The organism is Streptomyces alanosinicus (genome assembly GCF_014650595.1).
Classification (GTDB): Bacteria; Actinomycetota; Actinomycetes; order Streptomycetales; family Streptomycetaceae; genus Streptomyces; species Streptomyces alanosinicus.
This window is the reverse complement of the sequence record NZ_BMVG01000023.1, coordinates 57,672-114,651: the sequence shown is the minus strand read 5'-3', so window position 1 is coordinate 114,651 and position 56,980 is coordinate 57,672. Positions and strand designations below refer to the sequence as shown.

Here is a 56,980-nt window from a genome sequence, read left to right as displayed (position 1 = left end):
CTGCCCCACCTGTCACCGCAACATGCCAGAGCCGATACGAACCTGACCAAGCCCTACTAGGGCCTGTCCGGCGGATCCTGTCGCGGACGCGGGGGTCGGCACGCCCATCTGCGGCGTTGTCGTCGGTCGCCGACTCCCCCACGCTCGACTCCGCTCGCGCGGGGGGACCCCCACCGCGTCGACTCCCTCCTCCGCCTTGCAGCTGGACGCACCGACCCCCGCTCACCTGCGCCGATGAGGCACCGTCACTTTCCCGCGACCTGATCCGCCGGACAGGCCCTAGCGGGCAGCCATCAGCCCCGCGACGATGGCCACGACCAGCACCAGGCCGAGGCTCAGTGCCACGCGCCTGGGGTCTCCTCCAGTGGCATGGCCTGAGGGCCTGTGACCCCGGGGAAAGGGGATCCAGGTGAAGCCCTGTGAGTCCCCGCTGTGCTGGTGGTGATTGCCGTGGTGGCCCGACCCGCTGCTGTGATGGTGGTGGCCCAACCCGCCGCTGTGGTGGTGCCCGCTGAATCCCCCTCCGTGGTGTCCGCCTCCGCTGAATCCTCCGCCGCCATGCATGGTCTTCACCCCGTTGCTCGTGATCCGTTCTCCACCAGCCCCTGCCCGGGTTCCGGTGGCCTACACCTGAAAGCGAGCCTCCATGCAACGGGGTCGGTTCAGCTTTGGGGGCGTGCCCCGGGGGTGAGTTCGACGCGCAGGTTGTCGCCGTCCTGCAGGATGTACGCCGCGGCCGTGTCACGCGTCCACCCCACAGGGATCAGGTAGTAGCGCCCTGATCGGTCGATGAGGCGCCGCAGCCCCGTATAGCGGTAGCGGAAATGCACCGTCGGGCCGAGGTCCTGGACGGCGACGCCCGGCCCGGCGATGCTGTACCGCTCGGTGGTGAAGACAGTCACCCCGGTGAGTCGTACGACGTGATGGCCGAGATCCTTCGCGTCGTCGGCGCCCATCTGGGCTGCTGCCAGCGTCCCGGCCCACAGGAGCAGCACTGCCCCGGCGAGGGTGCGGGCGTTGGCACGGCGGGGCCCGGCGTCGGCGAACCCGGTCCGCCGGGCGTCGAGGCGAGCAAGGTGGATGCCGACGGCGAGAACCAGCAGGGCCAGCCATCCGTAATGGACGACTCTTGACATGTAGGCGAACAGCAAGACGCCCAGTGCCACGACCGCCACGTGCCCTTGGACCAGCAGCGCGACCAAGCGTGCCCAGGCGGCGGCGAGCTGGTCGGCTTTGGGGATCCGACGGATGAGGGCGTAGTCGCTCGGGTTCCGCAGGACCAGCAATGCCGCGGCGAGCCCGACGATCGACGGTCTGTTGATGACACGGAGGCTCTGGATGGCCAGTTCGGCGTAGCCGATGCCGAGGCTGAAGACGTCCAGGTGGAAGTAGGCGTAGTAATTGGCGAGGTAGACCGCGCCCAGGTAGAACATGAGCGCCGCGATGAGGGAGGCCTGCGCCACGGTAGCGCTGAGCACTGTGGGCAGGGACGCCGCGCGGTGAGCGGGGGCCGGCGGGTCGGCGTCGGTCATCGGGTGCCCGTAGGGCTGGCCGTCGAGCAGGGCGAGCCGGACCTGGACGGCGAGGGCTTCGGCGTCGGGCCTGCTGCCGGGGGCGTGTCACTGGTCGAGCTCGTCGCACCGGACGACGTTCCGCCGCCTCCCTGCGACGTGCCCACCGACCCGCTGGGCGGGCAGGTACCTGTACCGCCGCTTGACATTCCACCACTGGAGCTTCCCCCGGTGCTGCCGCTCCCGCCGCCCGGGTCGACACCCGGCGGCGGCAGAGGGCCCACGGTGGCGGAGGGCGGCGGAGCGACGGGGGGAATCGGATCACCGCCGTACGTCCACGTACCGCCCGCCGACGACGTGCCGCCCCCTGACGATGACGTACCGCCCGCCGCCGCGGCGCCACCGGCCGTGCGCCCGTGGGACGGCGCCAGACTCGGGGAACCGCCGGAGGCGGAGGAGACAACGCCACCACTGGGGGTCTCCGGGGCCGGAGGGGGTTGGTGCCCGCACCCGAGGCACACACCCCCCGCGACCGCACTCACCAGGGCAGCGCACAAGACCCTTGCAAACCCTGTGGACATGTCCCTCCTCCCCAAGGGTTCACGTTCACCAGAAGACCTTCCCGGCACATGACTCGGTCAAGCCACGCCCATGTGCAAGGGTTGTGTGCCGGTGGCGGCGGTCTCGGGAGAGGAGGCATTCATACTTTGCTCTGACCGCATGGGCGGCCGGTTCGGTCCCGGACTCTGAGGTCAGGCCGTGGCCTCGACCAGCCGCTTCATGCCGGGCTGGTCGGTCACGCAGCCCACCAGGCCGAGTGTCCGGGCCAGCGCCAGGTCTCGCTCGTCGTTGACGGTCCAGGCCATCACGTCGATGCCGGCGGCGCCGCACTTCTCGACGATGGCCCGGTTCAGCTGGCGCAGCTCCACGCTGACCAGGGTGGAACCGACCTTCTGGGCGCGGCCGACGAAGGTGTCACGGTGCGCGCTGGGACCGGCCACCAGCACGGTGCGGGCCTGCGGCAGCAGGTTGTGGATCTCGATCAGCGCCACGTCGTGGAACGACAGCACCGAGACCCGGTCCAACAGGTCGCGGTCGGCGAGTACCTTGGCCAGCGACCGGGCGGCGGCCACGTCCTTGATCTCCGCCTGGATCGGCAGCGTCGGCCCGACTGCGTCCAGCACCTCCCCGAACGTGGGGATGCGCTCGCCGAGGCCTGCGTCGAGCTTCTTGAGCCTCCGCAACTTCTGGTCGGCGATCGGACCGGAGCCGTCCGTCGTGCGGTCCAGGGTCTCGTCGTGCATGACGACCAGCTCGCCGTCCTTGCTCAGGTGCAGGTCCAGTTCGATGCCGTCGAGCCCCTCGCGTTCGGCCCGCAGGAAGGAGCGCAGGGTGTTCTCCGGCTCGGCGGCCATGACACCGCGGTGGCCGATGGTGAAGAAAGACACTCGGTTGCACTCCTCGGGTGTGATGGTGAGGCGCAGCCGTACGAGCGCTGTGCCCCCTCGCCGGGCGGCGGGCGACCGCCCATCGGAGCGGCCCAGCCTAGTGGGCAGGTGCTCGTGGAGTGCGGGTGGGTGTGCGGGTTGGCCGGGTGAGCGCGCGTGGACGGGCGGGGAGCGGTGCCCCCCCCCTTCACCGGAACGGCCGTGCCGTTCCGGTGAAGGGGGTCGATCAGTGTGCGGTGCTCCTGTATCGGTCAGCGGACGACGCGGACGGTCACCGGCGTGGAGATGCGGTCCGTCTTCGCGTGCTGGTGGTGCTTGTCGGTCGAGTACATCACTGCACGGAACTGCAGATCACCCGTGTGCGTGGCCTTGACGTTCGCGCGCGCGTCGCCGTTGAAGCTCCGCGTGACGGCGTGCCAGTGGCCCCAGTGGCCGGGTTTGCCGGACCGCTCCTGTATGACGAGCACGGTGTACTGCTCGGCGTCGTCGTCACCCTGGCCGTGTACCTTCACCACCTGACCCGCGTGCGCGGTGTGCGGGGTGGCCTCGATCGAGATGTCGCTCTTTGCGAACGCCGGGGATACCGCCAGTGCCCCCGAGGCCACGCCCAACGCGCCGACCACCACGAGCCGCTTCATACCAAGCTTCATGCTCGGTCTCCTTAGATACCCTTATCCCCTTTGCGTCAGTTAGACTCCATAGCTCACTAATTGACGCACTTTCACCGAGGAAGAGTGGTAGGCGCGCCCAGAAGTTGGCCCCCGATTGTCACTACCTCGTAACTGGTGTCGCATGACTACCGGCCCGCCTCACCGTTGGACTTCGGCCGACCACCCCGGCACCACCTGTGCGAGGGCTCAGTCGAGGACGAGGGGATCGGGCAGGTCGGCCGCGTGGTGCATGCGCAGCAGGGTGTGGAGGACTCCGCAGAGGCCCGACATCAGGCTCGGGGAGAACGCTTCTCGGGCCAGCCCGCCGACCGGGCCGCGTTGTTCCAGACCGGTGAGGATCTCGCCGTCCAGGTCGCAGGGGGTTCCGGAGCCCAGGGAGGTGAGGAACTGCCAGAGGCCGAGGTCGCCGTGGCACAGGGTGTGGCTCCAGCCGAACCCCTCTGCTGCGCAGGCGCGCGCGGCTCGTTCCGCCATGTCCAGGTGGGCGGGGTCGCCGGCTCGCCGGTGGAGGTCGAGCATGCCGACGCCGATTCCCGCACTGCCGTGGCACCAGCTGGTGAAGAAGTCCTCCTCGGCGCCGATGCGGGCGTCGAGCCAGTTGCCCGCCTCCGGCTGGTAGAGCGACTCCTGGTAGGCGAAAGCCCGTCGTGCGAGGTCGTCCCAGCCGCGCCGCTCGGCGGCCGATCCGGCCTCGCCGAGGGCGAGCCGGGCCAGCGCCCAGCCGATGCCGGTGGCTCCGTGGGCGAAACCGCCGATGCCCTCGGGGTTGAGGCGGGTGGTCCAGCGCGCGCCCCTCGCGTCCAGTGTGGCCTGCCCGACGAGCCGGCGCCCGATGTGGGCGGCAGCGTCCAGCCAGCGGTCCTGTCCGGTCGCGCCCGCGAGGTTCAGCAGCGGTACGACCGCGCCGGCCGCGCCGTTCAGCAGGTCCACCTCGTTGTCGTCCTCGATGAGCCGGGCGCCCGGCGTGAGCAGCGCGGCGCGTTCCGCGGCCCGTTCCAGCATCCGGTCGTCCCCCGTCACCCGGTGCAGCGCCAGCCAGGTCCACACCTGCGACGCCGCGCCGCTGAACGCACCGGGAGACGGTGTGGGGGTCCGGTCCTCGGTGCTGACGAGCACCCGCAACGCCCCTTCGAAGAGCTCGGCGACGCCCGGCACCCCGTCCGCCCGCCCGGCCCGCTCCTCGCTCAGGTACTCGGCGAGAGCGAGCACCACGCCGCCCTGACCTGTGTACAGGTCCGCGGGGAGTACGCGGATGGACCAGCCGGCGGGGGTGAACACCGGGCTGATCCACGTGGCCGTGCCGTCGGCACCCCGCACCGCTCCCTCGGACAGCCGCCGTACCATCTCGGCCGCCAGCGCCCGCCGTCGCCGTTCCCGGTCGCGGGCATGCGGATCACGGGCTGCGGACTGCACCCGGGCGGGCAGCGAACGCTCGTTGAGGTAGGCACCCACCAGCGCGTCCTGGATCACCGCCTCCTCCAGCGCCAGATCAGCGGTGCGCCAGTCCTCGATCGTGTTCCGGATCGCGGCCTCGTCGACGGTGAAGCCGAACATCGGTACGTCGCCTGCCAGCAGGTCGGCTGCCTCACTGTCGATGGCCGCCCGGTCCGTCGGTGCTCCCGGCAGCACCTCGGCGTTGCGCCGCAGGATGTCCCTCGCTCGCTCGACGGCCGCCCCCTCGTCGTGCAGGGAGGCCGGATGCCACAGCATCCGGCCGATGTCGACGTACGCCTGTGTGGGCCGCAGGATGCGGCGTGCCCGGGCACCCTGGAAGCGGCGCAGCAGCCTGGACGGATCCGTCCCGGGCCGGCGCAGATGTGCGGTCATCTCGCGGAATCCGTCGAGGACGCGGTCCCAGTACGTGCTGAGCACCGGCGTCGGGCTGGGGTGGTTGCCGGCGACGGGCATCGCGACGAGGTCCACCTGGAAGCGGGCGGCCGCGGTTCCGGCGTCCGTGATCACCGGGTTGGGGATGAGCGGCTGTTGGCCGGGGAGCGAACCGACACCGGAGATGTCCACGCCGCCGAGCGCAAAGCCGGTGCCGCGCACGGGGAGCAGCCCGGTCCGCAGCACCGTGCGGCGGATGGCGGCCGCGGCCACGTCCACCGCGTCGCCGCGGCCGCTGGGCGGGAAGGGTGCGGGGGCGTCGAAGAGCGTCTCGGCGTCCACGATCACCGGCACCGGGCCGGCGGCGATCATGTTCTCGGCGTGCATGTCGGTTCCGCCGGTGAAGCGGAGCACGGCGAGCCAATGGCCTACATTGCGGTAGAACACAGCGAGTTGGGCGTCGTCGGCGCAGTAGCGATGGGGTATGAATTCGGCCCATCCGTAGCCGGCACACGCGAGCGTCCGCGGCACCCGGATGCGCTCGTGCGGCGCCGGGGCATCGGGGAGGGACGCGAACAGCTCCTCCAGCAGCGCGCCGAGCGCCACATCCGCCTCGGACGGCCGGGGTTTGTACATGACGGTGCCGCCGTCGAAGTCGACGCGGGTGACCGTGAGTCCGCCCCGATGGCTGTCGCCCGCGCCGAACGAGAGCGCACACAGCGCACCCGCGCGTCCTTTCAGCAAGGGGCGCAGCAGCTCGCGGTCGGCCGCGAGCCGTTCCGCGCATCCGGCCGTGGCCGTCAACCACCGTCGCGCGACAGCCTCGATCCGGGGGCCGAGGCCCGGGTACCGGTTCGCCAGCCCGTCCAGGTAACCGTCCTGGTCGGCCTCCTCGATGAACGCCGCCCAGGTCTCCGTGTCGGCCTCGGCGGCACCGCTGCCCGCGGCCAGGCGCAGCGCGTGCAGTTCGATCAGGAAGAGCCGGGACAGCTTGGCGTGCAGGGACTGCAGCAGGGCGTTGTGTCCGGCCTCCAGGACCACGTGCCGCTCGGCCGGATCCAGGCCCTCCACGACGGCCAGCCGCCGGGCCAGTTCGTCCCGCCACGGACGGGCGATACGCCGCACGGGTCGGTCGAACGACGGGGACTCGTCCTTGTCCTGCTGCAGGTGCTGTGCCGTCGCGCTCACCCTCGGCCTTCCTCTCGTCGTCGACTCGGCCGTACTGCGCGGTGCCCCGACACGCGGGGAACACGGAGCCGTTCCCCGCGCCTCGGTCCTGGACCCGGCGCTCTGCTGCCCTGAGGGCCGCAGAAGGCTCAGGCCGTCAGGACGATCAGCAGCACCAGCTGCCGTGCGACCCGCTCGGGCTGGAACAGAAGCCGTACAGCGAGTCGCTGGGATCGGTGAGCGCGGCCTCGGCGGCGGAGCCGCCGACGTAGAGCGGGCCGGCGGGGTTCAGCTGGCCGAACGCGCTCTCGGCGCCGGACAGCCAGGCGTCGAGCACCGCGTGGGCCTGCACACTGCTCTGGGGCATGGTCGACCTCCGTACGTGACAAGGGACGGAATGTGCAGGTTCTGAGTATGTTCGGTTGGCGACGTGTGTGAGCCGGTCGATCCGGCCACAGTCACCTGTTCCGTGTGAGGCGCCCGGGGACACGCGGGACCGACGGAACAGCGCCGTGGTTCAGCGGTGACCGAGGTCAGGAGCGCCGTTCGGCGGGCCGACCGAACCGGCCGGGGTGGGGGAGCGAGCGGAAGGGCCCGACAGCGGGCTGCCGAGCCGGCACCGCCCACGCCACGCGGCCCTGACGGCTTCCGCGGACACCCCATGTGAGAGTCGACCGCAGTCAGACGCGGCCGGCGTCGCGTCCGGAAGCCGCTCCTCGCACACCGCGCCAAGTGACCTGACCTGTTTCGCCCTTGCGCCGGACCGGTCAGGCCGCGATCCCCGGTTGCGGCGGCTGCAGACCGAGACGCTGTCGGACAGCACCGCGATGCTGCGCTCCGCCGAGCGCAACGGCTTCGTCCACGAGGGCGTGCTGCGCTTTTCAGTGCGGGTCCGTCATGCCACTTGTGGAACCGCAGTACGCGGCCGACGCTCCGGGCGTGTCCCAGGCCCCGTAGCTCCTCAAGAGCGTTGTGGAGGGCTTGCTCCGGTGCCGGGCGGCGTGCGTGCCGGCCGCGATGCCCCGCTGGCGCTTTCGTCTCGCCTGCCGACGGACCGTCACAAATCCTCCACACTTATCGAACGATTCCTCTACATCTGCGTGTCCGCGTGGTCGCGTTCTCATGGGCGAGGTGCCCCTAGTGTCGCTTATGTCCTACTAACGGATCGTCAGGAGTTAGATGTGAACTGCGTACGCCGCTCCATGGCCCGTACGTCCGCAAGTGTGCTGCTCACCGTTGGTGCCTTCGCGCTCGCCGCTCCCGCCCAGGCACACACGGCCCCCGTCCCCGCTCCTTCGGCGCCTGCGCCGTCCGCGCCCGCGCCCTCCGCGCCCGCTCCTTCGGCGCCCGCGCCCTCCGCGCCCGCTCCTTCGGCGCCTGCGCCGTCCGCGCCCGCTCCTGCTCCCTCGGCGCCGGCTCCGTCCGCGCCCGCGCCCTCCGCCCCAGGCGGCGCTGGTGGCTCCAGCGGCACCGGCAACGGCTGCGACTGCAGCAGTGGCGGTGGCAGCGGCGCTTCGTCCCCGGCTACGCCGCCGGGTGACAGTGGCGGCAGCAGTGGTGGTTCCCAGTGCAGCACCGGGTCCGGTGGTCTGCTCGGTGGTCTGCTCAGCGCTGTACTCGGTCTGCTGGGCTTGGGCGGTGGCACGGGCTGCTAGTTCCCTCGTGGGAGCCGGCTCGGTGTAACGGTGGGGGCGTGATGGGTGTGATTCTGCGTCTGTGTGCTGTTCTTCGGGGTGGCATAGACCCCGCTGACCCGTGCGCACCCTCCTGATGCGTCACGGGCCGGCGGGCTGGAAAGGCGGCGTCCCGGGCCTCTCGTGATGGAAGAGGCCCGGGACGCCGCTGTGTGTGCGGGAGCCGGTGCTGCGTATGTGCCAGAGTTGCTGGCCTCGCCCGAGGTGGGCACCTGCCTCGGTGGCCCTCGACCGCGTGACGAGCTCGAGCGCGCTGGCTCAGCTGCAAGGGCGAGCCCGATGAGTGTTCAGGCATCCCGCAACGGTTGCACGAAGCGGCATTTTATGACCTCTTTCGGAGGTCTATACGGTCTCATTCATGGAATGGAGTTTTCTGACGGCCGAGACACTCGTGGCTGCTTTGCGTGCCGGTGAAGTGACCTCGGTGGAACTGACCGACGAGGCGATCGCCCGTATCGAGCGGGACGACAAGGCGATCAACGCGATCTGCGTGCCGGACTTCGATCGTGCGCGGGCCGCCGCACGCGATGCCGACCAGGCGCGTGCCCGTGGTGAGGACCAGCCGCTGCTGGGCATTCCGGTGACGGTCAAGGAGTCGTACGACATTGCGGGGCTGCCCACGACCTGGGGTATGCCGCCGCACCGGAACTTCGTGCCGGCCGAGGACGCGGTGCAGGTGTCGCGGCTCAGGGCCGCGGGCGCGGTGGTGCTCGGCAAGACCAATGTGCCCCTGGGGCTGCAAGACATACAGACCTTCAACGAGATCTACGGCACCACCAACAACCCGTGGGACCACCGTCGTACGTCGGGCGGATCCTCCGGCGGCTCGGCGGCGGCCCTGGCGTCCGGATTCGGCGCGCTGTCCATCGGCTCCGACCTCGCCGGTTCGTTGCGCACGCCCGCGCATTTCTGCGGCATTTACGCGCACAAGCCGACACTCGGGCTGACGGCGAGCCGCGGCATGGTCCCGCCGCCCGGGCCGGCCCTGCCGGTCGAGCACGACCTCGCCGTCGTCGGTCCGATGGCGCGCACCGCTCGCGACCTCACGCTCCTGCTCGACGTCATGGCCGGACCGGACCCGTTGACGCTCGGTGTGGCGTACCACCTGACGCTGCCGCCCGCGCGCCACGAACGGCTCCGCGACTTCCGGGTCCTGGTCCTCGACGACCATCCGCTCATTCCGACCGGGTCCGCTGTGCGGGCGGGCGTGGGCCGGGTGGCCGACGCGCTTGTCGACGGCGGCGCCCGCGTCGAACGGCACAGTCCGCTGCTGCCCGATCTGACCGAAGCCGCGATGCTCTACAGGCAGTTGCTGTTTTCGGGCTCCGTTGCACGATTTCCCGTCGAAGCGTACGAGCAGCTGCGGACCCGCGCCGCCGCACTGAGCGCAGACGACCAGAGTCTCGATGCGGCGATGCTGCGCGGCATGGTGTGCAGTCACCGCGACTGGATCGAGGCGAACAGCCGTCGCGAGCTCCACCGCCACGGCTGGCGCCGGTTCTTCGCCGAGTACGACGCCGTGGTGTGTCCCATCACGCCCACTCCCGCGTTCCCGCACGACCACAACCCCGATCCGAGGGAACGCCGGATCGACATCGACGGCGTCGAGTATCCGTACTTCGACCAGCTCGTCTGGGCCGGTCTGGCCACCATGCCCGGTCTACCCTCCACCGCTGTGCCAGCGGGCCGGTCGCCCGAGGGTCTGCCGGTGGGAGTGCAGCTCATCGGTCCGATGTTCGAGGACCGCACCCCGCTGCGCCTGGCCGAACTGCTGGAGCAGAAGATCGGCGGCTTCCAGGCACCGAAGTAGTGCAGTGGAGTTGAGACCGCCCCCTCATGAAGCAGCCTGAGCGGCGTGTCCGGCTGGTCCGGCACGCCCGCGCGGGCGTGGTCACCTCCGAGCGCCGTCTCCGAATACGTCAGCGACCTGGTGCGCAGCGCGTGCTGCGTCATCAGGCCACTGACTCCAGCCCGTAAGTGCGTGCGCGCTTGAGTGCGGAGCGCAGTTCACGGCCGTGGCGGAAGGCGAATTCGCGTGCGGGGCCTTCGAGTTCGAGGAACGTAGCGCCGCCGGCGGTCATCTGGGCTGGGTGCTGTCGGTAGTGGTAGACGACGTGGGGCAGAAGTTCGCCCGGCGCGAGGTTGGTGACACCGTTGACCAAGATGAAGTCCTCGCCCTGTGGCAGTCCTCCGTGCCCGCCGGCGGCGACGACCAGTTCGGTGTGGGCCAGGAGCATGGTCTGGCTGAGCGGGATCTGCGCCTCGGGGCTGGCCCAGTACCCCGTCACGTCGCCGGGCTGGTGGACACCGGGCGGAGTCGGGCAGCGCCAGACGGTGGTGGCACCGTCCGGATGCAGGTCCGCGATCCAGCCCGCCACCCAGCCCAGCCCGGTCTCGGTGATCCGCTGGTGACGCACGGCGAGGCTGTCGGCCGGAAGGAGATCGTCGTCGTCGCTGTAGCAGACGAACTGAGTACGGACGGTGCGCAGCCCGAGGTTGCGTGCGGCGGCGGCGCCGACCGGGCGGGGCAGGTCGACCACACGGATGCGGGCATCAGCGGCAATCGGTTCGGGCAGGCGCGCAGGGTCGGCGCCGTCGAGGACGAGGACGGCCTCCCATGGCACGGTCTGCCGGTTCAGGCTGGCATGCAGTTCGGCCAGATACCCCAGGCGCTCGGGTCGCAGCCGGGTGGGTATGACGACTGTTATGTCTGGTCGGGCGTGCGGGGAACGCTCTGCCGTGTACAGGTTGATGACCTCGATCCCTTGGAGCCGCAGGATGTAGCCCCAATTGCAGGTCCTGTTCGGCCGCGATCTGTTCCATGAACATCATACGGACCGGCGAGGAGCCGACCGGGGTTCGGGTCGTCGAGGAGACCGGTGCCCAGGAACGGCGCGGCGTCGCGCTTCGCCGCACTGCCACCCAGCGTGACCTGCACCCTGAATCAGGAGACGAATCATGCCGAGGCGGCCAAGGTCAGCGGCATCGAGTGCGTCGGCCTGGTAAGGGCCTGTCCCGGCGGTGAGTTCCCTCTTCGGCCAGGCCGCGATCGGCCTCGCGGTGAACGCGGGCGCACGCGTCATCGCCACTTCGCGCAACGCTGAACGGTTCGCCCTGCTCAAGGAACTCGGCGCGGACCGGGCCGAACTGGAGGGCTGGCTGGGAGGTCTTGACCCGATCGCCGAGTTCAACCCCCTGCTGCACATGGCAAGCGGCGTCTATCTGACCTTCTTCGGTAGCTTCGTGTTCGGAACCATCGAACCCCGCCTTGCGTCACGCGAGTTGCGCCGGAGAACCTCTGGCCGTCCGGAAGGGGCATCAGGAGCGGAGGCGGCCGGCGGAGGACGTGCGGCCACCGTATGCTCCCGGATCCCGGATCCCGGATCCCGATGGAGCAGGACCAGCAGGTGCCGCACAGGATTCGGCCAGGCCGGGACGGCTTTGTGCCATTCGTCGGCCACCTGCGTTCAACATCACCGGGGCGCGGCTAGACAGAAGGGCCGGGGGTGGCGCCGGGCCGTCCGAGGGAGCGGGGGAGTGATGGCAGCACAACGACGGCGCCGACGCTTGACGAAGCGCACACGCAGGCAGTTACAGGGCTGGGGTGCGGTGGCGGTGCTGGCCGCCGCGGTGTGGACGGCCCGGAACTGGGCGGCGGTGTGGCCTGTCCTCGCGGCCGTGCTCGCCACGGCCGTGGTGGGCGGGGCCGGCTGGGCGCTGCTGCGTGCGCACCGCCGCGCGGTCGGCCAGGACCGCATGTGGCGGGCACAGGAGGAGGCCAGGGCACGGGAGTTGTCGATGGCCGAGGTCGACGCACTGTCGTGGCAGGAGTTCGAGATGTTTGTCGCCGATCTGTGCCGGCGGGACGGCTGTACGAAGGTCGTCGTCAGCGGCAGGACCGGCGACCTGGGTGCGGACGTCATCGGCTACCTCGCCGACGGTCGCAAACTGGTTGTCCAGTGCAAGAAATACGCGCCGCACCGGAGTGTGTCCTCGGAGGACATGCAGAAGTTCGTCGGCACTGCTCGCCCCGAACACGGCGCCGACGTCGCGTTGTTCGCCACCACTGCCCGCATGTTCACCAAAGCCGCGCTGGGCCTGGCACTGCGCCAGGACGTCGTGGCCCTGCACCGCGATCTGCTGGGTTCCTGGGTCAAGGGCGCTCACCTGGAAACCTTGATCCCGCTGAACGGAAGCGGCGGCGGCACCACGCGTCGCCCGCCTGCCTGACCGGCCAGTTGGGCGGTGCGGGCGGCGTGGCCCGAGAGGATCCTGGTCAGAGGTCAGAGGTCAGAGGTCAGAGGTCAGCGGTCAGAGGCCAGCGGTCAGAGGCCAGAGGTCAGCGGTCGGCGGCCCAGGCTTCGGGCTCGGCGTCGACCAGGGCGATCTGGTGACGGCACCCTACGGCCAAGTCGCCCTGGACGCGGCCCGGGATGATCCTCGAAGCTGGTTCGGTGCCTGTGGCGGCCCACCGCGTCCCGGACGATGGGACGAGCAGGGGAGGCGGTGCAGGGGAGGCGATGATGGTGCGTGCTTTGGTCGCCGGAGTCGGGGGTTTCCCTGCCCCGAACATCAGCGAGGACGAGCTGGCCGACGGGGTGGTGGCATTCGCGCCGCTTTCCCCTGTGGGGCCGGCGGTTCAGGAGTTGGCCTCAGCGCTGGACCGCGTGGGGGTCGCAACCGGGGGAGACGCGCTGCTGGAGTGTGACCGCGAGGCCTTTCTGGCCAGATGGCGTGCCCTGCGGCGAAGCGCCGGGCGTGGGGAGCCATTGGTCGTGCACTTTGCCGGCCATGGCGTCCAGGCCACGTCCGGCGGGCTCTTTCTCGCCACCGCCGGAGCCGAGAACCGGGACGGCCTGCTGGTCGACACCTGTGTCAGTGTCGGGCAGTTACTGGAGGAGGCCGAGAACGGCGAGCATCCGGTGCTGCTCCTGCTGGACGTGTGCTCCGCGGGCCAGGCCATCGTGCAACAGCAGCTGGCCGAACTCACGGCCCGCCGTCGGCAGGACACCGCTCGGCGCGTGTGGATCATCGGCGCGTGTGCCGCCGACGCCGTCGCCTACGGTGCCAGGTTCACCACTGCCATGGCCGAGGTCCTGCACCGGCTTGCCGACGGCGACCTGGACGTCGCCCCCACCCTGGAGCACGTGCCGGTGGAGACCCTGGCTGCGGCTGTCGACCGACGGCTCGCCCGCGGCGGCGGTGCGGGCCGTGCCCGGAGCGCCGTGGTACGCAGCACCCAGCCGAGCGCCACCCCGGAGCCGCCGCCGTTCTTTCCCAACCCCGCCCATTCCGCGGTCTCCCACGTGGGCGCTCTCACCGGCCTTGACACCCGACTGCGTGAGTTCGCCCTCGGTTGCGCCCCGGGGCTGGACCCGTTGCACTTCGCCACCCGCGCCGCCGGAAACCCGGCTGCCGACGAGATCCTGTTCACCGGGCGCCGTTCCCAGTTGGCCTCGATCCAGGCCTGGCTCGACGACACCTCCCCGGAGTCCGGACGGCTGCTTGCGGTCACGGGCGGGCCGGGCAGCGGCAAGTCCGCACTGCTCGGCGTGACCGCCTGCTTGTTACATCCCGACCTGGAGCAACGGCTTGGGCGCCGCATCGGCAATGCCGTGATCACCTTCGATCCGCGCCAACCCGGCATCGTGCTGGCCGTGCATGCACGCCAACTGACCACCCAACAGATCGTCCACGCGATGGGCCGGCAACTGCAGGGGCAGCAGGGGCAGCAGACGGCAGGTCCGACCGGGTACGACGGCGGCGCCGGGCTGGTGGAGCCCCGCCCGGGCACGCCGCTGAGCACCTCCGATACCGCGGACCGAGCGGACCGGGAGGAGCTCCTGCGGGAGCTGTACGCCGCCGGCGACGTGCTGATCATCCTGGACGCCCTGGACGAGGCCACGGATCCCGCCGACGTCACGGCCGAACTGCTGCTTCCCCTGGTCCGTGGCAACAGCGGCCCGCGGGTCCTCATCGGCACTCGCCCCTGGTGGGACGCCTTGCCCGGCTTGCGCGAGCACCTGGCCGCGCGCCCCGGATCGTGCCTGGACCTGGACCCGGTCACCGGCACCGACCGCGATGTGCTGGCCGTCGACCTGGACGACTATCTCCGCAGACTCCTGCCCCGCCGACACCCGGCCCGCCGGCACTGCCACGAGATCGCCCGGCGCCTGGCCCGCTACAGCGACCACGGTGCCTTCCTGGTCGCGGCTCTCTACGCCAACCACCTTCTCACCACCTCTGAAGCCATACCGCTGAGGTCGCCTTACACCGTCACCGACGTCTTCGACATGCACGTGGCCATGCTCGCCGCGAACGACCCGTGGGTTCGGCCGGTCCTCGCCGCGGTAGGCCACGCCCAAGGCCAGGGCATGCCGCTCGACCTCATCCATGTCGTCGCCACCGCCCATCGACCCCCGGAGCCGGAGCAGCCGGCGCCGACCCTGGCCGACACCCGCCGAGCCCTGGCCAAGGCCTCCTTCTATCTGCGCACCACGCCCGACACCGACCGGCGACTGCTCTACCGGTACTTCCACAACGCCCTGACCGAACACGCCGGCACCGACCTCCGCCCCGCCACGGTCCACCACGCACTGATCAGCGCGATCCCCGCCACCGCCGACGGCACCCACAACTGGGCCCATGCCCACCCCTACCTGCTGCGTCATGCCGCCGGCCACGCGAGTCAGGCCCACGACGGCGCCCTGGACCGGCTGCTGACGGATCTGGACTACCTGGTCCACGCAGAACCCGACACCTTGGCCCCCTACCTGCACCACGTCACAACCGAGCAGGCCGTCCTGAACGCGGACATCTACCGCTCCACCATCCCGCACCACCCATACCGCCACGACGCCGCGGTCCGCCGCGATCTGCTCGCCCTTGACGCCCTCGGCTGGAAACAGCCCCGGATCGCCCGTGCCCTCACCGATGGCGCGGACCGGGCCACGGCGCCATTCACGCCGTGCTGGGCGACGCGTGTGCTTCATCCCGCCCACCGCCGCACACTCACTACACGCTCCCACCAGGTGAACGCCGTCGCGGTCGTGCCCGGCAGAGACGGCAACCCGCTGGCCGTCACCATCGGCGCGGACGGCAGCGTGATGGTGTGGGATCTGGAGTCCGGCACCGCCCGCCACGCCCTGACCGGACACACCGGTCGAGCCTTCCGTGTCGCGGCCACGATCGGTCTCGATGGCACCCCACTCGGCGTCACCACCGCGGACGAGGCCGTGATCGTGTGGGATCTGGAGACCGGTACTGCCCGCCGCACCCTGACCGGACACACCGGCCGAGCCCACCACCTCGCGGCCACGACCGGCGCCGACGGCACTCCGCTCGCCGCTGCCATGGACTCGTCCGGCTGTGTGTTCGTGTGGGACCTGGAGACCGGCGCCGCCCGCCACACCCTGCCCCTGACCGGACACAAGAACGGAGTGACCGGGGTCGCGGTCACGCCCGGTGCCGACGGCACCCTGCTCGCCGTCACCTCCGACATGAGCGGCCGTGTGATCGTGTGGGACCTGACATCGGGGACCGTTCGTCACACCCTGCCCGGACACGACGACATGGCGGCCGGGGTCGCGGCCGTGCCCGGTGCCGGCACCCCACTGGCCGTCACCTTCAGCTGGAACGGCCTCCTGATCGTGTGGGACCTGGAGACCGGTGCCGCCCGCCACACCCTGCCCCTGACCGGACACACCGATCAGGTGACCCACGTCGCGGCCATGGCCGGTGCCGACGGCACCCTGCTCGCCGTCACCGCCGACATGAACGGCCTCGTGATCGTGTGGGACCCGGTTTCGGGCAGCGCCCGCCACACACTGACCGGTCACACCACGATGGTCAGCACCGTCGCCATCGCGATCGGGCCCGGTGGCACCACGCTGGCCGTCACCGGTGACCACGACGGCCTCTTGGCCGTGTGGGACGTAGACGCCCGAACCGCTCGTCATCCTCTGAACGGACACACCGGCGAGGTCCAGAACATAGCCGTCACGACCGGGCCCGATGACAGTCGCATCGCTGTCACCACTGGGCTGGACGGCCTCGTGATCGTGTGGGACATCGACTCGGGCACACCCCGCCACATACTGACTGGACACCTTGATGCCGTGTACACGGTCACGGCCCTTTCAGGCGTCGACGGAAGCGTGCTGGCCGTTACATCCGACACACAATGGTGTGTGATCGTGTGGGACTTGCGCTCAGGCGCCGCCCGCCACACGCTGCGCGAAGTCGGTGGCACGGTGCCTCAGGTCGCACTCGCCGCCGAGGGCACCACCCCACTGGCCGTCATCGTGAGGAACAACCACCATGTGAGCCTTTGGGATCTCAACTCCGGAACGGCCCGGCACACCCTGACCACGGATGTCGGCTGGGTGAGTGCGACCGCAATCACGACCGGTACCGAGGGCACTTTGCTGGCCGTCCTCGCCGGCAGCGACACTACGGTCCATGGCGGCCTGGGTGGCCCGTTCGACGATCCCAGGGCCGGCGGCAGAGCCACGGTGATCGTGTGGGACCTCGACTCGGGCGGTGTCCGCCACACCCTGACCTCGGACACGAGCCCGATACGTGCCCTGCACACCACGTCCGATGCCAACGGCACTCCGCGGGCCGTCACCGTCGACGACGACGGTACCGTGATCGCGTGGGACCTCGAAGCCGGGACGGTCCGTCACACCCTCACCGGACACACCGGGCGCACTTCCGGGTTCACGGTCACGTCGGCTCCCGACGGTACCCCGCTGGTCGTCACCGTCGACAAAAACGGAACGGTGGTCATCTGGGATCCGGACTGCGGTGCCGTCCACCACACCTTGACGTCACGCGCAGCCCGCAGTGGGCTGGTCACGACCGTTTCCGTCAAGGGCAGGCTCATGGCCGTCGCCGTCGAGACCGGCCGCACCGTGGTCGTATGGGACCTGTACGACGGTGACGAGAGGTTCCGGTATCACTTGCCGTACAAGGTCACCCGCATCCGTTCCACTGGCACCGGCTTCGTCGTCGCCTACGGACCGGAGGTCGCCTACTTCGCTCCGACAGGCGATCTCGCATGAGTGCGAGGGGAGTTGTCGGCATCTGGGCAGGGCAGCGGCATCCGGCAACGTGTGGCGCACCGGTGACAGCGGGTACATCTGTAGACGAGCGGCCCCGGCCACGGTACGCCGCGTGATGCTTGGGGGTGCGATGGCGGCGGTCGTCCTGGTGCACGGAATCTTCAATCACATCCCTGGTGCAGCGCCGAGCGAGGCCGCTGCGCGGCGGGTGGCGGACTGCTTGCCACGCCTTGCCGAGAGCCTGGGGAAGCTGTCGATCGAGGCGCCGCGGACGGTGATGGCCTACTACGCCGACCTGCTCCGGGCCGAACTTCCCGCGCAGGCCCAGTCGGCCGGAGGCGCCGAGGACTTCGACTCCCTCGACCCGGCGGAGCGGGCGGCTGCGGCCGAGTGGCTTTCGGCTGCCGGCGCCGTGACGCCGGCCGATCCACAGAACGTGGCGCTGAAACCACTGCGGCAGATGCTGGGCTGGCTCGTCGACGAGCGCGGATCCCGTTTCACCGCGGCGGTGCGGGAGCAGACGATCAGACGGCTGGAGCGGGTCATTGTGGCGAGTCTGCGTGAGGTGGAGGCGTACACCGCGTGGCCACAGCGGCGTGAGCTGGTGCGTGAGCGGGTCGCGGGGGTGATCGCACGGGAGGCACCCTCGGTGGTGATCGCGCACTCGCTCGGTTCCTGTGTCACCTATGAGACCCTGCACGCCCAGCCGGCGCTGGAGGTTGACCTGCTGGTGACGGTCGGCTCGCCGTTGCGTGTGCCCTCGCTGCTGCGGCGCCTGGATCCGGCGCTGCGCGTCGGCCGCGGTGTGAAGCCCGCCGGGGTGGGCCGGTGGGTGAACATCGCCGATGTCGGTGACCTGGTCGCGGTGCCGCCGAAACTCGGCGAGGTGTTTCCCGTCGATACCGATGAAACCTGTGACACCGGGCTCGGGTTCCACGGACTGGGTGGGTATCTCGGCAACGTCCTCCTCGCGGCGGCCATCGCTCCCTACGTATCCTGACACTGCCTGATCCCGACCGCTCCTGGCTGCTGATCGAATGGGCCGACGGCGCAGAGGCAACCACCGAGTAGTGGCTGGTCCGACCTGTCGGCCCACATTCCGATCCTCGACCTGGTGCGATTCTTGGTCCCGTGTGGCTCGGCGTCAGGACCCGTGTGAGCTACCTGCCGAGAACGATGGTGTTGTTGCACCCCAGGGTCGAGCCGACGTTGGTGGTCTGCGGGCCGGGTGAGCCCTTGCCGTTGGACTGATTGCCCTGCTGGCCGTTCTGGACCCCGGACTCGCCCTGTACGTCGGTGTTCTCCTCGGCCGTCGTGCATGAGGTGCTCTGGCCGATGATTGTCGTGTTGTTCTCGCGTTCGTGGTGCCCCTTCCCTTGCCCGTGGGCGTAGGCGGTGCCGGCGCCGAGGAATCCGACGGTGCCGAGAAGGGCGGCCACGACAGCGGTCGTGCGAGTCTTGCGCATGTCTTCTCCGAGCGTTGAAGCGGACGCGTTTGCGATCCGCCACGTCATAAGTTGACGTGAGGTTATTGGAAAATGTCCGATTCTGTTCGTCGGCACGCCGGATCGTCGGATCAACGACCCCTATGGGCGGACAACTTCATTTCCCGTTCATGGACGGTCATGGCCGATCGTCTGAAGAGTCGGCCGCACACATCCGACGGTGGTGACCACAGTTCGTCCGTGTTGAAATCCTCCTCGGAACAGGGCGGTTCAAGACGAAATGTCACGTACGGCCCCTGTCGCGCGAGGCCGTCAGTACACCGACAGCGCCAGCAGCGTCGTGTGGTTGAGGACGAAGACGCGGTTGCCGTCGGCGGCGAGGGAACGGGGCCGGTCGTCGGCGAGAGCGAAGGTCTGGGGTTCGCCCTGTCCGGAGCGTGGCAGGCCGCTCACGCCGGTCTGCCCGCTCTCCACGATCCAGACGCTGTTGCCCTGGACAGCCGGCGGCTGCCACGGCGGGGCAACGCCGGCGACGATCACCGGGTCGGCGGCCTGGCTGCCGTCGGCGTGCAGCGAGCGCAGTGCCTCGCAGTCCAGTGCGTAGACCACGCCGCCGGCCACTGTGGGCGGGCCCCACCCGGAGTCGCTCTGCCTGGGCGGTCGCATCGGGTTCCGGGTCCACAACTGGCGGCCGCTGGTGATCTCCACCGCCGCCAGGGTGCGGCCACCGAGATAGACGGTTCCGCCGTCGATGGCGGCCCGCAGTGGCCCTGCGGCCTGCCCTTTGCGGAGCCAGGCGCGGGCGCCGTCGTCGGCGCGGACCGCGGCCACGTCGCCCGTCTGCGTGCAGAGCACCAGGTGACCGGCGCCGAGGGCCGCGGCGGGGTGCCCGCCCGAGAGCGACAGCGGTGGCTGCTTCGTCCACCGCACCTTCCCGTCGGTCCCCACACAACGCAGCCGGCCGTCGGTGGTCTGCAGATAGACGGCCTGGGCGTCCGCGGCCAGCAGCGCACCCACCTGCGCGTCCACCGTCCAGCGGGGTGACCCGGTGGCGGCGACCCAGGTGCGCAGGGTTCCCTCGCCGTCGGCGGTGGCCACCAGGCGGTCCCCGATCGAGAGGTAGCCGGCGTCCGTCTTCACGTCGCCGACCCGCCAACGTTCCCGGCCATCGGTGACCTGGCGCGCCGCGATGCCGCCGCCGGAGGCGGCGAACACCACCACGTCACGCACCGGCAGCGGGGGCCGCGACCCGGCGTCGGCCACGTCCTGCAGGGGACCCCACAGCTGCTTCGGTGAGCCGTCGGCGGAACCGAGCGGCGCGGCCCGCAGCTTCGCCGCCGGCGGGATGTCGAAGGGGTTGGGCGGCGCGTCACCACGGCCGAGCCACCAGGCGGCGCCTCCGCCCGCCGATGCCAGCAGCACGCCGCCGCCGGTCGCGCTCAGCAGCCGACGCCGGGTGAGGAGGGGGCCACCGCCGACCGTGCCGTCCTCGGAGGTGGGCGAGGGGCCGCTCGTACGGGCCGTCAGGCGGTGTGCCGCAGCCTCCCGTTGCCGGATCTCCGCCCCCAACTGGCCGGACTTCCACAGTCGTTCGGGCCGAGGCGGTGCCGCCGCGGCCTCGGCGACCTGGGTGGGCAGTGGGCGTGCCGCCGGGTCCTTGGCGAAGCAGGGCGTCACCAGGTACCGCAGGCCCTCGGGAACGGCCCCCAGGTCGGGATCGCCGTGCACGACCTCGTACAGGACAGCCGTGATCTCGGTACCGGTGTACGCCGGCCGGCCGCCCGCGGCGAAGGCGAGGACGGCACCGAGGGAGAAGAGGTCGGCCGCCGGTCCGACGCGCTGTCCCAGCACCTGCTCCGGCGCGCCGTAGCCCGGGGTGACCGGGATCTGTCCGGTGCGGGTGAGGGTCAGGCCGTGTTCGGGGCGGGCGATACCGAAATCGATCAGGCGGGGTCCGCGCGAGGTGAGGACGACGTTGGGAGGCTTCACATCGCGGTGGACGAGTCCTGTGGCGTGCACGTCCTGGAGCGTGCGGGCCAGTGAGCGGGCCAACTCCCGCACCGTTGCGTCGTCGAGCGGCCCGTAGCGCGCGACGGCGTCGTCCAGCGTCGGTCCTGCCAGGAACTCCGTGGCGATCCACGGCCGGCCGCCCTCCAGTTCGGCGGCGAGGACGCGCGCCACGCCCTCGCTGGTGACGGCCTGCGCGGTGCGCGCCTCCCGGAGGAACCGTTCGGTCAGGTGCCCGTCGTGGGCGAGTTCCGGCAGCAGCACCTTGACCGCGGCGGGGCGCCCGGAGACGTCCGCTCCGAAGTACACCTTGCCCATGCCGCCCTCGCCGAGGACGCCGTGGAGGCGGTAAGGGCCCAGGCGCAGCGGGTCTCCCTGGCCGAGGGGTTTCACGGGTGCTCGTCTCCTGGATCGTGACGGGGTGGGGTGTTCAGGCGAGGGGTAGGGCGATGGTCCGCTTCTCCTGGCGGACGTAGAGACGGCCGCCCTTGGAGTCGGCGGTCAGGACGACGGGCGTGGCCTCGTACGTCCAGACAGCCTTGTGGGCCTGAAGGTCGATGGCGCGTACACCCTTGTCGTCGGCGCAGTAGGCGTACCGCTTGCCGATCGCCGGGGCCGCGTCCCGTGTGCTCTTCCGGCCGGACAGCCCCTTCTCCTGCCAGTTCATGGTGCCGGAGAGCGCGTCGACGGCGATCAGTCCCTGGTCGCCGTCGGTGCAGTAGACGACGCCGTCCTGGACGACCGGCATGCTGTACCGTCGCTCCTCGCCCCCGCTGTTGCCGGAGCCGCCCTTCATGCCGACGACCCATTCCAGCTCGCCGTCGGAGATCCTGCGGGCGGTGAGGTCCTCCGCGCCCACGTAGATGTTCCGGTCGTCGGTGACCAGACGGGACGGCGCAGTGCCCGCGAACGTCACGGAGAGCCGCCACAGTTGCCGGCCGGTGTCCTTGTCGTGCACGGAGAGGCCGAGGAACTTCGAGTCGTCCGCCGGGTTCCCGCACAGCACCACCCGGGACCCCACCACGGTGCCGCCCAGCGCGGGTGGGGCTGCCTGAGCCTGCAGCCCGTTCATCGGGGGCCCGTCCACCGGGCTGCGCCAGCGTTCCTTGCCGGTGCCCAGGTCTGCCGCGACCAGGTACCAGCGTTCCCCGGAGGCGGCCTTGGCCACCAGGTAGGCGACGCCGTCGACCACACACAGCAGCTGGTTGTACTGCTCCTTGCCGGTGAAGGCGGAGAGCTCCACCAGGGGCTTGCCCAGTTCGCCGTCGGTCTGCGCCACCTCGCACACCGCCAGCGACGCCGCGTCCTTGTAACCCCGCAGGCCGTAGACCCGGGTTCCGTCGGTGGCCGACCGCCAGGTCTCCTCGATGTTCGCCTGCCAGGTCCCCTGGCCCGACTCGGCGTTGATGCCGCACAGCACGATCCCCGCCCGCATCACCAGGTTCCGGCCCACCGTCATCACCTCGCCGCCGGAGTCCGGGCACCACAGAGCGGTACTCCACAGTGCCGCCGGGGGCTTGGGCCGGTCGACGGCGTCCTTCTTCGTGCCGCCGCCCCCGCCGCCACCGGAGCCCCCGAACAGGGCCCATCCGCCGCCGCCGAGAAGGCCGCCGCCCAGCAGCGCGCCCCCGCTCACGGCCAGCAGCCGACGCCGGGAGACGCCCGATGCGGAGGCCGGCCGGGCCGCCGGTGCCTCGGCAGGCACCGGTGGCGGCAGACGGTGCGGCGGCTCGCGCCACACCTCGTCGCTGCGCCGGGCGATCTCCCGCAGCACCGCGTCGGGCAGCAGGTCGGCGAAGCCGCGGCGGTCACCCGGGACACCGCCGACGGCACCCAGCGCGGTGCGCAACTCGGTGATGGACGGGCGCTGCGCGGGATCCTTGGCCAGACAGCGGACGAGCAGCGGGCGCAGCGACTCGGGGACCTGGCCCAGGTCCGGCTCGCTGTACCGGACGCGGTACAGCAGGTCGGTGGGGGCCCCGCCGCCGAACGGGCCGATGCCGGTGGCGGCGAAGACCAGCACTCCGGCCAGGGCGAACACATCGCCCGCCGCCGCGTGTTCCAGGCCCGCCGCCTGCTCCGGCGACATGAACGCCGGCGTCCCCATGGCGCTGCCGACGTTCGTCAGGTGCTCGTCGCCGAAGGCCCGGGCGATGCCGAAGTCGATGATCCGTGGGCCTTGCGCCGTCACCAAGACGTTGGAGGGCTTCAGGTCACGATGCACCACCTCCGACCGGTGCAACTGCTCCAGCCCGGCGGCGAGGGCCGCGCCGAGGGCGCGCACGGCCGGCTCCGGCAGTGGTCCGCCCCCCTCCACCGCCACGTCGAGCGGCGGGCCGAGGACGTACTCCGTCGCCAGCCACGGGGTCGGTGCCTGAGGGTCGGCATCGACGACCGCCGCGCCGTGCTCGGAGCCGATGACGCGTGCCGCGTCCGCCTCCAGCCGGAAACGCGTCCGTAGTGTCGTGTCCGCGGCGAGGCGGGTATGGAGGGTCTTCACCGCGACCGTGCGGCCGTCTGCCGAACGGGCCAGGAAGACGGTGCCCATGCCGCCTCCGCCGAGGCGGGCGAGGATGCGGAACGGGCCGACGGTGTGCGGGTCGTCGTACAGAAGAGCGGAGATCATGACTTCAGCGGCCTTGGGAGGGAAGTGCGGAGGCGAGGACCTCCGCTGACTGACGGGACAACGCCTCGACGACGCGGCCGGGCAGGGACACCGGCTCCGTGCCGCCGGCCAGCCCGCCGTACGCGGCGCCCGGCAGCAACTCGGCCAGCACCCTCGCGGGTTCGGGTCGGCCCTGCGGGTCGCGTGAGCGGCAGGCCATGACGATGTCCCGCAGGCCGACGGGGATCTCCTGCCACTCGGGCACGGTGTACCCCGTCGCCGCGTAGGCCAGCACGGCACCCAGAGCGTAGACGTCCCCGGCCCGGTCCACAGGGCCGCCCGCCGCCAGTTCGGGGGCGAGGCAGCCGGTCTCCAGTCTGGTGGCCTGCGCGGCGGTGCTCTCTGCCAGCGGGTTCGCTCGGGTCGCGCCGAAGCAGCTCAGGAGCGGTCCGCAGGCGGTCAGCAGCACACCCGCCGGGCAAACGCCGCCGTGCACGATGCCCAGGACGTGGGCCGAGGCCAGGGCCTCGGCCAGTGTGCCGCCGAGCGTGCGGATCAGCGGTTCCGGCAGCGGGCCGCCATACGCGGCCAGTACGGCCGGCAGCGGTAGCGCCGGCCGGTAGGGGGACGAGTACCAGGGGAAGGCCGGCGTCCCCCCGAGCTCGCCGACCGGCCAGAACCCGGGCTGGGTCAGCCGGGCCGCCTGCTGCGCCTCGGCCGCCCACCGCGTCGGGTCTCCGCCCGGCGGCGGCAGACATGCCAGGACGGTGTGGCCGCCGTCCGCGCCGCGGGCCAGATAGCGGAGTTCGGGCACACCCCGGCTGCCGTCGGCGTCGAGACGCGCCAATGTCACAAGATCCCCGATCCGCCTTGGATCGTCCTGCCGAAGCCTCTCCACTCGGTCTTTCCTCCCCCAGCCCGTCAGGACCCGTTCTCACTGCCCGTCAGGCATGTGTACGGCCGTGAGCCTATATTCGGCCCGGACAGTGCGGGAAAGCGGGCTCCTATCAGGGGGAAAAGGGGCGAAGAAGGGAAGGGGGGAAGGGAGAGGACGGACGCCGCCTGGCATCCGTCCCGCGCCCCGATGGTCAGGTCAGGCAGATCCGGGAACGTGTGGTCAGCGCCAGACGTCGTTGACCGTCGCGGCGTAGCGGTCGTTGTTGGTCAGCGGTGTGAGGCCGAGCGCTCGGTCGACGGTGCGGAGCAGGCCGTACTGGTCGGTGCGCTGGTCGGAGTGGTAGCCGGTGGCGACCGATCCCTGCGAGCCGATCAGGACGGTGGGCACGCGGTTGGGGTAGTTCGGACCATAGGCCTTGGTCGCGGCCTCGTCCCAGGTGAGGATCAGCAGCGAGCGCTGCTGGGTCCAGGCGGGGGAGTTGAAGATGGTCGGCAGGGTGTTCTTCAGCCAGGTGTCGCCGGCGGTGATGCCGCAGTCTTCCATGTCGTCGCAGCCGTCGGCGGCGAACCAGACGAAGTCGGGCGTGGTGGCGGTGGTGTTCAGGTCCTGAGTCATCTGCGTCAGCGGCTGCCAGTGCGCGGCGCAGCGGGCCGCGTCGGTCTTCATGTCCTTGAAGTAGTAGAACGGCGTGTCGTCGGGGCTGTAGTTGCCGTGCGAGGTGGTGTCGCAGTCGCCGTTCATGTTCTCGACGTAGGACTTCCACGTCTTGCCCGCCGCCTCGACGCTGTTGCCGAGATGAGGCGCGTCGATGGTGGTCGTGGTGATGGTGTTGTCGGTCAGCCCGTAGAGGCCGCCGGCTGCGAGCGCGACGTAGTTCGGGTCGCTGGGGTGGGTGGTGGCGTACGACTGCGTCAGCACGGAGTTGGCCGAGGCGAGGCTGTTGATGTAGGGCGCCTCGGCGGTGTTGCCGATGATGTTCTCGTAGTTCTCGTTCTCCATGTAGACCACGAAGACGTGGTCGTAGCCCGGCACCCGGGACGGCGGCGGGGTCAGCACCGGCTGGGTGACGGGTGTGGTCAACGTCAGCGAGAGGTCGTCCGCGTAGCCGTCGGCGACGTCGCCCGCGGTATAGGTGAACGCGAGTGAGACGCGGATGGACCGGGTGCCGGCGGGCACGGTTCCGGTTCCGGTCCTGCGCAGGAGCTCGGTGGTGTTGTGGCGGTCGGTGTCGGTGACCGGTCCGAGCGTGCTGCTGCCGAGGGCCGCGCCGTTCGCGTCGAGGAAGGTGCTGGTCAGCGCGACCCGGTCGTTCTGCGAGGCGTAGCCGCCGAGCCAGCCGGAGAGGTTCCAGCCCACCGTCCTCGTGTCGATCGCGGTGCCGGAGGAGGAGACATCGACGGTCTGCTCCAGGCCCGAGTCGCCGGTGGCGCCACCGTCGAAGAACCCCTTGCCCCGGGTGGGTGACCCGGGAGTGGAGGCGGTGGGATATCCGCCGGCGGCGCCGTAGCAGACGGTGTTGGGCTCCCCGGAGGTGGTGGTCCAGCCGGGCACCGTCATCCCGTCGAGGCCGGTCGGCGAGCAGATCGCCGCGTCCTCGCCGCCGGGATCGACGAGCAGATTGTCGGTGGTCGTGCTCGCGCCGGATGCCGCGCGTACCGGCGACGCGGCGGTGGCGACCACGAGCGCGGCCAGCAGCGCGGTGGCGGTCCCGGCCGCAAGAACGCGGCGAGGTGGGGACACGAAGGACAGGGACACGTTCATGACGCTCTCCTGACGGGTCGACAGCTGCCCACAATTGGGCTAGCCCAATGTGCGTGAGCCTCTCGGTGTCCGGCGGACTCCCGGAGTCCGCGGGATTCCCGGTAGGCGAAGAAGCAGCGAACTCCCGGCGGGCGTGACCATGACAGCCACTGCGGGCGGCGGCCGCCGGGTTGGCTCGGCTAGGCTCGTGGGCGTGAGCAGCGTGCCTGTCGAACCGCCGACCGTCTCCCCGCCCACCGCGCCGGCGACTCTGGCCGCCACACGGGACGGGGTGCCCGAACGGGGCGAGCTGCCGAAGTACTTCCAGGTCAAGCAGAAAATCGACGCGGTCCTCGACGAGCTGGGCCAAGGGGCGACCCTGCCCACCGAGCGGGAGTTCGCCGAGCGGTTCGGGGTCTCGCGGATGACGGTGCGCCAGGCGATCCGCGAGCTGCGGCTGGAGGGGCGGGTCCAGCGCAGCGGCCGGGCCACGGTCACGGCCGGGCCGAAGCTGGTCCAGCCGCTGCTCCTGGCCAGCTACACCGAGGGCGTCCGCCGCCAGGGGCGGCGTCCCGGACGCCAGCTCGTGGTCTTCGAGCGCCTCGCCGCCGACACCACCCTCGCGGCCGGCCTGCGGATCGAGGTCGGCGAGCCGGTCTTCCACCTGGAGCGCCTGTTGCTCGCGGACGAGGAGCGGGTGGGCCTGGAGAGCACCTACCTGTCGGTGGAGCGCTTCCCCGACCTGACCGCCGAATTCGACCCGAGCACATCGCTGTACGCATACCTGCGCACGACGGGCGTGGCCCTCGTGGACGCGGACGAGCGGATCGAGACGGTGCTCGCCTCCCCGCGCGAGGTACAGCTGATCGGCACCAGTCCGGCCCTGCCGATGCTCTTGATGAACCGGGTCACCCGCGACCACGACGGCCGCCCGGTGGAATGCGTCCGCTCCCTCTTCCGCGGCGACCGGTTCAGTTTCACCGCACACCTGAGGGCGGAGGGACCCTCAAGCCCAAGGCCATGAAGTGACGGGCCGGTCGGGCCCGTCAAGAGGATGCCGACGCTGATGGTGGCCCTGTAGATGCGGCGGTCGACGCGCGGACTCTTGTATGCCCTTTACGGGGACCGTGCCAGCTGGCCGCTGAGCGCCGTAGTCGGCCACTGTGGTGCTCAGTGGGCCAAGGGCCGCTGTTCAGTCGAGGACCGCGGTGGCTTCGATCTCGACCAGATGGTCCGGGATGTCCAGTGCCGCTACGCCCAGCAACGTGGCCGGCGGGACCGGGGCGGTCCCCAACCTCGCGGCCGCCCGGGAGATCCCCTCCAGGAGCAGGGGCATCTTGCCGGGGGTCCAGTCGACGACGTAGACGGTCAGTTTTGCCACGTCGTCGAAGGAGGCACCGGCTTCGGCCAGAGCGGTGCCGATGTTGACGTAGCACTGCTCGACCTGCGCGGCGAGGTCGCCTTCGCCGACCGTGGCCCCCTCGGCATCCCACGCGACCTGCCCGGCAATGAAGACCAGTTTCGACCCGGATGCGATCGACACGTGCCGATAGGCGTCGATCTTCGGCAATCCGCTGGGGTTCACCAGAGTGATGGCCATGCTGCCTGCCTCCTTGTCCTGAGATCCCGAGAGACGCACGTGGTCTCTTGTGGTTACTCGGAAACCGTAGGAGAGTGGCCACTGACATGGAAGAACGCACTTTTCGGTGACTGGGGAACCTCGTGGTGACCAAGCAGTTCAAGGGCTCGCTCAAGGATGAAGCAGACCTGACGCGTGCGGACTCGTTGGCGCGGGAGATCTTCTCGGACGTCGCCAACAAGTGGGCGCTTCTGATCATCGAAGCGGTGGGCGAACGCACCCTGCGCTTCACCGAGTTGCGCAACGAGATCGAGGGCATCAGCCACAAGATGCTCACCCAGAACCTGCGCATGCTGGAGCGCAACGGCCTGGTCGAGCGGCGCGTGCACCCCACCGTGCCGCCGCGGGTCGAGTACACCCTCACGGAGCCGGGCCGAGCCCTGCGCGCGACCGTCGACGCCATGTGCGACTGGACCCACCGGTACCTCGGTCACATCGAAACCGCCCGCCACCGCTTCGACTCCTGACGGCTGAAGAATTCGCGCACGCCAACTGGCGGGCTCCAGCTACAGCTGTGCGGTACAAAGTCCACGGCTGTACCGTTATGGAAGAGCCAGTGGCCCAGGTGTCCGTGATGATCTCCTTGTGCCGGGATCCTCGCCCCGGCCACCGGCAACCCGCTGTGGAGCGGGCAGGACGCGCTTGTTTCCCGGCCGGTTCCCACCGGCGCCGCGTCGCTACAGATCCCCTGACGCAGGCGAGCGGGGGTGGCGTCATGGAGGCCAGGACGATTCCGGTCCAGCTCGTACTCGATACGGGAGACGGCGACGAGGAGTATGCCGAGGAGCAACTCCAGCATGTGGTAGCTGAACTGAGCGAGCTGGACCTCGACAGCATCGACCGGGTGACGCAGGGACCGCCGCCACCTGGCAGCCGCTCGACGCCACGCCGTGCAACTCGGTGCGCTCCTACTCGGCCTCGGCGGCAGCGGAGCCCTGCTCCCGGCCCTCGCCGCCCTCGTCCAGAACTGGCTGACGCGGCGCTGTTCGGGCAGCGTCCGTCTCAAGATCGGCGAGGACGAGATCGTACTGACCGGCGCGGGCGACGAGGTGCAGCAGCGCGCGCTGGAGGAATTTCTGCGCCGCCATGGGCAGTGATCCGCCGTGGCGAGCCGTGCCCTGATCATCGCCAACAGCTCCTACGACGACGATCACTTCGGTCACGCTGCCGGCGGCCAGATCGGACGCGGCCGCCCTCGCCGAGGTGCTCGGCGCGCCCGACATCGGCGGCTTCGAGGTCGACACGCTCGTCGACGTGCCCCAGCGGTCCGCGATGCGCGCCCTGGAGTCCTTCCACACCAAGGCCGCGCGCGACGACCTGCTCCTCCTCCCCCTCTCCCTGCACGGCTGGAAGGACACAAGGGGTCACCTGCACTTCATCATGCGGGACACCGAACTCGACTCTCTCCGCTCAACGGCCGGGCCCGCGGAAGTGCTCGGCGACTGGATGGGCGCGAGCCGCTCCCGCCGCATCGTCGTCCTCCTGGACTGCTGCTACAGCGGCGCGTTCCCCATGAACGCCCTGCGCCGAAACGTCGGCCCGCCCACGGTCGATGTGGCGGAGCCGTTCGCGGGCAACGGCCGAGTCGTCCTGACCGCTTCCACGGCCCTGCAGTTCGCCTACGAGGGCGAGCGTGACATCCGGCACAGCCGCGAAGTCCCGGCCCAGCCGTCCGTGTTCACCACGGCGGTGGTCAGCGGCCTGCGCGACGGCTCCGCGGAGCTGGACGGCGACGGCTTCGTCTCCGTCGAGGATCTCTACGAATACGTCCACGAGCAGGTCCGCAACCGCATCGCCGGCCCAGACCCCCACCCTCAGCGTGGACAGTGCCCAGGGCAGGATCTACCTCGCCCGCAGCCCCCGCCACGCGGACGTGGACCACCTGTCCGAGATGCGCGCGGCCGCCTTGGACCCCCAGCCGTGGAAACGCATCGGCTCCCTCCACCTCGTCGAACAGCTCCTGGGCAGCGTCCGCGAACCCACCCGCGACACCGCCCGCGCCTCCCTCCTCGGCCTGATCGCCGATACCGACCGCGAAGTGGCCCGCAGGGCACGGCGGCTGTGGTACGAGCGAGGCCTGGGCGACATCCCCACAGCCCGCGCGTCACGCCCGGCCGCACCCCACCCACCCGCCGGCGGCCGGTTCAGCCCGGTGGTGGGCATCGACTTCGGCACCACGAACTCGGCGATCGGCCTCTTCGAGGGAGAGGACGTCCGCCTGATCCCGAACGCCGAGGGGGCCCTGACCACCCCCAGCCTGGTGGACACCGCCGAGACGGGCGACATCCTGGTGGGCACCCCCGCCAAGCGCCAGGCGATCACCAACCCCGACTGCACCATCCGCTCCGCGAAGCTGAAGCTTGGCACGGACTGGAGCATCACCCGCGGAACAGTCCATCTGACGGCGCAGGCCGTGGCCGAACACATCCTGCGGCAACTGCGCGAGGACGCCGAAGCGTACGTGGGCAGCCCGCTGTACGGCGCCGTCCTCACCGTTCCCGCCAACTCGACCTGGCCCAGCGCGCGGCACTTGTGGAGGCCGCCGACGGGGCCGGGATCCGCGCGCTGCGGGTCATCAACGAGCCGACCGCGGCAGCCCTCACCTACGGCGCTGATCGGTACGAGGACGCAACCGTCCTCGTCTACGACCTCGGCGGCGGCACACTTGACGTCTCGCTCATCGAGATCGGAGACGGTGTGGTCGAGGTGAAGGCGCAAGCGGGCGACAACCACCTCGGCGGCGACGACTGGGATCAGCGGATCGTCGAGTATCTCCTCGCGCGGGTGCGCCATCAGTACGGGATGGATCTCTCCTCGAACGTCGAAGTGATGCAGCGGTTCCGGGAAGCAGCCGAGGCAGCGAAGATCGCCCTGTTCGCAGCGAGCACCACAACCATGGTGTTGCCCTGCCTCACCTCGTCCGGGAGTGGCCCCCTGCACCTTGAGGAGACCCTCACCCGCCGGGAATTCGAGTCCATGACGCAGGACCTGCTGGAACACTGCCGCGCACCGGTCGAACAAGCCCTCCGCCACGCCATGATCGAGCCGTCCGAGCTGAACCAGATCATCCTGACCGGCGGCGCCACCCGGATGCCCGCGATCGGCACGTTGGTGAGCGACATCATGGGCGGCAGGCAGCCCTACTGCGGCCTCATCCCGGAAAGGGATCGTCACCGGGGCCGCTCTCCTGTGCGCCATCATGACTGGACGCATCAGGCACGCCCTTCTTCTCGACGCCTGCTCGGCCTCGCTCGGGTTGGAAACCACCGGCGGAATCATGACGAAGATCATCGAGCGCAACACGACCATCCCGACGAAGCGCAGCGAGCTCTTCACCACCGACAGCTCCAACCAAGGAACCATGTTCTTGCACATCGTCGAAGGCGAGTCGGAGCGGGCCTCGCAGAACCGGTCACTCGCCGTGCTGGAGCTCACCGACCTGCCGCCCCGCTGGGACTCGTTCCGCTCGCTCCTTCCCCGCATCCCCGATCCGGCCGACGGCTCAGACAGCACCTGAACGAGCGGCACACCATACGACCTGGGCTGTCGGCCAGTTCGTGGCGGGCGGCGCCGAGGGATCCCGAACTGCGGGGTTACGGACCGGGCTGGGCGAACAGGCCGGGTTCGGCCTCGGTGGACCCGGGCGAGCAGCGCCACCTTCGGCACTCGTGCCCGACCAATAAACAGAGGACCCACCGGTTTCGGTTCATTATTGGGCACCATTGATTTGGCCAGGACGCTACGCAATCTGCAGTTCGATTACGTCCTGAAGCGGCCCCTCCGAACTGGTCGTCGCAGGTCACGGACGGCGCCATTGCACAGCTTCGTTCAAAGGGAAACCTACTGGAGATCATTTCCGGCCGCCGTGGCGCCCGGAGTAACAGCGTCACAGCGTGCCCGTGACCAGGCGAATGGCGAGAAACCGCAGGGCCGGGCTGGATAGATCGATCACCGTAGGGGTAGGAAGGCACACGATGATCCTGGTGCATGGCGAGAAAGAGCCCCCTCTTGTCAAGGGGTTATTCCGCGCCCACCGAGAGGACCCGGAGGGAATTTCATGTCTTTCAAGAACATCTTCGACGGCGGCGGAAGCGAAGCAAAGTCCGCCGAAGAGTCGGCTCAAAACGTCTCTGAAAAAATTCCTGGCGCCCGACCCGAGCGGGAAGGGGTCGATCCGGAGCTCTACGACGGTATTCCTGAGGCTGCGCGCGATCCGAAGATCATGCGTGAGACGTCGCCCGAGGCGCTCAGCATCATGAACAACTTCCTCACCCCTCTGTTCAAGAACACCCAGACAGCAGCCGACAAGCAGCGGGAAGCCAGCGAGAACCCCGAATCGACATCCGGTATGGCTTCTTCGGCCAAGGATGAGGCAGCCAAGAAGGTGAAGGTGGAGATCAGTGGCGAAGACCAGCCGAAGACCAGCGACGAACGGCTGGACCAATTCAGGAAGGACAACTATGAATCGGTCAAGAACGTCAAGAGGACCTGACGGCGGGTCGGCCGAGCAGTGCGGGCCGACAATCAAACAATCACTGACGCATCGTTGAGTTCTACTACGCGAGGAGACCGAAGGGCATGGGCGGCGCCACCAAGAACAATGTGAGTACAGCCTATCTTGGCGAACGCTTTATGCGTCACCCGATGACGGGGCGCAACCTGAAGGAGCTGAACATCGCCGAAAGGGCCGATGCCATCCTGGCGCGGGACCGGGAAAAACTGAAGAGGAAGGCCGAGAGGAAATCGCCGGATGGAACGGACCGGTATGTCTCCCCTGTCGGGTTTTCTTTGAACAAGGAGCGATTCAGTGAATTTCCCGTTGGGGAGGCTGCCGCACACGAGCGCGGGTGGCGCGCCTATATGACGGTGGGGGTACCGCTGGTCGAAGAGCGAGGCGACATTGTGCAGCCTCCTCCGGACGTGATCTCCAAGCAGACGTACGTCAATCGAACCGACCCCGTCCCCACCAAATGGTCGCACACCGTCGAATTCTCCATTTCGAATACAATCAGCTGGTCTCTCCAGGGGCAGGTGCAGCTCACCTTTGGGGCAAAGGTCAGCGCATCACTGCAAGAGCAGTTACAGAAGAGCATGGCGATGAACCAGTCCGAGAAGATCACCCTGAAGAACAGTAAAGACAATCAGGGTGCTGACGCAGAGTCCCAGTCACAAATGACAAGCACCACAACGGCCACGAGTACCGCCACGGGCACCGGGGAATTGTCGGCACAGCTGATGCTTGGGATCACTGCTTCTGTCAGTGGTTCGCTGACCACTTCGTTCAAGACGTCGTCCACTCTGAGCGGGGAGGTTGCCAGCCGGGTAGATGTCCTGGCCACGCAGCGACGCCAGGTGAGGCGGTTCGACTACGAATACCCCGTCTCCTTCGGGGGGTGGGTCGCTCTGTATTACCCGGAGCCGGTAGAGGTCAAGGAAACCCGTCCGGACGGCCCGCAGGCACAGGAACCGAAATACTCCAGGGTGATTGCCTGGAAGCTCGGTGAGACCGGCACGGCCACGGAAGCCTTCGACTTGACCGATGAAGGCAAGCCGTTCCTGCAGAAAGGGGAGGCCGAGGTCGTGTCCACCCTCGCCGGGGTGCACGAGGTCTTCGAGCTTGAAACGCTCAATTTCGACATGAAGAATCACCCTCTTTACAAGGGTGGCAGTGGCGGGCAAACGAGCCCGAGAGAGGCTCCCGTCGAACTCGCCACCGGGTTGGGTACGGCCGATGGCCTGGCGCTGGACCTGACGAACCAAAAGGCGTACGTCACCGACCGGTACAGCGGCGGCAAGCTGTACAAGGTCGATCTCGCCGGCGGTGGCACGGACTGGGTCCTGGAGAAACTGGGACAAGTCAACGATGTGGCGCTGGACCTGCCCGGCAACAAGGCCTACGTCACCGACTACATCGGCAAGCGCCTGTTCACGGTGAACCTGTCCGATCAGTCCGCCTCCCCGGTCACGGTCGCCGAGGGTATGTTCGCGTACGGCGTCGCGCTCGACCTGCCGGGCAAGAAGGCCTATGTCACCGACGTCGAGAACGGAAAGCTGATCGAGTTCGACCTGAACAGCGCCCCGGCGTCGAAGCAGCGCACCTGGGACGTGCCGAGGGCCGCCGGAGTAGCGCTGAACGGGGGCAAGGCGTACATCGGGCAGTACGACCGCGGCGGCCTGTACGAGGTCGACCTGAGCGCGGATGGCGGCGCCCCGCGGAACGTGGCCACCAACCTCGGGAACAGCGTCCGTGTGGCGCTGGACGGCGCGGTCAACGCATACGTCTCCGACTCCAGCGGCGGCAAGCTGCATGAGGTCGCCGTGGCCGACGGCGAGGCCAAGGGCCTTCGGCGCGTGGTGGCCGACGGTCTCGGCACGGTCTGCGGCGTCGGGCTCGACCGCGCCAACGGACGGATCTACGTCAGCAATCGGCAGGGCAAGCTGTTGCGGCTCTCCGGCGTGCTGCCCGACACCGCGGCGAAGTCGTAGCCCAGGGCGTTGATTCGCGGTGGGCGGGCGGGCATGGATGCCTTGATCATGTGGGTTGCCGAGGCTCACCTGATCGACGGGGTGCCCATGCCCGCCCGCGCCATGGCGTCGCAGGGCTCGGCAGGTGTCGGGACGTGTGCCGGAGGTGCTTCTGTCCGCCCTGGCGAGGGTGACGTTGTTCGGAAGTACGGAAGTACGGAAGGCGTATGCCGCAGGACATCGAATTCACGGTGCCCCTTGAGAGCCGCGTCAGCCCGGAGTTGGAACGGGCTCGGGTGCGCCATATGGCATGAGTGAGGGCTTCAGGGCTGGTCTGCAGCGGGGAAGCCATGCGTCGGTATGAGTTCTCCCGGGTGTCCGAGAGTGCTGCCTATGGTTTTCCGGGGGCGGTCGGCGAGGACTTGGACCTCTGTTTCGACCTTCTTGGATGGTTCTTCCTCTTCGATGACCAATTCGACGCCCGGGACGGGCGGACGGGAGATGCGTTGGCCGTCTGCCAGGAACTGGTGGATTCGCTGCGATCGGGCTCGCCCGGCGGAGGGCGGCCGGCGCCGGTCGTGGCGGCCTTCACGGACTGCTGGCAGCGGATGAGCAGGGGAATGTCCGATCAGTGGCGCAGGCGTACTGTCCACGACTGGGTGGACTACTTGGCGGGCTGGCCCACCAAGATCGCCGACAGGATGCACGGCGTGCTGCCGGACCCGGCCTCGCATCTGCGGGCGCGCCGCAGAACGATCGGTGCCCGGCCTCTCCTCGCTGTGGCTGAACGGGTCGGGCACTTCGAGGTTCCGCTGTTGGTCTGGTGCTCCAGCCATGTGGAGAGGATGCGGATCGCCACCTGTGACGTGATCATCGCCATGAATGAGATTCACTCACTGGAGAAGGACCAGGCCGGGGGACACCCCAACCTCGTCTCACGCCTCATGTGCCATCGCGGTCACTCGCAGGCCGAGGCTGTCCGGCAGGTGTGCGGTGAGGTCCGCCTTTCAGTCGAGTCTTTCCTGGAACTGCGGTCCGGACTGCCCCATCTGGCGCAGGTGCTCGGCGGCGGAGCGCCCGAGCTCCACCGGTACGCCGATGCGCAGGCCTCCTGGATTCGCGGCTATCACGATTGGGGACGGACGGCTCCGCGGTACACCACCCGAGGCCATCCCGGTGACCTCGGACTGGAGAACCTCGTCGTCCGGAAGCCGAGCTGAGCTGTGCGATGGCACGGTGCCCTCTGGGGTGCGGCTTCGATGCCGGGGCCGATCGCGTCGTCCTCGTCGCAGAGCCCTTAGAGCAGACCGGCCCGGGCCGCCTGTATGCCTGCCTGGAAGCGGGTCCGCGCGCCGAGGTCGTCCATCACCTCGTGCACCCACCGCTGGACGGTACGGGGTGAGACGCCCAACTGGCGAGCGATGCTGTCGTCGGTGAACCCGGCCGACAACAGAGTCAGCAGTTCACCCCGGCGGTTCCCCGTGCCGAGCGTCGGGCCGCCCGTGTCCGGCACTCGTACCGCCCGATGCCAGTACGCCTCGAACATTCCGGTCAGCGCGTCCAGCAGGGAAGAGGCGCGGACCAGTACCGCGGCCTGCAACTCGGAGCCGGTGGCCACCGGCAGCATGGCCCAGCGATCGTCCACCATGGCCAGCTTGCACGGGAGTCGGGGCAGTAGCCTCGCCTCCTCACCGGCCGCGACCACCTCGCGGATCTCGGCCAGTCGGCCGGGGGCGCTGACCGAACCTGCCTCGTACACCGCGCGGATGCGCACGCTGCGGGCCAGCAGGGAGCGCTCCAGTTCGGTGTCGGTGGGCGAGATGTGCGGGGGCTTGTCGAACAGCATGAGATGCCGTCGTGCGCCGTCTTGCATCTGCCGCCAGCGCTCGGCGATGGCGGCCTGTCCGGTGACCACCTCCATCAGATCAGTCGTCTGCGGTTGCTGGGCCCGTCGGTAGGCCCGCATCAGCTCGCCCACCCGGCCGCGGGTACGGAGCAGTTCCTCCTCCCGGCGTAGCAGCAGCGCCTCGACGGCGACGTCGGGCGCCGCCGCTGACCAGCGGGCCGGATCGCCATCGTGCCGGGTGACAAGACCCTGTTGGGCCAGCGCGGTCAGCAGCTGCTCGGCGCGGTCGGCCGTGATGCCCAACTCCATGGCGAGACCGGCTTCCGTACAGCGTGCAGTGGCGAGGACACGTAGATAGGCGTTCTGTTCTGCTTCTGGAATACCTAGGCCTTCGAGCAGACCACCAGAGGCCGCGCGCAGAGGAGTCGGCGGCTGGGCCGCGCCTGAGGCAGTGTGAAAACCGGCTGGGAACACCCTGACCGTCCTTCGGCTCCGGGCGGGCGGAGCTCGACGAGCGGTACCCGCCAGCAGGTCATTGTGTCATGTTCTCGCCATGGCGGGTTCCTGTTGACGCCTGACTCTTGAGCGTTCACACAAGCCACACCCACGATGAACCCCGGTCTGACAGGCCCCGAACATCGACTCCATCCCCCACAGGAGACCGGTACATGGGCATGAACATAGGAACCAGACGCAATTGTCTCACCGGCCGAACGGCAGCCGCGGGTCTGCTGCTCACTGCCGTCGCTCTCGTCCCGGCGTGCGCCGGCACGTCGGCGGCCGCCGTCAGTTCGGGCTTCGGCCCGCACGCGGGGCGGTTCCAGGACAGCAACTGGGGCGGATACGTTGCCACCGGAAGCTTCAGCACCATCAGTGGCTCCTGGACCGAACCGCATGTCACCTGCAACAGCGGTAACGACCTGTTCGCGCCTTGGGTCGGCCTGGACGGCTACGGCTCGCGGACGGTGGAACAGACCGGTGTGCAGACCGACTGTTCCAGCGGGTCGCCGGTCCTTTCCGCCTGGTACGAGATGTACCCGGCTGCGCCGGTGTACTGGAACGACCCGGTCTCCGAAGGCGACAGCATCACGGCCTCAGCGGTCTCCAACGGCGGAGGCAGCTACACGCTGACGCTCACGGACAACACCCAGGGCTGGACCGAACATACAGAGCAGAACCTCGGCGCGGACAACACCAGCGCCGAAGCGGTCATCGAGTCCCCCACCCAGAGCTATCCGTCCTTCAGCGAACTGGACTTCTCCGGTGTGACGGTGGACGGCCAGCCGTTCGACGCGACGAACCCGCAGTCGCTCACCAGCGGCGGCTACGCGCCGGGACCGCTGTCCGGAGGCTCCTTCTCCATCACACCGGGCGGAGCTGCTGCCCGTACGCCGCACACACCCGCCGAACGGCCGGACACAATCCGCTACTGACGGCCACTCAGCACACGCCCCGAGCGAGCCACCAGCGGTGCCCGGACCACGCAGGTCCGGGCACCCCGTCCGTCCGGTCAGACGGCCGAAGAAGCCCCAGCCGGTGACCTCACCACAGCCCGCCTCCTGCCCGTGAACTGCTTGATCACCATGTTGCTATGTCTCGTTCGCCGCCTGCTTGACGGTCCTGATCACTGGTGCCGTTTCGAGGTGCGTGATCGCTGGGAGTGCGGCGACCCGGGTGGTCAGGTACCGGTACAGCTCCCGTTGGTTCGCGCACACCACGCTCGCGTACAGATTGGTCGGGCCGGTCGTGGCGGCGGCGAACGCGATCTCCGGATGCCCGGCCAGTGCCCGACCGGCCTCCTCCAGGTATGCGGGGGCGACCGAGAGCCAGAGCAGGGTTCGGGCGTTCACGCCGAACATGCGCCAGTCGACATCGATGTCGAGGTAGAGCAGGCCGTGTTCGCGCAGCTCCGTCATCCGGCGCCGGACCGTCATCGGCGACCAGCCGGTCGCCGCGGCCAACTGCTCGAACCCGGCTCGGCCGTCGACGGAGAGCAGGGCGAGGAGTTTGCGGTCACCGTCGTCGAGCCGCACCGGTCCCTGTCGATACGGCACCGGAGGCGGGCGCAGTCGCTCGATCGCCTCCTCGTCCAACGACCCTAGTTTTCCGACCAGGTTGTCCGGGCCGCCGTAGAAGGCGTGCAGCACGGAGTGTGCGGTCACGCCCTCCACGCGCGGGGTGCGGGGGAGTTTGGCCAGCAGCAGGGCCTCGCTGTCCGCCTCGCTCTCGGTTCGGACCACGCAGGTGATCTCGGTGCCGCCGGAACTGAGGCTCACCCAGGACGTGTCGGGGCGTCTGGCCAGCGCCTCGGCGACCGGGAGCGACGCGGCGGGCGCACATCGCACCCGCAGAAACCACAGGATGGCGCCCAGTGCGGTTGGGTCGACTCCGCCGAGCACCCGTACCGCCCCGGCCGACCGCAACCGGGCGTAGCGGCGGGCGATGGTGCGATCCGATACGCCGAGAACCTCGGCGATGGTGCTGAACGGGGCACGGCCGTCGATCTGCAGTGCGTGCACGAGCCGCCGATCCAGCTCGTCGTAGTCGGATTCCACCGCGCTGAGGTTAGACGGTGTCAGATATCAGCACAATCGAGCTGGTTTCTCGCTCGGGCGGCTCGGCCGGCGGAGCGTTGCTTCTGTCCTGATCGACACAGACAGAGGAGAGCCCGTGGACACCGATGTGCTCATCGTCGGCGCCGGCCCGACCGGAATGACGCTGGCCAACGAGCTGCTGATGGCGGGGGTGTCGACTGTGCTGGTCGACAAGCTGTCGCAGCGCAGCGACCTGTCCAAGGCAGGCGGCGTGCAGTCCCGCACACTGGAGGCGCTCGACCAGCGAGGACTGCTGGAGCCTTTGCTGGCCACCGGAGATCACCCCGTCACCACCGGCCACTTCGCCGGTATCCCACTCCCGCTCCACTCCGACCGGCACCGTCTGCCATGGCGGTCCGTGCCACAGGTGGTGATCGAGGGATTCTTCGAGCGGCATCTCGCCGCGCACGGTCTCCACGCCCGCAGGGACCACGAACTGGTCGGCCTCGCCCAGGACGACAACGGGGTCGCCGTGGCCTTCGCCAACGGTGTCACCCTCCGCTCCCGTTACCTCGTCGCCGCCGACGGCGCCCACAGCACCGTGCGGTCCCTGCTGCGGGCCGGGTTTCCCGGTCAGCCGGGTACGTTGACGATCATCTCCGCCGACGTGCGGCTGAGCGGCGTCGACCCGTCCGCGTCGCACACCTGGAACGAGGACGGGCACTGGGCGGCGCTGTTCCCGCTCGGCACCGATCCGCAGGGCAGGCGGCTGCGCCGACTGGTCCTCGGCGGGCCGGGCCGGTCTCTGCCGAGGGATATCCTGGTCACCGAGGACGAAATCCGCCACGGCTTGAGCACCGTGTTCGGAACCCGGGTGCACCTGCTCGAACTGCGCTATGCCCGCCGTATCACCAACGCGTCACGGCAGGTCGAGCGGTATCGGCACGGGCGGGTGTTCCTGGCGGGCGATGCCGCTCATGTCCACCTTCCGCTCGGCGCACAGGGCATGAACACCGGGATGCAGGACGCGCTCAACCTCGGTTGGAAGCTCGGTGCCGCCGTGCACGGCTGGGCGCCGGAGAACCTGCTCGACACGTACCACACGGAGCGGCATCCGGCCGGGGCCGCCGTATTGCGCAATGTCCGGGCACAGAGCCTGCTGATGGACTGGGCCGGCACCCGCGATCCGGACGTGCTCGCCGCTCGGGAGATCTTCACGGCCATGGCCCAACTCCCGGATGTCCAGCACCATCTCGCCGACCTGATGTCCGGGATGGCCATCCGCTATCCGATGCCGGGCACCGAAACCCATCCGCTCGTCGGCCGGCCCGCACCGGATCTGGACCTGGGCCCGGCCCGGGTGCACGAACTGCTGCGTTCCGGGCACGGCATCCTGCTGGACCCGGCCGACACATTCGCTGGGATCGCCGGTCCCTGGTCGGAGCGGGTGGACCGGGCGGGCCAGGGCGCCGACACCGAGCCGATGCTCATACGGCCGGACGGTTATGTGTGTTGGGCCGGCGCGGATGACCTGGAACCGGCGCTCGTCCGCTGGTTCGGCGAGCCCCGCTGAACCGACGTACAGGACACCCGCCGCCGTGCCCGGCTTCGTCCTCGAAGACGAGCCATGCTCCACAGGCCGCCGTATGCGTCCCGATGGCTTGCCGGTGGACCGGTCCCTGACTCAGGAAGACGGCGTGGGGCCCTCCATCTGTTCGCTGATCCACTGCATGGGCCCCTCCATCTTCTTCAGGTAGGTGGCGCCGTTGTGGGTGCCGTCGGGTATCTCCCACAGCCTGGTGTGGACCGGGCCCTTGCCGTAGGTGGCCATGAAGTTCTTGACGGCGCTGATGGTCGCGGCGTTCTCCTTCGTGCCGACCTGGAACGCGACGTAGACGTCCGGCCCCTTGGCGGCCGCCAGCCGCTTGGCCAGCACCTTGGGGTTGTTCTCCTGCATTTCCTTCTCGTGGCCCCTCCACAGCGGGGAGTCGGGGACGATGTCGGGGCCGTTGGCGATGGCGGTCTTGAACTTGTCGGGGTACTTCAGGACGGCCTTCAGGCTCGCGAAGCCGCCGGTGGAGGAACCCATGTAGCTCCAGCCCGCACGGTCCTTGATGGTGCGGAAGTTGGCCTTCATCAGATCCGGGACGTCCTCCGTCAGCCATGTGCCCATCTTCGGCTGGTTGGGAATGTCACTGGCATCCCAGTAGATGCCGTGTGTGTCCGGTCCCGGATTGAGGATCGGCATGGCCAGCAGGAAGGGCTTGCTCCTGCCCTCCTCGTACCATGTGGAGATGCTCTTCTCCAGCGAGAGCCCGTCCGGGCCGAACTCGCCCACCGACCAGTAGTTGCTGTCGTTGCCGGGACCGCCGGGCAGGGCGATCATCACAGGGAAGCCGCTCGTGGCGAACTTCGCGTCCTGGTACTCCTTGGGCGCCCAGACCCACACCTTGCCCTTGAACCCGGACTTCGGCCCGTCCAGGGTGACGACGCTGACATGGGTGCCGTCGCTCAGGGTCTTGACGTTCCTGAACTCGGCCTTGGGGCCTGTGGGCATCAGCGTCCTGGAGCCGGCGGCGGTCTTCGCGCTCTTCCCGTGCTGCGTGCCGCCGGCCTGGTCGTAGGTGACGGGGGCGCCCTTGTCCGTGAACGGCGGGATCTCGTAGTGGCTCATCACCTGCCAGGCGACCAGCCCGAGCGTGGCCACGGACACCGCCCCGATGATCGAGCGACGGGCACGGGACGCACGGCGCCGGCCACGGGACCGGTGGACCCCGGCGGATCGGTTTCTCATCTTGCGGCTCCGGCTGGCACTGCCCCAAAGGGGGCAAGAAGGTCAGTTCCGTCCCGTCTGATGGGTGTGCCGAGCCAAAGGTTGCTTCGTCAAGCCGGCCGGCAGGTCTTTGGGACGAAACCACGACAACCGGAACGTTGGCGGGTTTCGCCGCCGGCGACACCGGTGCGGGCCCGCACCGGTGTCATGCGTGCCGCACGGGTCAGAACGGCTTGGTCGGCAGGTACTTGCCGTCCAGGGTGATGACGGCGCGCTCGCCGCCCTCGGGGTCGGCGACCTTCTTCACGTCCAGCTTGAAGTTGATCGCGGAGATGATGCCGTCCCCGAACTGCTCGTGGACCAGCGCCTTGAGGGTGGTGCCGTAGACCTGGAGCATCTCGTGGAAGCGGTAGATGGTCGGGTCGGTGGGTATGCCGCCGGGAATCGAGCCACGGGTGGGGATGGTCTGCAGCAGCATCACCGCGTCCTCGTCCAGACCCAGCAGCCCGGCGACGGCCTTCGCGGACGCCTCGGGCAGGGCGTGCTGACCGAGGACGGATGCGGTGGTGAAGGCCACCGACAGACCGGAGACGTCGGCGATCTGCTGCCAGGAGAGGTCCTTGCGGGTCTTGGCCTCCACGGCCTGAGCGGCCAGGGCCTGGCGGGCGGCGGGGTCGAACTGGGCGTGCGCCATGAGAGTGGCTCCTTCTTCTGGGGTGCCTTTCCGCGCGGGAAGAAGCGGAACGGCGGGTTTCGGGGGTGGCGGTCCCGGACGCCACGCTGCGCGCGGGACCGTGTCAACGGCTCAGGGACAGGGGTTCGGGCCGGGCCTTGGTCAGGACGCGAGTGCGGTGCCCGTGCCGGCGGTATCGAGTGCTTCGACGTGCCCGGTGGCGATGTCGAAGACCCAGCCGTGCAGCGTCACCGTCCTCTCCGCCAGCGCCCGGGCGACCGAGGGGTGGGTGGCCAGGTTCGCCAGCTGCGCGTACACGTTCTGCTGGACCAGGGCCACCAGCTTCTGCGGGCCTGTCGCCATGCCGGCGATGCGGGCCAGGGCGGCGTCCGCGTGCCGCAGCCAGCCGGCGACCACCGGCGCGTCACTGAGGTCGTGGCCTTCGGCCAGGGCGGTCATCGCGCCGCAGGCGGAGTGCCCGCAGACGACGATGTCGGAGACGCCCAGGACGGCGACGGCGTACTCGATGCTCGCCGTCACCCCGTTGGCGCCGGGGGTGTAGGCGGGGACGAGGTTGCCGGCGGTGCGGATGACGAAGAGCTCACCCGGCTCGCCCTGGGTGATCAGCTCCGGTACGACGCGGGCGTCGGAGCAGCCGATGAACAGCGTGTGCGGCCTGTGGTGCCCGGCCAAGTGGGCGAAGAGGTCCGCCTTGGCCGGGAAGACGTCCTGCTGGAAACGGGCGATGCCGTCGGCGAGGTCGGGCATGGGTCACTCCCTTCGGTGGCTGCCTGCCTCGGTGGGCCGGCCAAATCCACCATGCATGACCTGCGTCTATAGTGTCCAAGAGTTGATATGCATGAGTGCTATTGAGTGCATCTATAGTTGTCTATAGTCGTGGTCATGGCCGCTCTGGAACTGCGTCACCTGCGCTATCTCCTCGCCGTGGCCGGACACGGCAACTTCACCCGCGCCGCCGAAGACCTGCATATCTCCCAGCCCACCCTGTCCCAGCAGATCAAACAGCTCGAACGCACCCTCGGTGTGCAGTTGCTGGACCGCACCGGTCGCACCGTGCGGCTCACCGACGCAGGCGAGGTCTACGCCGCCCATGCCCGGCGCGCCCTGCGCGACCTGGCCGCCGCCGAACGTGCCGTCCACGACGTCCAGGACCTCTCCCTCGGCCACCTGCGGCTCGCGTTCACCCCCACCTTCACCGCCTACCTCATCGGACCGCTCGCCGCAGAGCTCCACACGCGCCACCCCGGGGTCAGCCTGACCCTGCTGGAGATGGCTCAGGAACGTATCGAGGCAGGGCTGCTCGCCGACGACCTCGACGTCGGCATCGCCGTCGCCGCCCCGCACCTCCCCGGCATCACCGCCACCCCGCTGTTCACCGAAACCCTCAGCCTTGTCACCGGCAGCCGGCCCACCCGGACGACGCCGTCAGAGCCGCTGCCCGTCCGGGCCCTGGCCGACCGGCAACTGGCGCTGCTCAGCGGTGACTTCGCCACCCGTCGGCATATCGACGCCTACCTCACCGGCCACGGCCTCGCCCCGCGCATCGCGGTCGAGGCCAACTCCATCCAGGCCCTCACCGAAATCGTCCAGCGCACGGGTCTGGCCACCGTCCTGCCCGACGCGATCACCCACGACCATCCCCACCTCGCCCCCGTCCCCCTGGAACCGCCCCTGCCGGCCCGCAGCGTCACCCTCCTGCAACGCGAAGGCGCCTACCGAAGCGCCGCCTCACGCGCCTTCACCCGGCTCACCCACGACTTCGTCGACACGCGCGGATACACACCGCCCCGGTGATCGGGAGGCCGGCGGCCACGGCCGTCCCCCAGCGTTGAACCAGGACAAGCCAGGGCCCGGAGCATCCGTGACACCCGGACCTGCTGAGATGGAAGCGACCCGCAGCCCTTGGCACGGCCATCGTGTTCCCCGTTGCGGCAGTGCCACCTGGCCGGTTACGACGTTGAAGACCCGGACGCCGTCATCAGCGAGGCGGTCGTAGCAGACGGCCTCGCGGACGAAGTCGAGGCGTGCTGCTGCCGCGGGTCAGGCTTTCGCAGCGGTGCTCTCACCGGGCGGGCGCACCATGAAGACGTCGATCGGGTCCTGGGCTTCCACGACGAATCCGTGGCGCTCGTAGAGTCGACGGGCAGCACTGCCCTGCAAGACGTTCAGACCCACGGTCATGCCCTGCGCGTCCGTCCGCTCCAGCACCGTGCGCAAGACAGCGGATCCGAGTCCTCGGCCCTGATGGTGCCGAGCAAGATAGAAGTGCTCCAGCCACTGCCTGCCTTCGGCGGGCCGGACCGTGATGCATCCTGCAAGTTCGCCGTCGACGATGATGATCGACGTGTGCTGTGTGGAGAAGGAATCCCGCAGCCGTTGCCGCACCCGGTGCTCGTCGTAGCGTCCGAGGCGTTCCAAGTCCGCACGCATGACCGTGGCCCGCAGCTCCGCGATCACCTCGATGTCCGCTGCGGCCGCAGAACGCAGCACCCAGCCCGCGGCATGCGCCGACCTGGCCCGTGCAGGTACCGCCACGTCCGATTGCACCCCGATCCCCGTCACCCCGGCATCCATGCCCGGAGTATCTCAGTAGAGGGCTTGTGGCCTGCTCTGTTACGGTCTTGTGGCCGGCCGCGGGACTCCGGTGCGACTTCCGGAACCTGCCTCTGAAGCAATGATTCGCAGCTCGTGCCCCCATTCCCCGGCCGGCATCCACGCCTATGGGGAAAGAATCGGATGGATTCGTACGGGGACCTCATCGCAGCCGACGATGTGCTGCTCTTCGTCAACGCGGCGATCACCTCCACCGGCCAGCGTGAATTTCATGGCGACGCGGGCGAGCAACGACTGTCCTTGGACTTCCTCCATGCATACATGCTGGGGAACTACCGTGATCTGTACGCCGGTGTCCTTGCGCTCGACATCAACGACTACAACGCAGCCCTTGTCATCCGACGGCTGCTGGAGACCGCCGGGGAGGCCACTGCCGACCAGCGTCGCAGCGAGGGCCGACTGATCGCGTGCCGTCTCGCGACGCTGCCGCCACAACGCGTGTACGGGCTGTTCGATGCCCTGCGCCGGGCCGGCGTGAACAACCGTCGCACCCGCGCGATCATGCGCGACTGGCTGTCCGCCCGCCCGGACCCGGCGTTCGATGCCGTGAAGTACCGCAGCGGCCTCAAGCGAGCCCTTCGCCACGCACACCTGGCCCCGGCCACCGAAGAGCTGGGGGCGTTCGTATTCGCGCCGCTGACCCGCAAGCACTACGCGACACCTCTCTTGGAGACGTGGCGCCGTGCGCACTACGAGCAGGCCGCCCTGTACGAGCTGCCCTATACGGCTGCAGAGGGCTTCGCCGCCAAGCACGGCATCCCCCGGGATGTGTTCCTGGAGCGCATAGCCCCACGGATGACCCGCCTGGAGACCTTGCGGCTGCAGGAGTCCGCGCACAAGGCCGGGACCACAGGAATACAGGCGGACCTGGCCGGGATGCCGCTGACCCGGTTGGCGACGTATGTGCTTTCGCTGCCGGTCGAGGACCGCCTGCGCCGACGCGCCGAGCTGACCCGCGCCCTGGAATCGGCCGCCGGCCGGGTGGCCGGCTCCCACCGGGGGAGCTGGGGCAAGGTCACCGCCGTCCTGGACGACAGCTTTTCCGCCTTCGGTTCGGTTCACAAGCGTCGTCGACCGCTGGCCGTGGCCCTGGCCTGCCACTATCTGCTCGCGGCCCTTGCCGGCACCTACACCGGGCTGTGGACGTCCGGGCGGACCGACGCCCTGCTGACCTATCCGTACGGGCCGACGCCGGTGGGCCGGCGGATCCTCGACGCGCTGGACACCTCACCGTCCAGGCTGGTCATCGTCTCCGACGGATGGGACAACGCACCTCCCGGCCTGGCCGCCGAGGTGCTGCGCATCTGGCGAACTCGGCTCGACCCCGAGCGTCGCACCAGCATCGTGCATCTCAATCCCGTCTACGACGCGGCCGATTTCGACGTGCGTCGCCTGTCCGCCACGGTGCCCACCGCGGGGATCCGCGACGCCGAGGATCTCCCCGCGCTGGTGGAACTCGCCCAGTTCGCGGAGGGCCGGACGGGCCTGGCCGAACTGATCACCTACATGGACACCCGTGCCGCCCGAATGCTGAGCGGACACCAGCAGGAGGAGGCGCGATGACCACACTGGACCTGACCGGCCTGGCCACCCGCCCCTCACAGGTTTGGGGTGCCGTCCGCCTCGTGCCGCTCGTGCGTGACGAACCCGTCGACGATCTCCGCCTGCGCTCGCAGCTCTACGGCGATGCGGCCGGTCTGGTCGAGGTCAGCTCGCGCCATGCCTATGTCTCCTACATCCCGCACGGATTCATCGCCACGTGGACGGGTGACGGCACGCCGGCGGCCGCCTACGGCACCCAGCTTTCCGCCGACGGCGACCCGGCTCCCACCGCCACAATGGGCCTGCACTTCCACCGCAGAATGGCCCGCCGTGAGGCCAAGGACAGGCTGCGGTTCCTCCCCATGCACCTGGCACTGGAGGGCTACCTGGCACTGCACTTCGGCGGCCCCTCGATCGCCTGGGAGGAGTGGTCGCGGCGTGCGATCCGCCAAGGGCTCTCCCCGCGCGTCGAGGAAGCCTATGTGGGCGCGGAAATACGCGGACTCACCGACGCACTGCGCATCTTCGAGATCCACCCCGGCCAATGCGGCGTGATGGTCTACGTCGCCGACGCACTCGCGGCCGCGTTCGCGGTCCCGCATCCCGACGACTACCGCGCACTCCACTCGACACTCCTGCAGGACCTGTACGGCGAACTCATCCACCACTACGCCACGCTGATGCCGCCGGTGCAGGACTTCCGGGCCCGCATCCCCGACGCGCGGATCCGCTCCCTGGCCCACCTGCGCACGGCAGTCGCCGAACAGGAACATGCCTGGACGCACTTTCACGACACCACCATGGCGACCGGTCTGCTGGAGCACGCGTACACCTGGCAGACGGTCCACCGGATGGGACGCTTCACGCTCTCCCGCTTCCTGCCGCCCTTTCGCCCCAAGCAGGAGAACCACATCGGTGAGGCCATCACCGACGACAGAGGCAGGATCACCTACCTCAAGACATTTCGTCTGTCGGAGAACCAGGTCCGCCGCGGTCATCTGCTCAGCAGACTTGCCGCCAACGACTGGCACCTGGCGCACACCGCGGCCGATCTTGGCATCAAGGAGGCCCAGCTGGGGCTGCGCCTGGAGTCTGCCGGATTCGGATACCTGCTCCGCCAGGACGTCCTGGACGGATACCGCAGGCAAGGACGGACCCGGACCGGATGAGGGCGGCGGCGCGATTCGGCTGCCGCGCGCCCAGGTGGTGCCGCCCACCGGGTGGTCTCGGGAGAGTTCCGATGGGCGGCCGATGTGTGAGCGGGAGCCGGCTACAGGGTCGCGAGGCCTGTGGCGAGTCCTCCTGTCGCGCATACGATCCAGCCGGTGACCGGCCGCCACAGGGCGGTGGCCGCGAGAGCCGCTGAAGCGGGGATGAACACGCCGAGGAACAGCACCGTGGTGAGGGTGCCCCAGGCTGTGTCTGCTCCGGCGAGGGCCCAACCGATGATGGCTGCGGCCAGGGCCGCGGCGAGGTGGCTGTAGCGGACGTCGGTCGGTTGGGGCCAGTCGCCAGGGCGCTCTCGGCGACGGCGGACGAGTCGGTAGCGGACGATGACCCCTAGTTCTGCCAGCAGGACCGCTGTCGCGATGGCGTTGATGAGCATGGTGGTCCCTTGCGATCAGAACTTGCAGTGCTTCTTGATTCCCTCGATGCCTATCAACGCACCGACCATCTTCCGGAACGACGCGTTCATCTTGCGGCGCTTGGAGTAGTTGTAGATGAGTTGCGCTGTCTTCTTGAATCCGATCCTCTTGGCCAGGCGGACGGCGGTGACGACACGCGCGGTCGATCCCGCCGGGGTGAAGGTCAGCACGATGGGTGCGATGCCGTACACACTGCACTTGAAGATCTTCTTGGTGGTGGACCACCAGGACGGGTCGATGACGATGGGGAAGGCGCTGTTCGCATCGAAGTCGACGTGCTGGACCAGCTTGTTGCCCACGGCTTTGTAGCTGGTGGCGACATCCCTGCCGTTGGCGTCCTTTGCCCACGGGGCATCGAAGAACCCGGCCGGCTCCTTCTGCGGTGCCTTGCCGGTGTTGTCGTCGCCCTCGGAGTACAAGGACACGGACCCGTCATCGTGTGTGACGATCTTCATCCCGGCGGGGATGACGAAGCCGGTCTCGTAGTCGTGCGGTGCGGAGCCGTTCTTGAGGATGTTCAGCGTGCGTGAGCCGCCGTCGGCCGTCGGCTGTACGACCGTGTCGACGGGACCGGTCGAGGTGTAGACGACATTGCCGCCCACCTGAGTGCCCTTTGCTCCGCCTTGGGGGATGGACAGAGTGTTCGGCATCTGCTCGTTCTTGACGTCGATGCCGTTGCTCTTGCCGTCCCAGGGAATCGAGACGATGTTCTCCTCGGTCGCCGCGATCGAGGCGTACGTGCCGTCGGAAGCGGTCGCGGCCGTGACGTCCGCGGCGTCGGAGTACAGGTTCGCGAGGCCCAGCGCGTGCTCGGCGGCAGTGGGCTTCCAGGAGGTGTCCACGGTGAAGCGGACCGGGTCGGACCAGCCGTTGGCGTAGTGGGTGCCGTCGTAGGTGGTGGTGCGGAAGCTGTACGTCCTGCCCGAGACGAGCTTGCCGGCCGGAACCTGCACACTGGAGGTGCTGTTCGCCGGCACGGGAGCGGCATTGAATGTCGCGACGACCTGGTTCGTCGAGGTGTCGGTGATCTCGTAGGTTCCGGTGATCTGGTCCTCGCCGTTGGTGTCCACGGTGGAGAACCGGAGGGTCGGGGTGGTCGAGTTCACTTTGAAGATGCCGCCCTGGGACAGGAACGGTGTGCCGGCCTGAAGGTTGGTGCCGTTGTCGGGCCGGTAGTTGTAGGTGACTTCGAGGGTGGGGACCTGGTTCTGGTCAGGGGCCTCGGAGGAGTAGAACCGCTTCCACGCGTAGGTGTCGGACTCGTCCGCCGCCTTCAACGCGATGGACCCTTCCTGGGCCTTCGCCGATGACCAGGTCTGTGCGAGCTTGGTGACATCCGCGTTCACCCATCCCGCGTTGGAGCACGCGGTGGACTTGGTCTCGGCGGAGGTGGCGATCTTCTCCTTCAGCGTCGGCTGCTTGGTCCAGCGGGTGTTCTTGTCCGCCGGGTCCGCGGCCCACACCTCCCAGTTGCGCTTCTCGCACGACCAGGAGTGGTAGTTCCACAGCCGCAGTGTCGCCTTGGACACCAGGGAGTCGGAGAAGTTCGAGGTACGGAAGGTCAGGAAGGACCGGGCGGTGCGCTTGGTGGAACCCTCGTGGTCGCCGGGCCAGCCGATCTTGAGGTCGGTGTTCGCGGACTGGTCGGTGGTGTCACCACCCTGCACGAAGGTGTCGAACAGGACATCCAGGGCTTCGGTGGCCGGGTCGATGGTCACGGGGTACTGAGTCGCCGGATCGCGCAGCCATTTCGTGTCCGGGGTGAGGGTCAACTCCACGGTGTTGCCGTGTTGTACGGCCTTCATCCCGACCGGTTTGGTGTTGGTGTGCTCCAGCGACTTCTTGTCGACCGTCGCGTCCCACATCACGGGCGCGGGCATCAGCATCTGTTCCTCGCCCCGGGCATCGGTGAAGGACACCGACCCGTCGGCGTTCTGCTTGGCCGTCACCCCCTCGGGCACCGTCATGAGCAGCACCATCGGTGCCCCGTCCTCGGGCGCCTTGTTCAGCCGCAGGAACTGCTCGAACCCCGTCCGGGTGGCCTCCACGATCAGGTCACCGCCGGGAACCGCGCCCTTGTAGGTGGCGACATTCCCGTGCAGAGCCGGGGCCGGCAGGCCCGCCTTCCACCGCACCGCCAGCTTGTTCTTGCCCGTGCCGAGGGTGACGAGGTCGCGTGCCTCGGACGCGCGGGCCTTTGCCGCACCCTCGATCGACCGCGGCAGCACCCCTCCCTGCCCGGCCAGTCGCAGCTGCTTGGGGTGCGCCTTGGCGGCTACCTTGCCGTCCTCCATGGCCTTGAAGTCGACGTCGACGTCCACCCACCGTCCGTCACGGATCATGCGGATCGGACCCGCGGCCGTCTCCCGGGTGAGGGTGCCGTCGGGGTTGGCGTAGACGGTGTCGGTCTCGGTGCGTAGCTGCAGCACCTCGACCCTGCGATCCTGGACCGCCGCAGCCGCCTGTGCGGCCTCGACGCTCTCGGCCTCCTTGATCGGATCGGACGCGAAGGTCTTCAGAGATTCCTCGAGATCCGACATCGCCTGGGTGAACTGACCCGCGGTTTCATCGCTTTCGGCGAAAGGCTTGGCGATGGCATGCGGTGTGGACACCAGGACGGCGCCTACGGTCATCACTGCTATGCCCGTGGTGCGGGCACGCCAGCTGTACTTCACGTGGTGACTCCAGATTCAGCATGGCGATCCGGCCCCCTTGTGAGGGAACGGAGGATCGCCGCGATCGACCTACGCCCCGCGTACTGGGCTGGACGACCACCTCAGCGCAGGGACTTGACCGGAACTTTACTTCATTTGACGGATTCTTGGTCAAGTAAGGGAACGAAACGACTCAAATATTCCAAACGGGATTTTTCCGGGCTCTGCTGCGTGTGACGTCGGTCCCGACTTCTCAACTGTGCGCCCTGGCCAGGGCGTTGATCATTCGTTGATCGTGGTGGGGAAGTGTGGAGAAGCCGGCTGCGCACGACCTTCACAAGGGGGCGTGCGTGACATCTCCACCCTGGAAGGGGGTGTAGTGATGAAGCTTCTCTTCGCTCTGCGCAACAAGGTGTCCGCTCAGAAGAGCCTGAAGGCGAGCGCCTGGTACTTCTGGTACTAGGCCGATCCGTAGCACCCGGTGAGGTCGCCCCCGCCGTACGGCGGGGGCGACGCCGCCCGCCGCCCGACTGCCCCTCGGCCTTCCGGAGATCCCGCATGCGCCGCACGTTGTTCCATCCGCGACTTGCCGCCCTGGTCCGGGACCACCTCGGGCAGGACGTGTTCCGGCTCGAACCCGACACCGTCGGGGTCGCCGGGCATGAGGCCGCCGACCGGATCCTCGCCGCCCGCCGGGCCACCGAGACCGAGCGGCCCACGTTCAAACCGCTGCACGGACGCTCGATCTCGCGCGGCGAGGCGTCCTCGGTGATGCGGACGATCGGCGGCGATGTGCGCGAGGCACTGAAGAAGCCCCGCCCCCGGCCCGAGGACGTCGATCTGTCGGGTGTGTGGCCGCTCAGGGGGCATCTGTTCCTGCGGGACCTGATCCTTGGCCAGGACCCGTACCGGCTGCGGATCCTGATGAGCCGCAATCTCGAACTGACCCCCAAGCTGACCTGGGCGGTGATCGCGGCGGGCGCCGCGCTCCCGTGGCGGGCGGGCGGGCGCGGGGAGTCGCTGACCGCCATCGCGGGCCTGACGGCGGAGGCCGCCGGTTACCACGAGCGCCGGTATGCCATGGGCATGTACCGGAGGGCGGCGGCGCCTGTGTGCTTCACGGTCTCCACCCTGGTCGCGAACGCGCTCTGGCTCGGCTCACCGTTCGACCCCGGCACGCCGAACCGGCACATTCTGTGCGAGACCATGCGGCTGCTGCCGCCGTCCTGGAACATCCTGCGCAACGCCTCCCCCGAGTACGCCGCCCTCGACGAACGCATCGGTACGGGCGACGACGTCCTCGTCCTGCCCCTTCTCTCCCACAGGGATCCCAAGCTGTGGCAGGATCCCCACGCGTTCCGTCCGGAGCGCTGGGAGGCCCTCGACCCCGACACCGCGCCGGGTTATCTCCCCTTCGGTCACTCCTCCGAGCGCTGCTGGGGCCGGCACATGGTGATGCCGCTCGCCGAGCTGCTCCTGGACCTGGTACGGGGCGCGGGCCTTGCCGTGAGCCCCGAACAGACCTCCGCGAAGGTTCCCCTCGTCGGCCTGCTCGGCGTCGAGGACGTCCAGGTGACGAGGGCGCGTCGTGCCGCTGCCTGAGCCGCCGGACGAGAGCGAGACCGCGACCGAGACGGTGGGCGACTCCTTCGCCCGCCACCCCCATGATGTCTACCGGCGCTGGCGCGAGGAAAGCGGTGTCCGCAAGGTCCGCTTCTCCGGCGCCGCACCCCTGGCCGGGTGGGTCGTCACGGGGCACGCCGCCTGCCGCGCGGCCCTCGCCGATCCCCGGCTGAGCAAGGACGGCGCGACCGAGGTGTACGCCCGTCACGAGGGACTTCCCGTCGGCGGCCCGGGCAGCGGGCTTACCAGCCACATGCTCAACTCCGACCCGCCCCGCCACACGCGCCTACGACGTCTCGTCCAACAGGCGTTCACGCAACGGCGGGTGGCGCAGCTGCGCCCCCGGATCGAGGCACACGTCGCGACGCTGCTCGACGCCCTCGACGGGACGGACGAGGCCGATGAGATCGACCTGATCGCCCGGTTCGCGCTCCCGCTGCCACTGGCCGTGATCTTCGACCTGCTGGGCGCGGACCCCGACGCGCACGGGACCCTCCAGGTCCGCGGCCACACGGTGAGCGGCGACGGCGGCGACGGGGAGGTGTCCGTCCCGACAGCCGAGGCGATGCTGCAGCGACTGCGCGCGCTCATCGCCGACAAGCGGGCCTGCCCGGGCGACGACCTGCTCTCCGCTCTCCTCGCCGCCCGCGACGGCGGCGACCGCCTCACCGAGCAGGAGGTCACCTCGATGGCGTTCCTGCTGGTGATCGCGGGTCACCAGACCACCGTCAACCTCGTCGCCAACGGACTGCACGCCCTGCTCACCCACCCCGCGCAGCTCGCCGCCGTACGCGCCACCCCCTCGCTCATCCCTGCCCTGACCGAGGAAGTCCTGCGCCACGAAAGCCCGTTCGCCCTCGCGAGCCTGCGCTACACCACGGAGCCCGTGACGATCGACGGTACGACGATCCCGGCGGGGGAGTTCGTCCAGATCGCGCTGGCGGCCGCCAACCGCGACCCGGAGGTCTTCGCCGACCCCGACCGGTTCGATGTCACCCGCGACGCCTCCCGGCACCTGGCGTTCGGCCACGGCGTCCATCACTGCCTGGGCGCACCGCTGGCCCGCCTTCAGGCCGAGATCGCCTTCGCCCACGTACTGCGACGCTTCCCCGGTCTACGCCTCGCCGATCCGGAGCGCACCGTCGAGTGGCAGGACAACCCCCGACACCGCGGCCTGCTCACCCTGCCGGTCCGGCTGCGCTGACGTCGCAAGAGAAGCTATGTCCGGCGGACGGCGGACGGCGGCCTGTCGAGCCGGCCGCTTCAGCGCCATGGGTCTGCCCGCCGGGCCAGCGGAACACCAGGCGGGAGGCGACTTTGTCCAGGACGTGCCCCGAGGGCAGGTCGCGGTCGGGGGTGTCGGCCGGGTGGATGGTGAGGCGCGGGTATCCGTTGTCGCGCACGTGCCGGTCCCAGTCCCGTACGCACGTGGCGAACCGCTCGGCCAGGTCGGACCCGGCCGTTCCATAGGCGTGGATGCAGAACTCGTAGCGGCAGTCGGTGGGTTCCGGCGCATGGTGGATCTGGGTGTAGGTCAGGTAGGCCAGCGCGCCGTCGGCCACGATGGCGGCCGCGTCCCGCTGAGTGACCAACTCGGACTCTTCCGGAGTGGTCAGGCGGCAGAACCCTTGCAGGGTGGTCGCGGCGTACAGCTGCAGGGTCTCGAAGCTGTACTCGCCGGGCACGATGACACCGGTGGCGAGCTCGTGCCGCGGCCCGCGCAAAGCCTCTTCAAGCCCGCAGGTGTTGCCGGGGCCACCGTCCTCCCACCGCACCGTGACCGCACCGTCGGCCAGCGAGGCAGTCGGGGCGGTGCGGGCGGCGGCACCTCGGTCCCGCACGAAACCACAGTACGTCCAGTGCTCCGCGTGCAGGACGTCACCCTGTCGGACGAGGGTGATGGAGCGGGTGTAGCCGCCCGCCTCCAGAGGTACGACCAGGCGTCCGCCTTCTTTGAGCTGGTCCCGCCAGGCCGGGGCGATGTCCGCCGCGTTGTGGGTGATCACCACGCCGTCGAACCCGCCCGGCGGGACGTGGGCAGGTGCACCGAGGCCGCCGTCGCCGAGAACGGCAGTGACCCGGCCGCTGCCGGCCTCCGCGCACAGCCTCCTCGTACGGTGCACCACATACGGGTCGACATCCACGGTGACCACTCGGCCGCGCTCCCCGACCACGTCCGCGATCAGCTCCGCGTTGTAACCGCCGGAGCCGACCTCCAGCACGACCATCCCGGGTTCCAGCCGGAGCTGCTCGATCATGTCGGCCTGCAGCCAGGCCGCCGAGACGGAGCTGACTGCGGCACCGGTGGAGTCCTTCGCGGTCACCACGGCGCGGTTGTCGTCGTAGGCGGTCCGCAGCCGGGCCTCGGGAAGGAAACGGTGCCGGGGGACCGTGCGCAGCGCGGATCGGACGGGTGGGGAGGGGGCCCAGCCGCCGGCGATCACGGTGTCCGCCATCCGTGCGCGCAGCCGGACGGCTTCGGCCGGTTCGCCGGGCACGGGCGGCTGGTCGACGGCGAGCGGGTTGGCGTGGACCGGTGGGAGGCGGGGGATGACGCCGGGCCAGATCGCGTTGAGGGCCTGCGCGGCCGGGGTGAACACAGGACCGACGCAGGCAAGGGCATGCAGGTCGTGCCACTCCCACCGGTCGAACAAATGATCCTCAAGGTTGGTGACGGTGCCGGACCATGCGATGACACGGACGACTGCGGTCAGCCGCGGCACACCGTGGCTGTCGTCGACCAGCATCGTGACCATGTGCGCGGCCGAGGCGGTCAGGCCGGTCTCCTCCGACAGTTCCCGTGCCGCCGCCGCTTCGAAGGACTCTGAGCCGCTGTTCTTTCCGCCGGGCAGTTCCCACATGCCTCGGCGCGAGTGGCCGAGCAAGACCCGGCCGGCTTCGTCGGTGACGACGGCGAGGGCTCCGGTCAGAGCGTGGCCGGTGGTGGGTCGTTTCTCGACCGCCGTGGTGTCGGTGGGGCGGGGGTCACGCAGGACCAGAACGGCGAGCTGGTCCGCGTCCAGCCGCTCGACTCTCTTCCACCCTTCGCTGAGCAGGCGGATCTCGTCCTCGTCGAGGGCGATGTCGCGCCGCTCGGCCGGGGTGTGCTCGACCACGGGGGTGATGACCACGAGCGCGCCGCCGGGCCGCAGCCGCTCACCGAGTCCGTGCAGGACGCGGCTGCGGTCGCGCAGGAACGGGTACATCAGCCGCAGGGTGATCAGGTCGTAGCCGTCCTCATGCAGATCTGCCGGGTCGTCGCACTCGATGTCCAGGCAGAGCCAGCGCACCCCCTCGGTGCCGACGTGTTCGTCCCGGGCCCGGTCGAGGGCGCTGCCGGCGAAGTCGACGGCGTCCACCATGTAGCCGAGGGACACAAGGTAGGCGGCCAGGCTGCCGGTGCCGCAGCCGACCTCCAGCGCCCGTCCGCCGCCCTCGGGGACGGGGACGTGCTCGGCGAGCAGGGCCCGCTCGCGCTCACCGAGCTGCCGGAACCCTTTTCCGTCGGCGTAGTGCTGCTGCCACTGGTCACGGACGACGTACCCCACGGTTGCGCTCCTCAACTGCTCTTCTTCAGTGGGTGATGTGGTGTGGTGGTCATGGGTGGTTCGCTGCGCGGAGCCCGGCAGGGGCGGGGCTGGGTGAAGGGGAGGGGGAGGGGACGGGTGGTTGCACGAGTGGATCTCCTGAACGGGAGAGGACAGGCCGGGCTTCGGGCATCTGGCGGAGGCCGCGTAGTGGCGAGCGGTAGAGGACCACGAGGGGGACGAGGAGCAGGCAGGTGCCGACGAGGAGGGTGGGCCGTACGCCGATCCGTGTCCCGAGGCCGCCCGCGGCCAGGGCGGCCACCGGCCGGGCGCCTGAGGTGAGCCAGGTGCTCACGGCCTGCATGCGGGCCTGCATGCCCTCGGCGGTGACGACCTGGCGAATGGAGCGCTGAGTGGTTCCCGCCGCCGCTGCGCAGGACAGCTGAACGAACAGGGCGGCGCCGATGGCGATCTGCCAGGCCAGGCCCGGGGCGGCGAGCAGCAGCGGAATCTGGGTCAGCGGGGTGAGTGCGAGCGCGACGAGCATCGTCGGCCCGGGCCCGTACTGTCGCGTGAGCGCCGGGGCGGCAAGCGCGCCCGCCGCCGCGCCGAGGGCTCCGAGCCCCAGGACCACGCCGAAGGCCGTCGGGCTCATCGCGAGGGACCTGAGCAGGTACAGGGCCCATAGGGTATTGAGAAGCGTCAGGGCGGCCGAGGTGGTCGCGTTGACCAGGGTCAGCGTGCGCAGCTGGTGGTCACGGCGCACGTAGCGCAGGCCTTCACCGATCTCGGCGCGCAGCCGGCGGTCTCCTGCCGGCGCCCGGGTGGTCTCGCGTGTCTGGATGCGGGCGGTGCACCAGGCGCTGATGAGGTAGGAGCCGACGTCACCGAGCAGCGCCCGGGCCGGGCCGAGGAGCGCGGTGAGCCCGGCGCCGAGGTTGCTGCCCGCGGTGGCCGCGACCGAGAACAGGGCTCCGGTACGGCTGTTGCTCCGCTGGATCAGGGACCGGTCGACCAGGCTGGGCAGGAGGCTGATCGCGGCGGCATCCTGCAGCACACCCGCCGCGCCCTGCACCGCCGCGACCACCATGAGCTGGGCCAGGGACAGGCGGTCCAGCGCGGCCGCCACGGGCACGCTGGCCAGCGCGGCGGCGCTGACCAGGTCTCCGGTGATCATCTGCTTCCGCTTGGAGTGGCGGTCGGCGAGTGCTCCGGCGTGCAACGCCAGGAGAGCGGGCGGGAGTTGGCCCAGGAAGGTGAGCCAGGCGACCTGGGCAGGGGTGGCGTCCAGTTCCAGCACGGCCGGCACGGGGAGGGCCAGCTGGCTGATCGAGCTGCCGGCCACG

The 56,980-nt window shown here is 69.5% G+C and carries 43 protein-coding genes and 2 pseudogenes (1 of these 45 running past the window's edge); 21 read left to right on the top strand and 24 right to left on the bottom strand.

The window, feature by feature from the left end; all coding sequences use genetic code 11:
* Positions 1-662: 662 nt before the first annotated feature.
* From IE277_RS32670 to IE277_RS32645, 6 genes are all read right to left on the bottom strand, one after another.
* Positions 663-1,532: a hypothetical protein gene (locus IE277_RS32670; RefSeq protein WP_189957328.1), complete on the bottom strand. Its 870-nt coding sequence runs from the start codon at positions 1,530-1,532 to the stop codon at positions 663-665.
* A 731-nt stretch (positions 1,533-2,263) separates the two neighbouring features.
* On the bottom strand, positions 2,264-2,959 hold the full coding sequence (locus tag IE277_RS32665; RefSeq protein ID WP_189957327.1) for a glycerophosphodiester phosphodiesterase: 696 nt from the start codon (positions 2,957-2,959) through the stop codon (positions 2,264-2,266).
* Positions 2,960-3,210: 251 nt separating this feature from the next.
* Positions 3,211-3,609 (bottom strand): hypothetical protein, encoded by a 399-nt coding sequence (locus IE277_RS32660; protein ID WP_189957326.1) that lies wholly within the window; start codon positions 3,607-3,609, stop codon positions 3,211-3,213.
* A 207-nt stretch (positions 3,610-3,816) separates the two neighbouring features.
* Positions 3,817-6,645 carry a type 2 lanthipeptide synthetase LanM family protein gene (locus tag IE277_RS32655; protein ID WP_229882131.1) on the bottom strand — a complete coding sequence of 943 codons (2,829 nt, stop codon included), beginning with the start codon at positions 6,643-6,645 and terminating at the stop codon, positions 3,817-3,819.
* Between the two features lie 145 nt (positions 6,646-6,790).
* The gene (locus tag IE277_RS32650; RefSeq protein ID WP_229882130.1) at positions 6,791-6,991 is read right to left on the bottom strand and encodes a DUF6229 family protein; all 201 of its coding nucleotides are present in this window, start codon (positions 6,989-6,991) and stop codon (positions 6,791-6,793) included.
* Positions 6,992-7,792: 801 nt separating this feature from the next.
* Positions 7,793-8,200 (bottom strand): hypothetical protein, encoded by a 408-nt coding sequence (locus tag IE277_RS32645; protein WP_189957325.1) that lies wholly within the window; start codon positions 8,198-8,200, stop codon positions 7,793-7,795.
* 476 nt (positions 8,201-8,676) lie between these two features.
* Between IE277_RS32645 and IE277_RS32640 the strand changes: the two genes are divergently transcribed.
* Complete coding sequence (locus IE277_RS32640) at positions 8,677-10,128, top strand: amidase (protein ID WP_189957324.1); 1,452 nt, start codon at positions 8,677-8,679, stop codon at positions 10,126-10,128.
* 142 nt (positions 10,129-10,270) lie between these two features.
* On the opposite strand, the gene IE277_RS32635 is transcribed toward IE277_RS32640, so the two are convergent.
* Positions 10,271-11,014 (bottom strand): glycosyltransferase family 2 protein, encoded by a 744-nt coding sequence (locus tag IE277_RS32635; protein WP_308433441.1) that lies wholly within the window; start codon positions 11,012-11,014, stop codon positions 10,271-10,273.
* 844 nt (positions 11,015-11,858) lie between these two features.
* Here IE277_RS32635 and IE277_RS32630 point away from each other — a divergent pair.
* From IE277_RS32630 to IE277_RS32620, 3 genes are all read left to right on the top strand, one after another.
* Positions 11,859-12,548, top strand: a complete 690-nt coding sequence (locus tag IE277_RS32630; protein ID WP_189957337.1) for a restriction endonuclease — start codon at positions 11,859-11,861, stop codon at positions 12,546-12,548.
* Positions 12,549-13,093: 545 nt separating this feature from the next.
* A complete protein-coding gene (locus IE277_RS32625) occupies positions 13,094-17,383 on the top strand; it encodes a WD40 repeat domain-containing protein (RefSeq protein WP_189957323.1) in 4,290 nt (1,429 codons plus the stop codon).
* A gap of 112 nt (positions 17,384-17,495) precedes the next feature.
* On the top strand, positions 17,496-18,383 hold the full coding sequence (locus IE277_RS32620; protein ID WP_189957322.1) for a hypothetical protein: 888 nt from the start codon (positions 17,496-17,498) through the stop codon (positions 18,381-18,383).
* 160 nt (positions 18,384-18,543) lie between these two features.
* Here IE277_RS32620 and IE277_RS32615 read toward each other — a convergent pair whose 3' ends face one another.
* The 5 genes from IE277_RS32615 to IE277_RS32595 form a co-directional block, all read right to left on the bottom strand.
* Positions 18,544-18,849 carry a hypothetical protein gene (locus IE277_RS32615; RefSeq protein WP_189957321.1) on the bottom strand — a complete coding sequence of 102 codons (306 nt, stop codon included), beginning with the start codon at positions 18,847-18,849 and terminating at the stop codon, positions 18,544-18,546.
* Between the two features lie 291 nt (positions 18,850-19,140).
* Complete coding sequence (locus IE277_RS32610) at positions 19,141-21,228, bottom strand: serine/threonine-protein kinase (RefSeq protein WP_189957320.1); 2,088 nt, start codon at positions 21,226-21,228, stop codon at positions 19,141-19,143.
* A gap of 37 nt (positions 21,229-21,265) precedes the next feature.
* Positions 21,266-23,461: a serine/threonine-protein kinase gene (locus tag IE277_RS32605; RefSeq protein ID WP_189957319.1), complete on the bottom strand. Its 2,196-nt coding sequence runs from the start codon at positions 23,459-23,461 to the stop codon at positions 21,266-21,268.
* Positions 23,462-23,465: 4 nt separating this feature from the next.
* Positions 23,466-24,293 (bottom strand): protein kinase family protein, encoded by an 828-nt coding sequence (locus IE277_RS32600; RefSeq protein WP_229882129.1) that lies wholly within the window; start codon positions 24,291-24,293, stop codon positions 23,466-23,468.
* A 264-nt stretch (positions 24,294-24,557) separates the two neighbouring features.
* Positions 24,558-26,099, bottom strand: coding sequence for an alkaline phosphatase family protein (locus IE277_RS32595; RefSeq protein ID WP_189957317.1), 1,542 nt, complete (start codon positions 26,097-26,099; stop codon positions 24,558-24,560).
* Positions 26,100-26,292: 193 nt separating this feature from the next.
* Between IE277_RS32595 and IE277_RS32590 the strand changes: the two genes are divergently transcribed.
* Positions 26,293-27,102: a GntR family transcriptional regulator gene (locus tag IE277_RS32590; protein ID WP_373310941.1), complete on the top strand. Its 810-nt coding sequence runs from the start codon at positions 26,293-26,295 to the stop codon at positions 27,100-27,102.
* Positions 27,103-27,270: 168 nt separating this feature from the next.
* On the opposite strand, the gene IE277_RS32585 is transcribed toward IE277_RS32590, so the two are convergent.
* Complete coding sequence (locus tag IE277_RS32585; RefSeq protein WP_189957315.1) at positions 27,271-27,678, bottom strand: RidA family protein; 408 nt, start codon at positions 27,676-27,678, stop codon at positions 27,271-27,273.
* 122 nt (positions 27,679-27,800) lie between these two features.
* Here IE277_RS32585 and IE277_RS32580 point away from each other — a divergent pair, with 122 nt between their 5' ends.
* Together IE277_RS32580 and IE277_RS32575 are read left to right on the top strand one after the other, a co-directional pair.
* Entirely contained in the window at positions 27,801-28,184 is a 384-nt protein-coding gene (locus IE277_RS32580) for a winged helix-turn-helix transcriptional regulator (protein ID WP_189957314.1), read from the top strand.
* A gap of 423 nt (positions 28,185-28,607) precedes the next feature.
* Positions 28,608-28,814 (top strand): hypothetical protein, encoded by a 207-nt coding sequence (locus IE277_RS32575; protein WP_189957313.1) that lies wholly within the window; start codon positions 28,608-28,610, stop codon positions 28,812-28,814.
* A gap of 313 nt (positions 28,815-29,127) precedes the next feature.
* Here IE277_RS32575 and IE277_RS32570 read toward each other — a convergent pair whose 3' ends face one another.
* The gene (locus IE277_RS32570; RefSeq protein ID WP_189957312.1) at positions 29,128-29,490 is read right to left on the bottom strand and encodes a hypothetical protein; all 363 of its coding nucleotides are present in this window, start codon (positions 29,488-29,490) and stop codon (positions 29,128-29,130) included.
* Positions 29,491-29,608: 118 nt separating this feature from the next.
* Between IE277_RS32570 and IE277_RS49745 the strand changes: the two are divergent.
* From IE277_RS49745 to IE277_RS32545, 6 genes and pseudogenes are all read left to right on the top strand, one after another.
* Positions 29,609-30,082 (top strand): annotated as a pseudogene (locus IE277_RS49745) (Hsp70 family protein); the annotation flags it as partial.
* A 167-nt stretch (positions 30,083-30,249) separates the two neighbouring features.
* Positions 30,250-30,810: pseudogene (locus tag IE277_RS49740) on the top strand (Hsp70 family protein); the annotation flags it as partial.
* A gap of 73 nt (positions 30,811-30,883) precedes the next feature.
* The gene (locus IE277_RS48955) at positions 30,884-31,234 is read left to right on the top strand and encodes an Hsp70 family protein (RefSeq protein ID WP_268252678.1); all 351 of its coding nucleotides are present in this window, start codon (positions 30,884-30,886) and stop codon (positions 31,232-31,234) included.
* 540 nt (positions 31,235-31,774) lie between these two features.
* The gene (locus IE277_RS32555; protein ID WP_189957309.1) at positions 31,775-32,209 is read left to right on the top strand and encodes a hypothetical protein; all 435 of its coding nucleotides are present in this window, start codon (positions 31,775-31,777) and stop codon (positions 32,207-32,209) included.
* A gap of 86 nt (positions 32,210-32,295) precedes the next feature.
* Positions 32,296-34,203, top strand: coding sequence for a YncE family protein (locus tag IE277_RS32550; protein ID WP_189957308.1), 1,908 nt, complete (start codon positions 32,296-32,298; stop codon positions 34,201-34,203).
* Between the two features lie 329 nt (positions 34,204-34,532).
* Positions 34,533-35,402: a terpene synthase family protein gene (locus IE277_RS32545; RefSeq protein WP_308433440.1), complete on the top strand. Its 870-nt coding sequence runs from the start codon at positions 34,533-34,535 to the stop codon at positions 35,400-35,402.
* Between the two features lie 77 nt (positions 35,403-35,479).
* On the opposite strand, the gene IE277_RS32540 is transcribed toward IE277_RS32545, so the two are convergent.
* Positions 35,480-36,502 carry a helix-turn-helix domain-containing protein gene (locus IE277_RS32540; RefSeq protein WP_229882128.1) on the bottom strand — a complete coding sequence of 341 codons (1,023 nt, stop codon included), beginning with the start codon at positions 36,500-36,502 and terminating at the stop codon, positions 35,480-35,482.
* A 194-nt stretch (positions 36,503-36,696) separates the two neighbouring features.
* Between IE277_RS32540 and IE277_RS32535 the strand changes: the two genes are divergently transcribed.
* On the top strand, positions 36,697-37,461 hold the full coding sequence (locus IE277_RS32535; RefSeq protein WP_189957307.1) for a G1 family glutamic endopeptidase: 765 nt from the start codon (positions 36,697-36,699) through the stop codon (positions 37,459-37,461).
* A gap of 156 nt (positions 37,462-37,617) precedes the next feature.
* On the opposite strand, the gene IE277_RS32530 is transcribed toward IE277_RS32535, so the two are convergent.
* Positions 37,618-38,583: an Lrp/AsnC family transcriptional regulator gene (locus tag IE277_RS32530; RefSeq protein WP_189957306.1), complete on the bottom strand. Its 966-nt coding sequence runs from the start codon at positions 38,581-38,583 to the stop codon at positions 37,618-37,620.
* 115 nt (positions 38,584-38,698) lie between these two features.
* On the opposite strand from IE277_RS32530, the gene IE277_RS32525 reads away from it, so the two are divergent.
* The gene (locus IE277_RS32525; RefSeq protein WP_189957305.1) at positions 38,699-40,135 is read left to right on the top strand and encodes an FAD-dependent monooxygenase; all 1,437 of its coding nucleotides are present in this window, start codon (positions 38,699-38,701) and stop codon (positions 40,133-40,135) included.
* Positions 40,136-40,246: 111 nt separating this feature from the next.
* On the opposite strand, the gene IE277_RS32520 is transcribed toward IE277_RS32525, so the two are convergent.
* The 3 genes from IE277_RS32520 to IE277_RS32510 all read right to left on the bottom strand — a co-directional run bounded on the left by IE277_RS32520 (position 40,247) and on the right by IE277_RS32510 (position 42,776).
* The gene (locus tag IE277_RS32520) at positions 40,247-41,275 is read right to left on the bottom strand and encodes an alpha/beta hydrolase (RefSeq protein WP_308433439.1); all 1,029 of its coding nucleotides are present in this window, start codon (positions 41,273-41,275) and stop codon (positions 40,247-40,249) included.
* A 283-nt stretch (positions 41,276-41,558) separates the two neighbouring features.
* Positions 41,559-42,029 (bottom strand): cyanase, encoded by a 471-nt coding sequence (cynS, locus tag IE277_RS32515; protein ID WP_189957303.1) that lies wholly within the window; start codon positions 42,027-42,029, stop codon positions 41,559-41,561.
* A 141-nt stretch (positions 42,030-42,170) separates the two neighbouring features.
* Complete coding sequence (locus IE277_RS32510; protein WP_189957302.1) at positions 42,171-42,776, bottom strand: carbonic anhydrase; 606 nt, start codon at positions 42,774-42,776, stop codon at positions 42,171-42,173.
* Positions 42,777-42,911: 135 nt separating this feature from the next.
* Here IE277_RS32510 and cynR point away from each other — a divergent pair, with 135 nt between their 5' ends.
* On the top strand, positions 42,912-43,823 hold the full coding sequence (cynR, locus tag IE277_RS32505) for a transcriptional regulator CynR (protein WP_189957301.1): 912 nt from the start codon (positions 42,912-42,914) through the stop codon (positions 43,821-43,823).
* A gap of 246 nt (positions 43,824-44,069) precedes the next feature.
* Here cynR and IE277_RS32500 read toward each other — a convergent pair whose 3' ends face one another.
* Positions 44,070-44,603 (bottom strand): GNAT family N-acetyltransferase, encoded by a 534-nt coding sequence (locus IE277_RS32500; protein WP_189957300.1) that lies wholly within the window; start codon positions 44,601-44,603, stop codon positions 44,070-44,072.
* 162 nt (positions 44,604-44,765) lie between these two features.
* On the opposite strand from IE277_RS32500, the gene IE277_RS32495 reads away from it, so the two are divergent.
* Positions 44,766-46,205 carry a hypothetical protein gene (locus IE277_RS32495; protein ID WP_189957299.1) on the top strand — a complete coding sequence of 480 codons (1,440 nt, stop codon included), beginning with the start codon at positions 44,766-44,768 and terminating at the stop codon, positions 46,203-46,205.
* Positions 46,202-47,353: an ARPP-2 domain-containing protein gene (locus tag IE277_RS32490; protein WP_189957298.1), complete on the top strand. Its 1,152-nt coding sequence runs from the start codon at positions 46,202-46,204 to the stop codon at positions 47,351-47,353. The genes IE277_RS32495 and IE277_RS32490 overlap by 4 nt, the downstream gene beginning before the upstream one ends.
* 101 nt (positions 47,354-47,454) lie before the next feature.
* On the opposite strand, the gene IE277_RS32485 is transcribed toward IE277_RS32490, so the two are convergent.
* Together IE277_RS32485 and IE277_RS32480 are read right to left on the bottom strand one after the other, a co-directional pair.
* Positions 47,455-47,790 carry a hypothetical protein gene (locus tag IE277_RS32485; RefSeq protein WP_189957297.1) on the bottom strand — a complete coding sequence of 112 codons (336 nt, stop codon included), beginning with the start codon at positions 47,788-47,790 and terminating at the stop codon, positions 47,455-47,457.
* Between the two features lie 15 nt (positions 47,791-47,805).
* A complete protein-coding gene (locus IE277_RS32480; protein ID WP_229882127.1) occupies positions 47,806-50,505 on the bottom strand; it encodes a DNRLRE domain-containing protein in 2,700 nt (899 codons plus the stop codon).
* A 325-nt stretch (positions 50,506-50,830) separates the two neighbouring features.
* Here IE277_RS32480 and IE277_RS47845 point away from each other — a divergent pair, with 325 nt between their 5' ends.
* The 3 genes from IE277_RS47845 (at position 50,831) to IE277_RS32470 (ending at position 53,311) form a co-directional block, all read left to right on the top strand.
* On the top strand, positions 50,831-50,947 hold the full coding sequence (locus tag IE277_RS47845) for a tryptorubin family RiPP precursor (RefSeq protein ID WP_220378314.1): 117 nt from the start codon (positions 50,831-50,833) through the stop codon (positions 50,945-50,947).
* Between the two features lie 95 nt (positions 50,948-51,042).
* Positions 51,043-52,086, top strand: a complete 1,044-nt coding sequence (locus IE277_RS32475) for a cytochrome P450 (RefSeq protein ID WP_189957296.1) — start codon at positions 51,043-51,045, stop codon at positions 52,084-52,086.
* Positions 52,073-53,311, top strand: a complete 1,239-nt coding sequence (locus IE277_RS32470; protein WP_229882126.1) for a cytochrome P450 family protein — start codon at positions 52,073-52,075, stop codon at positions 53,309-53,311. Before IE277_RS32475 ends, IE277_RS32470 begins: the two co-directional genes overlap by 14 nt.
* Here IE277_RS32470 and fxlM read toward each other — a convergent pair.
* Positions 53,286-55,655 carry a methyltransferase, FxLD system gene (gene fxlM, locus IE277_RS32465; RefSeq protein ID WP_189957295.1) on the bottom strand — a complete coding sequence of 790 codons (2,370 nt, stop codon included), beginning with the start codon at positions 55,653-55,655 and terminating at the stop codon, positions 53,286-53,288. The genes IE277_RS32470 and fxlM overlap by 26 nt on opposite strands.
* Before the next feature lie 49 nt (positions 55,656-55,704).
* Positions 55,705-56,980, bottom strand: partial view of an MFS transporter gene (locus IE277_RS32460; RefSeq protein WP_229882125.1) — the 3' portion only. 161 nt of this gene lie beyond the right edge of the window; only the last 1,276 of its 1,437 coding nucleotides appear in the window; the start codon falls outside the window, past its right edge; its stop codon occupies positions 55,705-55,707.

What these genes read in the sequence shown, in the direction of transcription:
- IE277_RS32670 (WP_189957328.1), bottom strand. Translation starts at nt 1,532, where the DNA reads ATGACCGACGCCGACCCGCCGGCCCCCGCTCACCGCGCGGCGTCCCTG.
- IE277_RS32660 (WP_189957326.1), bottom strand. Translation starts at nt 3,609, where the DNA reads ATGAAGCTTGGTATGAAGCGGCTCGTGGTGGTCGGCGCGTTGGGCGTG.
- IE277_RS32650 (WP_229882130.1), bottom strand. Translation starts at nt 6,991, where the DNA reads ATGCCCCAGAGCAGTGTGCAGGCCCACGCGGTGCTCGACGCCTGGCTG.
- IE277_RS32640 (WP_189957324.1), top strand. Translation starts at nt 8,677, where the DNA reads ATGGAATGGAGTTTTCTGACGGCCGAGACACTCGTGGCTGCTTTGCGT.
- IE277_RS32630 (WP_189957337.1), top strand. Translation starts at nt 11,859, where the DNA reads ATGGCAGCACAACGACGGCGCCGACGCTTGACGAAGCGCACACGCAGG.
- IE277_RS32615 (WP_189957321.1), bottom strand. Translation starts at nt 18,849, where the DNA reads ATGCGCAAGACTCGCACGACCGCTGTCGTGGCCGCCCTTCTCGGCACC.
- IE277_RS32605 (WP_189957319.1), bottom strand. Translation starts at nt 23,461, where the DNA reads ATGATCTCCGCTCTTCTGTACGACGACCCGCACACCGTCGGCCCGTTC.
- IE277_RS32595 (WP_189957317.1), bottom strand. Translation starts at nt 26,099, where the DNA reads ATGAACGTGTCCCTGTCCTTCGTGTCCCCACCTCGCCGCGTTCTTGCG.
- IE277_RS32585 (WP_189957315.1), bottom strand. Translation starts at nt 27,678, where the DNA reads ATGGCCATCACTCTGGTGAACCCCAGCGGATTGCCGAAGATCGACGCC.
- IE277_RS32555 (WP_189957309.1), top strand. Translation starts at nt 31,775, where the DNA reads ATGTCTTTCAAGAACATCTTCGACGGCGGCGGAAGCGAAGCAAAGTCC.
- IE277_RS32550 (WP_189957308.1), top strand. Translation starts at nt 32,296, where the DNA reads ATGGGCGGCGCCACCAAGAACAATGTGAGTACAGCCTATCTTGGCGAA.
- IE277_RS32545 (WP_308433440.1), top strand. Translation starts at nt 34,533, where the DNA reads ATGCGTCGGTATGAGTTCTCCCGGGTGTCCGAGAGTGCTGCCTATGGT.
- IE277_RS32535 (WP_189957307.1), top strand. Translation starts at nt 36,697, where the DNA reads ATGGGCATGAACATAGGAACCAGACGCAATTGTCTCACCGGCCGAACG.
- cynS (WP_189957303.1), bottom strand. Translation starts at nt 42,029, where the DNA reads ATGGCGCACGCCCAGTTCGACCCCGCCGCCCGCCAGGCCCTGGCCGCT.
- IE277_RS32510 (WP_189957302.1), bottom strand. Translation starts at nt 42,776, where the DNA reads ATGCCCGACCTCGCCGACGGCATCGCCCGTTTCCAGCAGGACGTCTTC.
- cynR (WP_189957301.1), top strand. Translation starts at nt 42,912, where the DNA reads ATGGCCGCTCTGGAACTGCGTCACCTGCGCTATCTCCTCGCCGTGGCC.
- IE277_RS32500 (WP_189957300.1), bottom strand. Translation starts at nt 44,603, where the DNA reads ATGGATGCCGGGGTGACGGGGATCGGGGTGCAATCGGACGTGGCGGTA.
- IE277_RS32495 (WP_189957299.1), top strand. Translation starts at nt 44,766, where the DNA reads ATGGATTCGTACGGGGACCTCATCGCAGCCGACGATGTGCTGCTCTTC.
- IE277_RS32490 (WP_189957298.1), top strand. Translation starts at nt 46,202, where the DNA reads ATGACCACACTGGACCTGACCGGCCTGGCCACCCGCCCCTCACAGGTT.
- IE277_RS32485 (WP_189957297.1), bottom strand. Translation starts at nt 47,790, where the DNA reads ATGCTCATCAACGCCATCGCGACAGCGGTCCTGCTGGCAGAACTAGGG.
- IE277_RS32475 (WP_189957296.1), top strand. Translation starts at nt 51,043, where the DNA reads ATGCGCCGCACGTTGTTCCATCCGCGACTTGCCGCCCTGGTCCGGGAC.